Source organism: Delftia acidovorans NBRC 14950 (assembly GCF_001598795.1).
Classification (GTDB): Bacteria; Pseudomonadota; Gammaproteobacteria; order Burkholderiales; family Burkholderiaceae_C; genus Comamonas; species Comamonas acidovorans.
The window spans coordinates 1-56902 of sequence record NZ_BCZP01000012.1 but is presented as its reverse complement, the minus strand read 5'-3'; the positions used below and the strand labels follow the sequence as shown (position 1 = coordinate 56902).

Annotated in this window: 49 protein-coding genes and 1 tRNA gene (1 of these 50 cut by a window edge); 12 read left to right on the top strand and 38 right to left on the bottom strand. The window is 66.1% G+C overall.

From position 1 onward, the window contains the following. The 3 genes from DA1_RS16820 to DA1_RS16810 all read left to right on the top strand — a co-directional run. Positions 1-519, top strand: the 3' portion of a protein-coding gene (locus DA1_RS16820; protein ID WP_012205125.1) for a Crp/Fnr family transcriptional regulator. The gene continues 201 nt to the left of window position 1, outside the view; only the last 519 of its 720 coding nucleotides appear in the window; its start codon lies off the left edge, out of view; the stop codon is at positions 517-519. A gap of 151 nt (positions 520-670) precedes the next feature. Next, positions 671-1756: a phosphotransferase gene (locus DA1_RS16815; protein ID WP_013802790.1), complete on the top strand. Its 1086-nt coding sequence runs from the start codon at positions 671-673 to the stop codon at positions 1754-1756. A 78-nt stretch (positions 1757-1834) separates the two neighbouring features. Next, positions 1835-3109, top strand: a complete 1275-nt coding sequence (locus tag DA1_RS16810; protein ID WP_034392646.1) for an acyl-CoA dehydrogenase family protein — start codon at positions 1835-1837, stop codon at positions 3107-3109. Positions 3110-3179: 70 nt separating this feature from the next. Here the strand turns inward: DA1_RS16810 and DA1_RS16805 are convergent, their stop codons facing one another. From DA1_RS16805 to DA1_RS16780, 6 genes are read right to left on the bottom strand one after another with little or no spacing between them, the layout of a single operon-like run. Continuing rightward, positions 3180-4634, bottom strand: coding sequence for an efflux transporter outer membrane subunit (locus tag DA1_RS16805; protein ID WP_034392645.1), 1455 nt, complete (start codon positions 4632-4634; stop codon positions 3180-3182). A gap of 1 nt (position 4635) precedes the next feature. After that, the gene (locus tag DA1_RS16800) at positions 4636-6630 is read right to left on the bottom strand and encodes an ABC transporter permease (protein WP_051941082.1); all 1995 of its coding nucleotides are present in this window, start codon (positions 6628-6630) and stop codon (positions 4636-4638) included. Then, positions 6630-7880, bottom strand: a complete 1251-nt coding sequence (locus DA1_RS16795) for an efflux RND transporter periplasmic adaptor subunit (protein ID WP_034392644.1) — start codon at positions 7878-7880, stop codon at positions 6630-6632. The genes DA1_RS16800 and DA1_RS16795 overlap by 1 nt, the downstream gene beginning before the upstream one ends. Before the next feature lie 49 nt (positions 7881-7929). Continuing rightward, positions 7930-8307, bottom strand: a complete 378-nt coding sequence (locus DA1_RS16790; protein WP_034392642.1) for a DUF3325 domain-containing protein — start codon at positions 8305-8307, stop codon at positions 7930-7932. After that, entirely contained in the window at positions 8304-10019 is a 1716-nt protein-coding gene (locus DA1_RS16785) for a PepSY-associated TM helix domain-containing protein (RefSeq protein ID WP_034392639.1), read from the bottom strand. The genes DA1_RS16790 and DA1_RS16785 overlap by 4 nt, the downstream gene beginning before the upstream one ends. Before the next feature lies 1 nt (position 10020). Continuing rightward, complete coding sequence (locus DA1_RS16780) at positions 10021-10356, bottom strand: DUF3649 domain-containing protein (RefSeq protein WP_080736845.1); 336 nt, start codon at positions 10354-10356, stop codon at positions 10021-10023. A 632-nt stretch (positions 10357-10988) separates the two neighbouring features. Here DA1_RS16780 and DA1_RS16775 point away from each other — a divergent pair. Next, positions 10989-11369, top strand: coding sequence for a hypothetical protein (locus DA1_RS16775; RefSeq protein ID WP_034392637.1), 381 nt, complete (start codon positions 10989-10991; stop codon positions 11367-11369). A 3-nt stretch (positions 11370-11372) separates the two neighbouring features. Beyond that, positions 11373-11630, top strand: a complete 258-nt coding sequence (locus DA1_RS16770; RefSeq protein WP_034392635.1) for a hypothetical protein — start codon at positions 11373-11375, stop codon at positions 11628-11630. Between the two features lie 56 nt (positions 11631-11686). Here the strand turns inward: DA1_RS16770 and DA1_RS16765 are convergent, their stop codons facing one another. The 12 genes from DA1_RS16765 to DA1_RS16710 form a co-directional block, all read right to left on the bottom strand. Next, complete coding sequence (locus DA1_RS16765) at positions 11687-14233, bottom strand: TonB-dependent siderophore receptor (RefSeq protein ID WP_051940667.1); 2547 nt, start codon at positions 14231-14233, stop codon at positions 11687-11689. A 163-nt stretch (positions 14234-14396) separates the two neighbouring features. Next, positions 14397-15407, bottom strand: a complete 1011-nt coding sequence (locus DA1_RS16760) for a FecR domain-containing protein (protein WP_034392632.1) — start codon at positions 15405-15407, stop codon at positions 14397-14399. Beyond that, positions 15404-15913, bottom strand: a complete 510-nt coding sequence (locus tag DA1_RS16755) for a sigma-70 family RNA polymerase sigma factor (protein ID WP_034392629.1) — start codon at positions 15911-15913, stop codon at positions 15404-15406. The genes DA1_RS16760 and DA1_RS16755 overlap by 4 nt, the downstream gene beginning before the upstream one ends. Before the next feature lie 107 nt (positions 15914-16020). Next, positions 16021-18555 carry a ferric-rhodotorulic acid/ferric-coprogen receptor FhuE gene (gene fhuE / locus DA1_RS16750; protein ID WP_034392625.1) on the bottom strand — a complete coding sequence of 845 codons (2535 nt, stop codon included), beginning with the start codon at positions 18553-18555 and terminating at the stop codon, positions 16021-16023. A gap of 123 nt (positions 18556-18678) precedes the next feature. Continuing rightward, a complete protein-coding gene (locus DA1_RS16745) occupies positions 18679-19662 on the bottom strand; it encodes a FecR domain-containing protein (RefSeq protein ID WP_034392621.1) in 984 nt (327 codons plus the stop codon). A gap of 5 nt (positions 19663-19667) precedes the next feature. After that, a complete protein-coding gene (locus DA1_RS16740) occupies positions 19668-20171 on the bottom strand; it encodes a sigma-70 family RNA polymerase sigma factor (RefSeq protein WP_505538456.1) in 504 nt (167 codons plus the stop codon). A 105-nt stretch (positions 20172-20276) separates the two neighbouring features. Further along, positions 20277-22763, bottom strand: coding sequence for a TonB-dependent siderophore receptor (locus DA1_RS16735; protein WP_034392615.1), 2487 nt, complete (start codon positions 22761-22763; stop codon positions 20277-20279). Positions 22764-22852: 89 nt separating this feature from the next. Beyond that, positions 22853-23866 carry a FecR domain-containing protein gene (locus tag DA1_RS16730; protein ID WP_034392611.1) on the bottom strand — a complete coding sequence of 338 codons (1014 nt, stop codon included), beginning with the start codon at positions 23864-23866 and terminating at the stop codon, positions 22853-22855. Continuing rightward, the gene (locus tag DA1_RS16725) at positions 23845-24351 is read right to left on the bottom strand and encodes a sigma-70 family RNA polymerase sigma factor (RefSeq protein ID WP_012205109.1); all 507 of its coding nucleotides are present in this window, start codon (positions 24349-24351) and stop codon (positions 23845-23847) included. Before DA1_RS16725 ends, DA1_RS16730 begins: the two co-directional genes overlap by 22 nt. Positions 24352-24470: 119 nt before the next feature. Beyond that, complete coding sequence (locus tag DA1_RS16720) at positions 24471-26966, bottom strand: TonB-dependent siderophore receptor (protein ID WP_034398424.1); 2496 nt, start codon at positions 26964-26966, stop codon at positions 24471-24473. 95 nt (positions 26967-27061) lie between these two features. Beyond that, positions 27062-28072 (bottom strand): FecR domain-containing protein, encoded by a 1011-nt coding sequence (locus tag DA1_RS16715; RefSeq protein WP_034392608.1) that lies wholly within the window; start codon positions 28070-28072, stop codon positions 27062-27064. Continuing rightward, positions 28069-28599, bottom strand: a complete 531-nt coding sequence (locus DA1_RS16710; RefSeq protein WP_013802813.1) for a sigma-70 family RNA polymerase sigma factor — start codon at positions 28597-28599, stop codon at positions 28069-28071. Before DA1_RS16710 ends, DA1_RS16715 begins: the two co-directional genes overlap by 4 nt. A gap of 228 nt (positions 28600-28827) precedes the next feature. Here DA1_RS16710 and DA1_RS16705 point away from each other — a divergent pair, with 228 nt between their 5' ends. From DA1_RS16705 to DA1_RS16680, 6 genes are all read left to right on the top strand, one after another. Beyond that, the gene (locus tag DA1_RS16705) at positions 28828-31416 is read left to right on the top strand and encodes a sensor domain-containing protein (RefSeq protein WP_034392605.1); all 2589 of its coding nucleotides are present in this window, start codon (positions 28828-28830) and stop codon (positions 31414-31416) included. 256 nt (positions 31417-31672) lie between these two features. Then, complete coding sequence (locus tag DA1_RS16700; RefSeq protein ID WP_034392603.1) at positions 31673-33532, top strand: methyl-accepting chemotaxis protein; 1860 nt, start codon at positions 31673-31675, stop codon at positions 33530-33532. Positions 33533-33847: 315 nt separating this feature from the next. Then, positions 33848-34952, top strand: a protein-coding gene (prfB, locus tag DA1_RS16695) for a peptide chain release factor 2 (protein ID WP_013802816.1) whose coding sequence is annotated in 2 segments (ribosomal slippage) — positions 33848-33928 and positions 33930-34952 — 1104 coding nt in all. Because the reading frame shifts where the segments join, the coding sequence is not laid out codon by codon here. 77 nt (positions 34953-35029) lie between these two features. Continuing rightward, a complete protein-coding gene (gene pepN / locus DA1_RS16690; RefSeq protein WP_034392601.1) occupies positions 35030-37756 on the top strand; it encodes an aminopeptidase N in 2727 nt (908 codons plus the stop codon). A 198-nt stretch (positions 37757-37954) separates the two neighbouring features. Then, positions 37955-38962: a class 1 fructose-bisphosphatase gene (locus DA1_RS16685; RefSeq protein ID WP_013802818.1), complete on the top strand. Its 1008-nt coding sequence runs from the start codon at positions 37955-37957 to the stop codon at positions 38960-38962. A 26-nt stretch (positions 38963-38988) separates the two neighbouring features. Next, a tRNA-Thr gene (locus tag DA1_RS16680) sits at positions 38989-39064 on the top strand. A 260-nt stretch (positions 39065-39324) separates the two neighbouring features. Here DA1_RS16680 and DA1_RS16675 read toward each other — a convergent pair. Beyond that, positions 39325-39615 carry a hypothetical protein gene (locus tag DA1_RS16675; RefSeq protein ID WP_233094692.1) on the bottom strand — a complete coding sequence of 97 codons (291 nt, stop codon included), beginning with the start codon at positions 39613-39615 and terminating at the stop codon, positions 39325-39327. 407 nt (positions 39616-40022) lie between these two features. Then, positions 40023-40721 (bottom strand): SOS response-associated peptidase family protein, encoded by a 699-nt coding sequence (locus DA1_RS29780; RefSeq protein WP_080736844.1) that lies wholly within the window; start codon positions 40719-40721, stop codon positions 40023-40025. Between the two features lie 551 nt (positions 40722-41272). Between DA1_RS29780 and DA1_RS30475 the strand changes: the two genes are divergently transcribed. After that, positions 41273-42382 (top strand): Ig-like domain-containing protein, encoded by a 1110-nt coding sequence (locus DA1_RS30475; RefSeq protein WP_155294218.1) that lies wholly within the window; start codon positions 41273-41275, stop codon positions 42380-42382. A 92-nt stretch (positions 42383-42474) separates the two neighbouring features. Here the strand turns inward: DA1_RS30475 and DA1_RS16670 are convergent, their stop codons facing one another. The 18 genes from DA1_RS16670 to DA1_RS16590 all read right to left on the bottom strand — a co-directional run. Next, positions 42475-42732, bottom strand: a complete 258-nt coding sequence (locus DA1_RS16670) for a hypothetical protein (RefSeq protein ID WP_034392599.1) — start codon at positions 42730-42732, stop codon at positions 42475-42477. Then, a complete protein-coding gene (locus DA1_RS16665) occupies positions 42729-43097 on the bottom strand; it encodes a hypothetical protein (protein ID WP_051941080.1) in 369 nt (122 codons plus the stop codon). Before DA1_RS16665 ends, DA1_RS16670 begins: the two co-directional genes overlap by 4 nt. Positions 43098-43197: 100 nt before the next feature. Continuing rightward, positions 43198-43674 carry a glycoside hydrolase family 108 protein gene (locus DA1_RS16660; RefSeq protein ID WP_034392595.1) on the bottom strand — a complete coding sequence of 159 codons (477 nt, stop codon included), beginning with the start codon at positions 43672-43674 and terminating at the stop codon, positions 43198-43200. Continuing rightward, complete coding sequence (locus DA1_RS16655) at positions 43671-43970, bottom strand: hypothetical protein (protein WP_034392592.1); 300 nt, start codon at positions 43968-43970, stop codon at positions 43671-43673. Before DA1_RS16655 ends, DA1_RS16660 begins: the two co-directional genes overlap by 4 nt. Beyond that, a complete protein-coding gene (locus tag DA1_RS16650) occupies positions 43967-44365 on the bottom strand; it encodes a hypothetical protein (protein WP_034369244.1) in 399 nt (132 codons plus the stop codon). The genes DA1_RS16655 and DA1_RS16650 overlap by 4 nt, the downstream gene beginning before the upstream one ends. Positions 44366-44424: 59 nt before the next feature. After that, positions 44425-44937, bottom strand: coding sequence for a hypothetical protein (locus tag DA1_RS31345; RefSeq protein ID WP_230590766.1), 513 nt, complete (start codon positions 44935-44937; stop codon positions 44425-44427). A gap of 8 nt (positions 44938-44945) precedes the next feature. Further along, positions 44946-45653: a hypothetical protein gene (locus tag DA1_RS30470; protein WP_155294217.1), complete on the bottom strand. Its 708-nt coding sequence runs from the start codon at positions 45651-45653 to the stop codon at positions 44946-44948. Then, positions 45653-46879 (bottom strand): hypothetical protein, encoded by a 1227-nt coding sequence (locus DA1_RS16640; protein ID WP_051940661.1) that lies wholly within the window; start codon positions 46877-46879, stop codon positions 45653-45655. Before DA1_RS16640 ends, DA1_RS30470 begins: the two co-directional genes overlap by 1 nt. Continuing rightward, entirely contained in the window at positions 46876-47808 is a 933-nt protein-coding gene (locus DA1_RS16635; protein ID WP_034392587.1) for a hypothetical protein, read from the bottom strand. The genes DA1_RS16640 and DA1_RS16635 overlap by 4 nt, the downstream gene beginning before the upstream one ends. Then, on the bottom strand, positions 47805-53099 hold the full coding sequence (locus DA1_RS16630) for a phage tail length tape measure family protein (RefSeq protein WP_034392583.1): 5295 nt from the start codon (positions 53097-53099) through the stop codon (positions 47805-47807). The genes DA1_RS16635 and DA1_RS16630 overlap by 4 nt, the downstream gene beginning before the upstream one ends. Before the next feature lie 432 nt (positions 53100-53531). Next, positions 53532-53843: a DUF1799 domain-containing protein gene (locus DA1_RS16625; protein WP_230590765.1), complete on the bottom strand. Its 312-nt coding sequence runs from the start codon at positions 53841-53843 to the stop codon at positions 53532-53534. Continuing rightward, positions 53840-54283, bottom strand: a complete 444-nt coding sequence (locus DA1_RS16620; RefSeq protein ID WP_034392577.1) for a phage tail assembly chaperone — start codon at positions 54281-54283, stop codon at positions 53840-53842. Before DA1_RS16620 ends, DA1_RS16625 begins: the two co-directional genes overlap by 4 nt. 103 nt (positions 54284-54386) lie before the next feature. Continuing rightward, complete coding sequence (locus DA1_RS16615; RefSeq protein WP_016454593.1) at positions 54387-55043, bottom strand: phage tail tube protein; 657 nt, start codon at positions 55041-55043, stop codon at positions 54387-54389. 210 nt (positions 55044-55253) lie between these two features. Next, entirely contained in the window at positions 55254-55481 is a 228-nt protein-coding gene (locus tag DA1_RS16610; RefSeq protein ID WP_034392574.1) for a hypothetical protein, read from the bottom strand. Between the two features lie 27 nt (positions 55482-55508). Next, positions 55509-55862 carry a tail completion protein gp17 gene (gp17, locus tag DA1_RS16605; RefSeq protein ID WP_034392571.1) on the bottom strand — a complete coding sequence of 118 codons (354 nt, stop codon included), beginning with the start codon at positions 55860-55862 and terminating at the stop codon, positions 55509-55511. Next, positions 55852-56448 carry an HK97 gp10 family phage protein gene (locus DA1_RS16600; RefSeq protein ID WP_034392568.1) on the bottom strand — a complete coding sequence of 199 codons (597 nt, stop codon included), beginning with the start codon at positions 56446-56448 and terminating at the stop codon, positions 55852-55854. Before DA1_RS16600 ends, gp17 begins: the two co-directional genes overlap by 11 nt. Positions 56449-56453: 5 nt before the next feature. Further along, positions 56454-56702: a hypothetical protein gene (locus DA1_RS16595; RefSeq protein WP_034392565.1), complete on the bottom strand. Its 249-nt coding sequence runs from the start codon at positions 56700-56702 to the stop codon at positions 56454-56456. Then, the coding region (locus DA1_RS16590) for a phage head closure protein (RefSeq protein ID WP_155737654.1) at positions 56699-56902 on the bottom strand (204 nt) is incomplete at its 5' end. The genes DA1_RS16590 and DA1_RS16595, both read right to left, overlap by 4 nt.

Below are 56902 nucleotides of genomic sequence, written 5' to 3'. Positions count from 1 at the left end.
TCGACCTCGATCACGGGCAAGCAGATCACGCTGGACTACGTGGAGCCGGGCATCTGGTTCGGCGACGTGGCCATCCTGGACGGGGACAAGCGCACGCACGATGCCTATGCACATGGCGAGACCACGCTGCTGTGCGTGTCCAAGACCGACTTCAAGAAAATCCTGTCCATGCATGTGGAGTTCTCGGAAGCCATGCTGCGCCTGCATGCACGGCGCATCCGCCAGCTCTACGGCCTGGTCGAGGACCTCAACACCCTGCCGCTGCGCGCGCGCCTGGCCAAGCAGCTGCTGCACCTGGTGCGCAGCTACGGCGTGACCAGCCTGTCGGATGGCAGCGAGATCCGCATCGGCCTGCACCTGGCGCAGGAGGAACTGGCGCAGTTGCTGGGCGCCTCGCGCCAGCGCGTGAACCAGGAACTCAAGGCCATGGAGCGCGAGAACGCCATCCGCATCGAGCCGGGCGGCCTGGTGGTCTGCGACCGCGACACACTGCTGCGCATCGCCGCGCCCGACGCCTGAACCTGCGCGGCCCCCACCGCGCCGCGTACACACAACCCTTTCCTTCACCGACCGGACGTTCGCGCCGGCCGGTGCCTTGCCGCGCCCGTGCCGCGCGGCCGCACCCCTTTCTAGAACCGGTTTCCGAACCGATCACAGGACTGACTGCCCCATGAGCACTTTCGACCATTTCGTAGGCACGCGCCCCGTCTCCGACCAGCACGCATTCGACGTGCCCGCGCTCACCGCCTGGATGCAGGGCCATGTGCAGGGCTTTGCCGGCCCGCTGCAGGTGGAGATGTTCAAGGGCGGCCAGTCCAATCCCACCTACAAGCTGATCACCCCGGGCCGCAGCTACGTGATGCGCTCCAAGCCCGGCCCCGTGGCCAAGCTGCTGCCCTCGGCCCATGCCATCGAGCGCGAGTTCCGCGTGATGAAGGGCCTGGCCGGCACCGACGTGCCCGTGCCCCACATGTATGCGCTGTGCGAGGACGAGTCCATCATCGGCCGTGCCTTCTACATCATGGAGTGCATGGAAGGCCGCGTGCTCTGGGACCAGTCCCTGCCCGGCATGGAGCCGGCCCAGCGCGCCGCCATCTACGATGAGATGAACCGCGTGATCTCGGCCCTGCACACCGTGGACTTCGCGGCCCAGGGCCTGGCCGACTACGGCAAGAGCGGCAACTACTTCGAGCGCCAGATCGGCCGCTGGAGCAAGCAGTACGTGGCCTCGGTCACCCAGCCCATCCCCGAGATGGACCAGCTCATGCAGTGGCTGCCCGCCCACATGCCGGCCAGCGCGCTGGATGCCTCGCGCGTGTCCATCGTGCACGGCGACTTCCGCCTGGACAACCTCATGTTCCACCCCACCGAGCCGCGCGTCATCGCCGTGCTGGACTGGGAGCTGTCCACCCTGGGCCACCCGCTGGCCGACTTCAGCTACCACTGCATGAGCTGGCATATCCCGGCCACGCTGGGCCGGGGCATCGCAGGCAAGGACCTGGCGGCCCTGGGCATTCCCGGCGAAGAGGAATACATCCGCCGCTACTGCGAGCGCACGGGCCTCAAGGACGTGGACACGCTGCGCGCCGACTGGAACTTCTACATGGCCTACAACATGTTCCGCATCGCGGCCATCCTGCAAGGCATTGCCAAGCGCGTGGAGGCCGGCACGGCCTCCAGCGCCCAGGCCAAGGCCTCCGGCGACACCGCCCGGCCCATGGCCGAGCTGGCCTGGTCCTTTGCCCAGCGCAGCTGAGCCATCCAGACCGCCCCCATCACTCACCGATCACCCCGTTTCCACCACAAGCGACAAGCCAAGAGAAGGAGCGCATCCATGGACTTTGAATATTCGCCCAAGACCAAGGACCTGCAGGAACGCCTGCTGAAGTTCATGGACGAGCACATCTATCCCGGCGAAAAGGACTATGCCGCCGAGATGGAAGCCAACACCGCCGCAGGCAAGCGCTGGACGCCGCTGCAGACCATCGAGAAGCTCAAGGTCAAGGCCCGGGAGCAAGGCCTGTGGAACCTGTTCCTGCCCGTGGACAGCGCCGAGGCCGCTGGCTACAAGGGCGGCGGCCTGACCAACCAGGAATACGCGCCGCTGGCCGAGATCATGGGCCGCGTGCCATGGTCCAGCGAGGTGTTCAACTGCTCTGCTCCCGACACCGGCAACATGGAGACCATTGCGCGCTACGGCAGCACCGAACTCAAGGAGCGCTGGCTCAAGCCGCTGCTGGACGGCAAGATCCGCTCGGCCTTCGCCATGACCGAGCCCGAAGTGGCCTCCTCCGACGCCACCAACATCTGCACCCGCATCGAGCGCCAGGGCGACGAGTACGTGATCAACGGCCACAAGTGGTGGATCTCGGGTGCCGGCGATCCGCGCTGCCAGGCCTTCATCACCATGGGCAAGACCGACCCCGACGCGCCCAAGCACTCGCAGCAAAGCATGATCATCGTGCCCGGCGACGCTCCTGGCATCCGCATCGTGCGTCCGCTCAACGTCATGGGCTATGACGATGCGCCGCACGGCCACATGGAGATGTACTTCGAGAACGTGCGCGTTCCCGTGGGCAACATCCTGCTGGGCGAGGGCCGTGGCTTCGAGATCGCCCAGGGCCGCCTTGGCCCCGGCCGCATCCACCACTGCATGCGCCTGATCGGCCTGGCCGAGCGCGCGCTGGAGCTGATGTGCAAGCGCGCCAGCTCGCGCATCGCCTTCGGCAAGAGCGTGGCCCAGCAGACCGTGACGCAGGAACGCATCGCCGAGGCACGCTGCCGCATCGACATGGCGCGCCTGCTCACGCTCAAGGCCGCCTGGCTGATGGACATTGCCGGCAACAAGGTGGCCCGCAGCGAGATCGCCATGATCAAGGTCGTGGCCCCCAGCATGGCCTGCCAGGTCATCGACTGGGCCATGCAGGTGCACGGCGGCGGCGGCATGAGCGACGACTTCCCGCTGGCCAGCGCCTACGCCCACGCGCGCACGCTGCGCTTTGCCGACGGCCCGGACGAAGTGCACCGCAACGCCATCGCCAAGTGGGAGCTGGGCAAGTACGGCGCCTACGGCAAGGATGCCGGCGTGCCCATCACGCGCGGCAGCTGAGCAGGCATCAAGCCTGAGGCCTCAGGCCGCACACCCGGCAGGACCGGGTGGCGGCCCTGCCCCTCCCCTCTCAGCCAGGTGGCAATGCCTCCTGGCTTTTTTGTGCCTGCCTTTCCGGCATTTCAGTGCCCATGGCAGGCGCCTCCCATCCCCCGCCCAGCGCCCGGTACAGCGCCACGCGCGCCTGCAGCTGCAGCAGGCGCTGCAGCACGGCATCGTCCTGGGCCGCGTACAGCGTGGTCTGGGCCTGCAGCAGGGACAGCAGGCTTTCCGCCCCGGCCTTGTAGCGCAGCTCGGCCAGCGACACGGCCTGGCGGGCCTGGGCCAGCACCTCGGCCTGGGCCTCGGCCTGGGCCTTCAGGCCGTGGACGGCGTTGAGCGCCAGGTCCACATCGCCATAGGCCGCGACGATGGACTTGTAATAGCCGGCCAGCAGCTCCTCGCGCCGGGCCTGGGCGCCATCGCGTTCGGCTGCCAGACGGCCGCCGTCGAAGATGGGGCCGGCCAGTCCGGCCAGCAGCGAATAGACCGGCTCGCGCAGCCAGTCGCTGGCGCGGCCCGCGCTGGTGCCTGCACTGCCCGTGAGGGTCAGCCGGGGCCACAGCGCCGCACGCGCAGCCTGCAGGTTGGCGCTGGCGGCGGTCAGTTGCGCCTCAGCACTGGCAATGTCAGGGCGGCGCTGCAGCAGTTGCGTGGGCAGGCCTGCGCCGATCTCGGGCAGCTGCAGGGCCTGCAGCGAATCCGTGGCCAGCGCGGGGCGGCGGGCCTGGCCCAGCAGCACGGCCAGCGTGGCATCGGCATCCTCGCCCTGGCGGCGCAGCGTGGCCAGGGCCTGGCGCTGGCTGGCCACCAGGCCGCGCTGCTGGGCCAACTCCAGCTGGGTGGCGGCGCCTGCGCGCGCGCGGGACTCCACCAGGCCCAGCAGCCGCTCGGCATTGGCCACGTTGCGCGCCGCAATGGCCTGGCGCTCGCGCAGCGCCACGGCCTGCAGCCAGCCATGGGCCACCTGGGCGGTGACCGTGAGGCGCACCGTGTCCTGGTCAAACCGGCTGGCCTGCCAGGCCGCCGCCGCCGCATCGCGCGTGGCGCGGTTGCGGCCCCAGAAGTCCACCTCATACGAGGCCGTCAGCGCAGCGCCGTAGACGCTGGCCTGCCCGCCCGCCACCTGTGCATGGTTCATGCGCTGGGCGCGCAGCTCGCCGCTGAGCGACGGCAGCAGCGCCGCGCCTGCCTGGCGCGTGGCCGCCTCGGCCTGGCGCACGCGGGCCATGGCGGCAGCCATGTCCAGGCTCTGGTCCTGGGCGGCCTGCACCATGCCGCCCAGCTCCTCACTGCCAAAGGCCTGCCACCACTGGGGTGAGACGGAGGCAGGGACGGCTTCGCCCTGCTGCTTCCACGAAGCGGCCAGCGCAGGCGCTGCCCTGTCCGGCACCGTCTGCTGCGCGGCGCAGCCGCCCAGCGCAGCCAGGGCCAGGGCCATGCAGCCCAGGCGCGCCGGCATCGTCTTGTCGTTCATGTCTTTCATCTCACTCTCCCGCCAGCGCGCGCACCGGGTCCAGCCGCGCCGCCGTCTTGGCAGGCATGTAGCCGAACACCAGGCCCGTCACCACGGCGCATGCAAAGGCGCCCAGCATGGCGCGCACCGAAAACACCACGGGCACGCCCGCCACGATGAGCACCACGCCCACGGCCAGCCCGGCCAGCAGGCCCACCGTGCCGCCCACGAAGGTGACCAGGCTGGCCTCGGTCAGGAACTGGCGCAGGATGTCGCGCTGGCGCGCGCCCGTGGCCATGCGGATGCCGATCTCGCGCGTGCGCTCGCGCACCGTCATCAGCATCACGTTCATCACGCCGATGCCGCCCACCACCAGGGAGACGGCGGCAATCAGGCCCAGCATCACCGCCATGCTCTGGCGCGTGGCGGCCTCGGCCTGGATGCGCGCGGCCGCATTGCCGATGCCGAAGTCCTCGCGCCCGCCGTGGCGCGCCAGCAGCAGCTTGCGCATGGCCTCCTCCGCCTCGTGCACCACGTCGGAGGACATGGCCTCGATCACCACATAGTCGGGCTGGGTCTGCGACTGGTAGACGCGCGCCCGGCCCGAGCGGTAGGGAATGAAGACCATGTCGTCATAGTTCTGCGCGCCCGAGTCCGCGCCCCGCTCGCTCATCACGCCGATGACCTCGAAGGCCGATGTACCGATGATCAGCTGGCGGCCCAGCGGGTTGGGCGTGTCGGGGAAGAAGTGCTGGTGCGCCTTGTGGCCCAGGACCACCAGGGGCGCCAGGTCGCGGTCCTCGGCCTCGGTGTAGTAGCGGCCCTGGGCCAGCTTCCAGTGGTGCACCAGGGGCATCTCCTCGCTGGCCGCGAACACGTAGATCTGCTTGTCGGCCTTGCCGTAGCGCACGGTGATGGGGTCGCCGATCACGGGCATGACGCGCCGTATCTCGGGCAGTTCGCGCACGGCGGCCAGGTCTTCCTCGGTCATCTGCCCGGCCGGCCCGCCCGTGGCCGGCGGTTTGCTGCCCATGTAGAGGATGGCCGTGCCCATGGTCCCCATCTGCTCGACCACCTTGCGCCGCGCGCCCTCGCCAATGGCCAGCATGACAATCACCGAGGCCACGCCGATGACGATGCCCAGCAAGGTCAGGCTGGTGCGCACGCGGTTCATGCGCATGCCGCGCCAGGCGCTGCGCGCGGCCTCGAACAGTTCCGCCAGCCAGGGCGCGCCGGCGCTGCCACGCTGCGGCGTGAGCGGCAGGGCAGCGGCGCCCGCATTCACCCCATTAGTGGCATCGTCGCGCTGGCTGTCGCTGGTGATGCGGCCGTCGCTGATCTCGATCACGCGGCGCGCCTGGGCGGCCACAGTGCGGTCGTGGGTGATGAGGATGATGGTGTGGCCCGCGTCGGCCAGCTCGCGCAGCAGGGCCATGACTTCGGCGCCGCTGTGCGAGTCCAGCGCGCCCGTGGGCTCGTCGGCCAGGATGATCTGGCCGCCGTTCATCAGCGCGCGCGCAATCGACACGCGCTGCTGCTGCCCGCCCGACAGCTGGTTGGGCCGGTTGCCCAGGCGCGAGCCCAGGCCCAGGCGCTCCAGCAGCGCACGGGCGCGCCGCACGCGCTCTTCCTTGGGCAGGCCCGCGTAGATGGCGGGCATTTCCACGTTCTCGCTGGCGCTTTCGCTGGCTATCAGGTGGTAGCCCTGGAAGACGAAGCCGAAGGCCTCGCGCCGCAGCCAGGCCAGCGCGTCCGAGTCCAGCGTGGCCACGTCCTGGCCCTGGAAGTGGTAGCTGCCCTCGCTGGGCCGGTCCAGGCAGCCCAGGATGTTCATCAGCGTGGACTTGCCCGAGCCCGAGCTGCCCACCACCGCGACGAACTCACCCGCGCGTATCTCCAGGTCGATGCCGTGCAGCACGGTGACGGCGGGCTGGCCGCTGTCGCCGCCGCCGTAGTGCTTGGTGATGCCGCGCAGCTCTATCAGCGGTGCGGTCAGCGGCGCGCCGGCCTGCATGCCCTGCGCCATCACCATTGCAGCCACCGCGGGCCACGGTCCAGAGGCGTCTCGCCGACGATGACGCGCTCGCCTTCCTGCAGGCCCTCCAGCACCTCGGCCTGGTGGCGGCTGCGCACGCCCAGGCGCACGGTGCGCTGCTCGGGCTGGCCCTTGGCGTCCAGCACGCGCACGGTCTGCGTGCTGCCGGCCTTCTCGGCCTTCTCGGCCTTCTCGGCTTTTTCTGCCTTTTCTGCCTTGTCAGTCGTTCCCGCCTTGTCGGCCACGGCCATCAGCGGCACGGTCAGCGCCTGCGCGGCCTGCCCGGTGACAAAGACCACCTGGGCCGTCATCTGGGGCATCAGCTCGGCGTCCTCATTGTCCACATCGAACAGCACGGTATAGGCCACGGCCTTGGTGGCGGGCGCAGGCGCCTGGCCCGCATTGCCGCCGGCCGGTGCCTGGCTGGTAGAGGGCGAAGGCAGCACCTGGCGCACCTTGCTGGACCAGCGCCGGGGCCTGGCCTGGTCGGCGCCGCCCAGCGTGGTGAAGTACACCGGCATGTCGTCGCGCACGCGGCGCACGTCGGCCTCGGACACCTCGGTCCACACCGTCATGGCCGACAGGTCGGCAATGCGCAGGATGTTGGGCGTCTGGTAGGTGGCGTTCAGCGTCTGGCCCTCGCGCGCCTCCACCGACACCACGGTGCCCGCCATGGGCGCGTAGATGCGCGTATAGCCCAGGCGCGCCTCGTCGGCCTTGAGCGTGGCCTGGGTCTGGTCGATCTGGGCCTTCAGGTGCTCCATGCGGGCGCCGGCTGCGGCCAGGTTGGCTTCTGCGGTCTGCAGGTCTTCCTCGCGCGTGGCCCCGTCGCGGGCCAGCTGGCGCTGGCGCGTGAGCTGCTGCTCGGCCAGCTTGCGCAGCGCCTGCTGCTCGGCCAGCTGGGCGCGCAGGCCCGCCAGCGAGGCACGCCCCGCATCCACCGTGGCGCGCTGCACGCTGGGGTCGATCTCCACCAGCAGTGCGCCCTTTTCCACCTGGGCGCCGGGCTCCACGCGCAGCCGGGTGACCTGGCCCGACACCTGGGCGCCCACGTCCACATAGCGGCGCGGCTGCAGCGTGCCGATGGCCGTGACGGTGGACTCGATATCGGTGCGCGCCACGGTCTCGGTCTGGTAGGCCACGGCAGGCCGGCTGGACCACCAGGCGGCCGCGCCCCCGGCCGCCGCCAACAGGACCACCGCCACGGCGATGGCTTTCCAGCGTTGCTGCGTGCGCGTCATGCTTGCCTCCCGATCACACACACCCCGAACTGGAACGAAAGCAGGAAACTCATCTGAAAAACCCCGTAGTACCGAAACTGAAAACAATCCATGCCAAATCCGCCACGGCAAGCACGCCAGCCAACCAGGCCAGCCGCGCCGCCCAGCGCGCATGGGCGCTGATCAGGGCCACGGCCATCAGCGCGCCGGCGGACACAAAGCCCAGCCAGGCCACCGTGCCCACCGTGCCGCCCCAGCCCGAAAGAACGGGCACAAGGGCCAGCGCCAGCAGCGCCGTGCCCAGGCCGCGCAACTGCGGGCCACGGCGGGCCGGCAGCTCGCGCGCGCCGGTCAATTGTTCGTAGTGGCGGTCCATGGCAAAGGCCAGGGCCGCCATGCCTGCAAAGGCCAGGGCCAGTGCGGCCAGGGATGCGTGCAACGTGCTCATGCCTGCACCTCCGAGGGGCCGGCCACGGCGGCCTGCCCCTTGGCCGTCCTTGCCTTGGCGGCGGCACCCGCGCCGCGCCGCGCCAGCCAGCGCCAGGCCCAGGCGGCCGCCAGCCCCGTGGCCAGGCAGAACAGCTCCACCCCGGCGCTTTCCCAGTCGCCCTCCAGCATGTGGGCCGACAGCGGCTCGCCCACGGTGATCCAGTTGAGCAGCGGCAGCAGCAGGCACAGCATGGCCAGCAGGCCCATCTGCTGGCGCCAGGCCGTGGCCGGCGCGCAGGCCAGCGCATGGATCAGCGCCAGGCCCCACAGGCCGAAGAACACGGCCAGCTCCCAGTCATCGCGGTGCGCCAGGCCCACGGGCACCAGGCGGTTGGCCCACAGATAGCCGATGCAGCCCAGGCCCAGCCCGGCGATGGCCGCCACGTTCAGGCCCTCGATCAGCCGGTACACGCGCGCCGTGGCGCTGCCGAACTCGCCCTGGTGGCGGCTGCGGCGCTTGACCATGAAGAGGATGGCGCCCGTGGCCATCATGGCCGCGCCCGCCAGGCCGCACAGGAAGTACAGCCACTTCATGGCCAGCCCGCCGAACTTGACCATGTGCAGCCCGCCCATGACCGCCTGGGCCAGCGAGGGGGTGCCGCCGTCGGCACCGCCGGGCAGGCGCACCTGCAGCACCTCGCCCGTGGCGGCCGAGAACATGGCCATGCCCGAATTGGGGCTCAGGCGCTGATGCGCACGGTCATCGCTGTTCCAGCCGTAGACGCCGATGCGTGCCGACGCATCGCCGGGATGGTTGACGACCACCGCGCGCACCGCCTGGCCCATCAGCTCCTGGCCGCGCCGTGCAAACGACTCCAGATCCGGCACGGCCATGGGCTTGCCGGAAGGCGCGGGCGGCCCGGCCTCGGTCATGTCGGCGATGAAGGCCGTGCGGGCGGCCTGGTCCGTGCCATAGACCGTCCAGACGCCAACGGGCATGAAGCTCAGGCTGGAGATGGCGATGCCGGTATAGGCAATCATGAACTGGAAGGGCAGCGTCAGCACCGCCACGGCGTTGTGCGCGTCCAGCCAGCTGCGCTGGCCCTTGCGTGCGCGAAAGGTGAAGAAGTCCTTGAAGATGCGCTTGTGCGTGATCACGCCGCTGACCAGGGCCACCAGCATGGCCATGGCGGCAATGCCGATCACCCACAGCCCCACCTGCCCTGCATGCAGTTCATAGTGGAAGTCCACGAAATGGTTGCCGCCCATGGTGGCGCGCGCGGCCCCGTGGCCGTGGCCTGCCGTCATTTCCTCCCCCGTGGCGGTGTCCAGCTCGGCGTCGGCGTACTGGCGGTTGGCGTCGAACCAATAGACATGCAGGTCGCCGCCGCCCTTGTCGTCGGACGGCCAGATCTCCCACATCTGCGCGCCCTGGTGGTGCTTTTGCATGTAGGCCGCGCCCCAGGCCAGGCGCTGGCCCAGGTCCGCACCCTGCCCGGCCGGCGCGGCGGCGCGCGCTGCCGCCTCGGCCGCCTCCTCGGCATGGTGCTCGGGTGTCATCCAGTGCGTGATGGCTTCCTGGAACACGGCCAGCGAACCCGTGAGGAACACCGCGAACAGCAGCCACGAAAACCACAGCCCGCACCAGGTATGCAGCCAGGCCTGGGCCTGGCGGAAACCGCCCGTGGCAGCGCCGCTGCCGGGGACCTTGCTGATCTGCGCCTTTGCCATCTCAAACGCCCCCGCCATTGCGCGCCAGCAGCAGCGCGGCGCCGCCCATCAGGGCCGCAGGCACCAGCAAACCCAGCCAGACCCGGCCCGCCGAAACCGGCGAGAACGCCCAGATCACCGCCAGCGCGTGCAGCGCAAAGCTCCACTGCATGCCGGCGATCACGGCATCGACACGCGCGCCGGGCAGCGCAGCGGCCAGGAAGGCCGCCAGCGCGCTGGCCAGCGCATAGCCGCCGAAGACGGCGGCCAGCAGGCGGGAAACCACAAGCAGGCCCGGATGGGAGGGTTTGGCGGAATGACCGGATTGGCCGGATTGGCTGGAATGGGAAAGGGACATGTAGCGGGTTGTTCAGAAAAGCGGCAATGCAAATGCCGAAAGCAATGGCCGTAACGGCCCTCCTGATACATGACAAACGAGATTGAAAAAAAGGCCAGCCGCAATGGACAGCGGCCTGGGTGGTTGCCGGCCTACGCCCGGTGTTGCTGCGCCCGCCCGCAGGCCGGCATGGGGCTGGCGCTCACCCTGCACGCGGAGTGCGGTGAGGGAGGCGGACAAATCCATGGGGCTGGATCATAACCTCGCAAAGAAGAATCATTCTCAATAAACGCAACGCATGCCGGGCTCTTTCAGCGGTTCCTGGGCCATCCCTGAAAGGGCGCGATCGCAAGGTGCAGCGGGCCGCGAAGCGACTTTGCGCACGCCGCACGCGCTATCATCCGCACCAGCCCCCTGTCACGGGGCCGGTGCTTCAAAACACCCATTAGCAAGCGGCACCGCCTCTCCGAAAGCGAGGCTTGCACATCGAATCCACCAGCCAATGCAGATTGCAATGGCCCGTGGATTCGATACGTAATGGAGCATCGAAACATGAGTACCGTTTTTCTCGGGCAGACCCGCGCGCCCTGTCTTTGCGCGCTCCCTCCCTCACGCTTGCCATCCACGCAGCGCCAGACACGGAGGGACATGGCATGACCTCCACCCAGCCAAACCAGCCCACCCCCGCCACGGACAGCCACAGCACCCGGCAGCTGTCCAATGCCCTCACCCAGGTGGACCATCTCGTGCAGCAAGGCTGTGCAGAGATCTCCTCCATCGCCCAGCTGGCCCTGGCATGGCTGGAGACGCCCAAGGGCCATCGCCACATGGACGTGGTGGCCCGCGCCCTGCAAAGCATCCGCGACAGCGCCGAGACGCTGGCCGACTACGCCGGCACCGAGGCCCAGGCCATGGGCTGCGGATTCGAAGACGCGGCCGAGATGCGCCGCGCCGAAGCGGCCGAGGCAGCCGCCAAAGCCATGGCGCAACTGCTCGAATGCCGCACCCGTGAGCCGGTGCGCCCGCAGGGCTGAGGCATGGCCATGGACAAGGACACCCCCAGGACACAGCCCCCCAGCCTGCACCAGTTGACCAGCGCCATCACCGAGATCCACAGCAGCGTGCAGGAAAACTGCTCCGAGATCTCGGCCCTGGCGCAACTGGCCTTGGCGGCAGTGCATGCACCGCAGGAGCACCACAGCCAGCAGGCCCTGGCCCATGCGCTGCGCGCCATCCGCGACAGTGCCGACCTGCTGGCCGGCCATGTGAAGGTGGAGACCCGGCGCGTGGTGTGATCCCCCGCAAGGCCGCTGGCTGCACAACGGCGGCCCGAACGCCTGCGCCGCCGTCCTCAGAAGCTGCCGCGCAGCGTGAGCATGGCGTGGCGCGGTGCGCCATACAGGTTGTTGCTGAACGTTGTGCCCAGGGTCTGGTAGTAGGTCTTGTCGAGCAGGTTGTTGATGTTCAGCGTGACCGTCCAGCGCGGGTCGATGCGGTACTGCACCATGGCATTCCAAAGCGCGTAGCCGCCCTGCGTGAAGTCAAAGGGCACGGACGTGCCCGCCGCCGACAGCGCCGTGCCGCTGACGTAGTGCGTGCTCTGGATCTGGGCGCTGCCGCCCACTTTCCAGCGCGACAGCTCGCCCGGCAGCGTATAGGCCGTGGACAGCTTGAACAGGTGGCGCGGCGTGATGCTGCTGTAGGTCTTTTCGGTGCTGCGGTCGCGGGTGTTGTTGAAGGTGTAGCCCGCTGCCAGCTGCCAGCCGGGCTGCAGCTCGCCGCCCAGCTCCATGTCGAAGCCCCGGCTGGTGACCTTGCCCTGTGCCAGGTAGCAGCAGTTGCCGCCCCAGCGGCTGTTGCTGGTCTCGTAGCGCGGGTCCACCACGGCCGTGCCCGTGCGCTCCACATTGAAGACGCTGAAGGTGGCGTTCAGCCGCCCGTCCATCAGCTCGCCCTTGAGGCCGGCCTCGTAGCTGGCGCCCTTGACCGGCGGCAGCGAGGTGCCCGGCGCCGGGCCGGCCATGCTCAGCGCCTGCGGCTTGAAGATGGACGAATAGCTGGCATAGGCCGACCACTGGCTGTTCAGGTCATAGATCACCCCGCCATAGGGCGTGATCTTGGTGGGTTCCTTGAACGGCGTGTTCGACCAGGGCGTGCGGTTGCCCTGCGCATCCAGGTTCCAGATCGACTGCTGGAAGTCGTAGCGGCTGGCGCGCGCACCCAGGATGAGGTGCAGCCTGTCCGTGGGATGCAGGCGCAGCACGCCATAGCCGCCCATCTGCTTTTGGCCCCAGGGGCCGTAGCGGGTGTTGAAGTAGGTTTCCGTGGGCGGCGTCCAGATGCTGGGGGCAAACGGATTGCTGGCCACGGTGCCGCTGCCCGTGAAATTGGCGCTTTGCCAGAAGCTTTCCACGCGCTGCCAGTCCGCGCCCAGCAGCAATTCATGCGTGCGGCCCATGAGCTGGAAGGGACCACCCAGGCTCAGGTCCACCACCTCCTGCGTATTGCCGGACTGGATGTGGCCGCCGCGCCAGACCGCACCCGCCAGGGTCTGCGGGTTGATGGCGCCGCCCATGTAGACCCAGAAGCGGTCCAGCTCGGTCTCCACGCGCGAGACGTTGAGCTTGGCCTTCCAGCGGTTGTCGAACTTGTGCTCGAGCTGGGCGAACAGCTCCTTGGTCTCGTAGTCGTAATAGGCCCAGGGCTGGGTGAAGTTGGTGTGGCGCGGCAGGCCAAGGCTGCTGCCGTCGGCAAAGCGCGGCAGGCCGGCATAGTCGCCGTTCTCATGGGTCTTTCCGTAGCTGCCGCCCACGGTCAGCAGGGTGTCTGGCGTGAGGTCGGCCTCCAGCACGCCGTAGAGCGAGGGCTTTTCGCTGCTGCGCAGGTCCATGTAGGAGTCACCCTTGTGGTAGGACAGCACGGCGCGGCCGCGCACGCGGCCGTCGTCGGCCAACGGCGCGCTGGCATCGAGCTCCACGCCGCGCCGGCTCCAGGAGCCGGCCGACAGCGCGGCCTTGAACTGCCGCTGGGCCAGCGGCTTCTTGCGCACCAGGTTGATGATGCCGCCCGGATCGCCCACGCCGCCCAGCAGGCCCGAGGCGCCGCGCATGACTTCGACGCGGTCGTAGAAGGCCATGTCCTGCTGCGGCGAATAGGTGTATGCGCCCAAAGCCAGCGGCGCGCCGCCGTCGATCTGCATGCTGGTGATCTGAAAGCCCCGCGAATAGAAGTCGCCCACGGTATTGGCCACGACCACGCCGGGCGTGAGCTTGAGGGCCTCGGTCACATCGGTCACGCGCTGGTCGTCGAGCTGTTCGCGTGTGACCACCGATACCGACTGCGCAATCTCGCGGAACGACTGGTCCGTCTTGGAGGCAATGCTGGTCACGCGGCTGGTGTAGGAGCCCGTGCCTTCGGTCGTGCCGTCACCGGCGCGGCGCGCGGCCACGCGCACCTCGGCCAGCGACACCGCGCGCGGGGCAACGTCTGGCGCCCGGGCATCGGGCACGGCGCGCTGGCGCAGCACATAGCCGCCTTGCGGCTGCACCGCCGCCTCCAGCCCCGTGCCCTGCAGCAGCGCGGCCAGGCCGGCCTGCGCGGTGTGGCTGCCCTGCAGCCCCGGGCTGCGCAGGCCCTGGACCTGGTCCTGGGTGAAGGACAGCAGCAAACCCGAGTCGCGCCCGAAGCGGTTGAGCGCGTCCTCCAGCGTGCCCGCCGGAATCTGGTAGCTGCGTGTGGCTGCCGTGGCGGCCGTGGTGTTGACGGAAGGCGAAGGCGCCTGCGCCCACAGGTTGCTGCCCAACCCTGCGCAGGCCAATGCCAGCAAAAGGCCACGGGACGGGACGACGGAGGGGCGCAAGGCGCAGGGAAAGCGCCGGGGCGCTGCGGGATATGCCATGGTGTGCGAAGGACTGGGCCTGGAAGGAAAAGACAAACGGATGGATGGACGAATCGATGGGCGGGCCCGGCATGGCAAGCCCCCCTCTTCCTCCATGTCCCGCGAGTTCTCTAAACAGACCACCCCGGGCGCAGATTTCTTCAAAAAACTGCGCAGATCCCCCTCAAGCCCCTGCCGCCTTCTTGCCCACCACCACCTCGCGCCGGCCCCACCAGCGCGTCATGGAGCGCAGCTCCAGTCCCGGCAGCGCACCGATCACGGCCAGCACGCGCGGCACATCCGCCAGCGGATAGGTGCCGGAGATGCGCAGGTTGGCCACTTCGGGCTCGCAGGCCAGGGCCGCATCGCTGTACGGCTGCAGCGCCTCCAGCATCCGGGCCAGCGGCATGCCGCGCGCCACCAGCATGCCCTGGGTCCAGGCGGTGCTGTCCTCATGCACGGCGGTGGCTGGCGAGACGCCATCGGCCCGCAGCGTGGCCTGCTCGCCCGCCCTGAGCACCAGCACACTGTGGCCGGCCAGCCGGGGGGTCAGGCGCACGGCCCCCTCGAACACACCCACCTGGAAATCACCATCCGCGAGCGCACGCACGGAAAACCGCGTCCCCAGGGCCAGCGCCTCGCCCGCAGTGGTCTGCACGGCAAAGGGCCGGGCGGGCTGCTCGGTGTCCTTGGCCGTGGTGACCAGCACCTCGCCCTGCAGCAGGCGCAGACGGCGGTGCCGGGGACCGTATTCGATGTCCAGCGCGCTGGCGCCGTTGAGCACGATCTGCGTGCCGTCCGGCAACGCCATCTGCCGACGCTCGCCCCGCGCCGTGCGTGCATCGGCCACCCAGCCCTGCCAGGGCAGGCGCTGCTCCAGCTGCCAGGCAATGCCGGCACCAAAGGCCGCAACGGCCAGGGACCGGATCACGCGCCGGCGAGCGGAACCACGCGGAGCCAGCGCAGCCCGGGCTATCGGTGATTGCGGCGGCGCCACCAGCCCAGCCAGCCGCTGGTTGACTGCAGTGATGCGCTGCCAGGCCTGCTCGTGCAGCGGATCGGCCGCGCGCCAGGCCTGCCAGGCTTGCCATTCGCGGGCCAACTCATCGGACAGGCCGCCCTCCTGGTGCTTCAGCCACCACTCGATGGCGCTGCGCGCTACCTCGGGCGGCAGGCCGGCTCCCGGCGCCGTCATGCATCCACCGCGAAATAGCAGTGCATGCCGGCCTGCACCAGGTAGCGCTTGACGGTGGTCAGCGACAGGCCCAGCTCGCGCGCAATGTCGGCCTGCTTCATGCCGTCCAGCTGGGCCATCAGAAAGGCCCGCCGCACAGGGGCAGGCAGGCCGTCGAGCATGCGGTCGATCTCGTCCAGCGCCTCCAGCAGCAGCGCGCGCTCCTCGGGCGAGATGGCAAAGGACTGCGGCGCCTGTGCCAGCGCCTCCAGATACGCGCGCTCCAGTTGCTGGCGCCGGTAGTGGTTGGCCAGCACGCGCTGCGCCACCGTGGTCAGGAAGGCGCGCGGCTCACGCGCCTGCACAGGCTCGTCGCGCGCCAGCAGGCGCAAAAAGGTGTCGTGCGCCAGATCGGCCGCCTGGTGCACATCGCCCAGCTTCTTGCGCAGCCAGCCCTGCAGCCAGCCGTGGTGGTCGGTGTAGAGCGTGGCGACTTCGCGGTGAAGGGAGGTTTCGGCGGCAGACATGGCGCGGGAGGAGGAATGCGTGGGCGGCTGGCCCGAAATATGAGATCAATTCTCATTTGCATTCTAACGGTTGGCCTGCGCTGTTGCCCCCCCCCGGCCCTGTCCACTCAGAACTTGTAGTTCAGCACCGCCATGGCCTGGCGCGGCGTGCCGAACTGGCCCTGGCCGTCGATGTTGACGTAGTACTTCTTGTTGAAGAGGTTGTTCAGGTTCAGCTGCAGCGAGAGCCTGGGGCTGAAGGCATAGCGCGCCATGAGGCTGGCGGTGGCGAAGGATTTCTGCTCGAAGACCAGGTCATTGCCCGCCACGAAGACGCTGGCGCGGGTGCGGCTTTGCCATTGCAGGCCGCCGCCCACGGTGAGCTGATTCCACCCACCGGGCAGGCGGTAGGAAGTGAACAGCTGGGCCTGGGTCTTGGGCGCCCAGGCGTTGATGGACAGGCCCTGGGCGTCACGCGCGACGGTGTGGGCAATGCCGGCCGACAGGTTCCAGCCCGTGGCCAGCTCGCCCGAGACCTGGGCCTCGAAGCCCTTGCTGGTCACGCCCTTGGCGCCGTAGTAGGCGAAGTCGGTGGTGCCGGGCACGACCTGGCCTTCGTCCAGCTGGGCCACGTTGTCCTGCTGGATGCGGAAGACGGACAGCGAGCTGTTGAGCCTGCCGTCCAGGTGCTCGCCCTTGATGCCGATCTCGAAACTCTTGCCCGCCACGGGGTCCAGGTAGCTGCCGCCGCGGTCGCGGTAGTTCTGAGGCTGGAAGATGTCGGTGTAGCTGGCATAGGCCGAGAAGCCTTCGCTCAGGTCCAGCACCAGGCCTGCGTAGGGGATGAAGACGTTGTGGTCGCGCACCTCGCTGAGGCTGCGCACCTTCCAGCTGCTCTGGCGCCCGCCCACGATGAGCTTGACCGGATCGGCCAGCGACAGGCGCAGCGCGCCGTACAGCGCGTCCTGGCGCGTGTGGTCCAGGCTGCTGGTGGTCAGCGGCCCCCAGGTGGGCTCGGCATAGGAGCCGTCCCATTGGTAGTAGTTGCCCACGTCCTGCAGGGGGCTGGTGCGCGCATGGCCGGCCTTGTGCTCGCGGGCGCGGCTGCTGGTCAGGCCGACAACGGCCTCATGGCGGCGCCCGCCCAGTTCCCAGCCGCCCGTCACCTGCAGGTCGGCGCTGTTTTGCTGGAAGCTGTATTCGGAGTAGTTGGGCAGGGCCGCCATGCCCAGGCCGGTGGTGATGTCGGGCTGGCGCATGAGGTACAGCAGCTTGGCGTCGTAGGCGCTGTCGCGGTGCACGAAGTTGGCCTTGAGCTTCCAGTCGTTGCCAAAGCGGTGCTGCAGGTTGGCGAAGATGTTTTTGTTGGTGCTGTTCCAGCGCGTCCAGTTCGCGGCCGTGGTCTTGGAGGTGCTCCAGTCGGCTGGCATGCCGTTCGTGAAGACCAGCGGCAGGCCGCCCCAGGTCGAGCCGGTGGGCCGGTTGGACTGGTAGTCGGCGCCCACGCTGAGCGTGGTGTCGGGCGTGAGGTCGGCATCGATCACGCCGTAGAAGACCTGCTTGCGCGCGTGGTAGAGATCCACATGGGAGTCGCGCTCTTCGGCCATGCCTGCGACGCGTGCGCGGATGCGGCCGTCCTGCGTCAGCGGCATGGACAGGTCCACCGTGCCGCGATGGTGGTTCCACGAGCCCACGCTGGCCGAGGCCGAGCCCGTGAACACCTTGCTGTTGGCGTGCTTGCGCACCATGTTGATGGAGGCCGACGGGTTGCCCGCGCCCGTGAGCAGGCCCGTGGCGCCGCGCACCACTTCGACGCGGTCATAGATGGTGGTATCGGTGCCCGAGTCACCGTAGAACGACAGGCCGATGGAGGTGGGCACGCCGTCGTACTGCAGGTTGTCCACGTAGAAGCCGCGCGAGTAGAAGTCCGAGCGGTCGCTGTCCGAGCTGACGACATGGATGCCGGTGACGCTGCGCATGGCGTCGTTGAGCGAGAGCAGGCCCTGGTCCTCGATCTGCTGGCGCGTGAGCACGCTGACGGACTGCGGCGTGTCGCGCAGCGACAGGCTCAGGCCCGTGGCCGCCGCCGTGGCCGGCGTGGTGTAGGAGCCCGAGCCTTCGGTGGTGGGGCTGGCCTGGGCCGAGGCCGTGACCAGCACGGTCCTGAGTGTCTGGGAGGACCCCGCGCCTGCCGCACCCGCAGCACCCGCCGCGCCGGAGGTGGCAGGCACCACGGGCATCTCGCGCAGGGTGTAGCCGCCACCGGCCGAGCGCACGGCCGCCAGCGGCGTGCCCAGCAAGGCGCGGTCCAGCGCCTGCTCCACGGTGAAGCGCCCGCTCACGCCGCCGCTGCGCAGCCCTTCGGTGACGGCCGAGCCGAAGGTGACCAGCACGCCGGCCTCGCGCCCGAGCTGGTTGAGCACGCTTTCCAGCGGGCCGGCTGCAATGTCGTACTGGCGTTGCTGCGAAGCACCGGCAGCCGGCTGCGCCCAGGCCTGGGCCGGAGCCAGGGCGCCTGCGGCAGCCAGCCCCGCCAGCGTGCCCGCGCACAGCACCTGCAGCGCCAGCGCCACCGGACGTAACGCCGGGGCCGCCGGGGATGGGCGGACGGTGGAGGCGGCAGTCTGCCGCATGGAGTTCTGGCGCATGGTCTGAGGGCGCATGGAAAGGCCTTGTTGCAATGGTTGTAGAGAAGCGTTGGCGCACGCTGCGGTGCGCTCCTGTCTCTGTTGACAGCCATCGCCGGCAAATCAGCTCAAATTTTTTTCAGGAAAGTGCGAAGGCCTTCATGCCTTGTGCGGCACCGCAGGCCGCACCATCACCCAGTAGCGCGAGAAGGAGTGGATTTCCACGGGCAGCGAGGAAGTCAGCGCGGCCAGCACGCGGTCGGTGTCGGCCAGCGGATAGGCACCGGAGACGTGCAGGCCGGCCACGGCCGGGTCGCAGCCCAGGCGCCCGCGCCGGTAGCGGCCCAGCTCGGCCAGGAAAGCCTCCAGCCGCATGCGCGAGGCCACCAGCATGCCTTCGGCCCAGGCGCTGGCCGCCGTGTCCAGCGCGCCGGAGTGCACGGCCTGCTGGGCCGTGAACGTGCCCTGCTCTCCCGCATGGATGCGCTGCGCGGCATGCGGGGCATGCGCGGGCCGCAATTGCACGGCGCCTTGCAGCACGCCCACTTCAACGCCGGACTCGCGCTGGCGTACCGTGAAGCGCGTGCCCAGGGCCTGAACGGCGCCCAGGGCGGTCTGCACGATGAAGGGACGGTGCAGGCTGTCCGGCGCGGTCTGCACGAGGATTTCGCCACGCACCAGCTCCAGCACGCGCTCGGCCGCGCCGTAGCGCAGATTGAGGGCGCTGCCGGTGTTGAGCACCACGCTGCCGCCATCGGGCAGCGGCAGCCGGCGCTGCTCGCCCACGGCAGCCACCTGGTCGGCCGTCCAGCCGCGCCAGGCCTGCGAGCGCACGACGGCTGCGGAGCCTGCGCCCGAGACCAGCAGCACGGCCAGCGCCTGCACCGCACGGCGCCTGCTGGCCGAGCCGGGTGCGGCCAACGCGGCCCGCGCCAGCGGCATGGGAATGCCGGCCATCTGGCTGCCCATGGATTCGATGCGCTGCCAGGCGGCCTCATGCTCGGGGCTGGCCGCACGCCAGCGCTGCAGGCCATCGTGCTGCCGGGCCTGGGCCTTGCCGGAGTTCAGTTGCAGCCACCATTGCACGGCCTGGCGGGCCACTTCGGCAGAAATGGGGGAAGAAGTGGAAGGGAACGCCTGCATGCCGACTACTCCGGGAAGAAGCAGCGCATGGCCGCCTTGGCCAGATGCCGCTTGACCGTGGAGATGGAGATACCCAGCTCCTCAGCGATCTCGCCATGGCCGAGCCCTTCGAGCTGGGCCAGCAGGAAGGCCTGCTTGGCCAGCGCGGGCAGGCGGCCCAGGCGGCGGTCTATCTCGACCAGGGTCTCCAGCACCATGAGCCGGACCTCGGGCGGCGGCGCCACGGGCTCGGGCATGGCGGCCAGCGCATCGAGATAGGCCTGCTCGATGGCGCGGCGGCGCACCTGGTTGATCAGCAGGTTGCGCGCAATGGTGGTCAGGTAGGCGCGCGGCTCCTGGAGCTGGTCCAGGCCCTGGGCGCCCAGCACCTTGAGGAAGGTGCTCTGCGCCAGATCGGCCGCGTCGAAGGCATTGCCCACCTTCTTGCGCAGCCAGCCCTGCAGCCAGCCGTGGTGGGCCAGGTACAGGGATTCGACATGGGCGGACAAGGAAGGCGATGGGCTGGACACGCGGCGACCCGAGATTGAGAATAATTCTCAATTATAGGCAACTGTGACCCTCTTGCGGCCCTGCTCTCCCGCCCGCTGCTGCAGTCCGTTCCTCCTGGCCGTGTTTCAGAACTTGCCGCGCAGGGTGAGCGTCGCGCTGCGTGGTGCGCCGTAGACATTGCCCCAGGCCGGCGCGCCTATGGTCTGGTAATAGGTCTTGTCGAACAGGTTGGCCACGCTCAGTGCCACGGACCAGTTGCGGTCGATCCGGTAGCCCAGGCGGGCAGACCACACGGCATAGGCTGGCTGCACGTCGGTGATGGCGCCCACCGCGCGCGAGCTGGCGGTCTGGAAGTTGACGCCGCCGCCCACGTTCCAGGCGCTCCATTCGCCCGGCAGGCGGTAGTCGCTCCAGACCCGCAGCATGTGCTTGGGCGTGTAGGTGCTGGCGAACTCCACGCCGGCATTGGAGGTGTTGTCCAGGTATTTGAAATGGCTGAAGGTGTAGCCGGCAAACAGCTGCCAGCCACGCGCCACCTCGCCGCTGATCTCGGCATCCAGCCCCTGGCTGCGGACCTTGCCCACGGAGACATAGCAGTAGGTGCTGGCCGAGCAGGGGTTGACCAGGTCCTCTTCGGCGCGGTTCTTCTGGTCGATGCGGAACAGGGCCACGGCCGCATTCACCCTGCCGTCCAGCAATTCGCCCTTCATGCCCACTTCCAGATTGCGCCCCTTGATGGGTGCCAGCAGGTCGCCGGCCGCCGTCACGGCGTTCTGGGCCTGGAAGATGTCGGAGTAGCTGGCATAGGCCGACCACTGGTCATTGAGCGCATAGACCAGGCCGCCATAGGGCGTGATGACGCCGCTTTCCTTGTACGGGTCGTTGTAGGCCTCGCCCGTGTTGCGGTAGTTGCTGCTGCCCGTGAAGCGGGTGACGCGGGCGCCGCCGATCAGGGTCAGCGCATCGGTGAGGCCCAGCCGCGCCACGCCAAAGGCGCCGGACTGGGTCATGCGGGTGCGGCTTTCATCGCCGCGATAGCGGTTGGCCAGGAATTCCGCGCGGGACGGCTCGCGGATGGCGGCGCTCGGGTCGAACACGTTGTTGAGCAGGCCCATGCGGATCAGCGAATAGTCGCTGTCGTTGACCATGCGGCCCGTGTTGGCACCAAAGCTCAGCGAATGCCGGCGGCCGAAGGCGTCGAATTTGCCGTCCACCGCCACGTCCAGGGTCTTGTTGTCGGTGGTGACATCGAACAGGCCGGCATACATCTCGTTGCCCGCCAGCGTGGCGGGATTGATCGCCCCCAGGGCAAAGGCGTACTTCATGTCGTGCTTTTCCCGGGTGTAGCCCGCCGTGGCCTTGACGGTCCAGTCCGCGTTGAAGCGATGCTGCAGCTCGGCAAACAGCGATGTCTGCTCGCTGTCCCAGCGGTTCCAGTCCGCGCCCAGGAAGGTGGAGCGCGGCAGCCGCAGGTCCGCCCCGTCGGCATAGCGCGGCAGGCCCTGGAAGAAAGGCGTGGAGCGCAGCCGCTCGTGGGTGGCGCCCACCGTCAGCCGGGTCTGGGAGCTGAGGTCGTACTCCAGCACGCCGTAGAGCACGCCAGTGCGGCTGCTGGCCACGTCGTAGAAATAGTCGCGGCTGTTGAGGCTGGCGACCACGCGCCCGCGCAGCGTGCCGGCCTCGTTGAGCGGGCCCGTGGCATCGATCTCGCCACGCAGGTTGTTCCAGGAGCCCACACTGGCCGATACCTCCAGCTGGCGCTCTGCCAGGGGGCGCTTGCGCACCATGTTGATGGCGGCGCTGGGAGAGCCCGCCCCCTGCAGCAGCCCCGTGGCACCGCGCACCACTTCCACGCGGTCCAGCGTGGCGGCGTTGCTGGTGAAGTTGTCGGCCTGCGGGTAGTAGAAGGCGCGGTTCACGCCATCGAACTGGTAGGTGTCCACGCGAAAGCCGCGCGAGTAGACATAGCGCCCGCCCATGGGGCTGTCGTACATGGTGATGCCCGTGGTGCTGGCCAGCACGTCGTCCACGGTGTTGAGGTTCTGGTCGTCCATGCGCTGGCGCGTGATCACGCTGATGGACTGGGGGATGTCCTTGATCGCCTGCTCGCCCTTGCCCACCGTGACCGCGCGGGCCACGTAGCTGCCCGTGCCTTCGCTGGTGGCGCTGCGCTCGGCGCGGGCCGTCACCTGCACTTCGTTCAGGACCGTGGTGGAACCGGCGCCAGCGCCGGCCGGTGCGACCTGCCTGCGCAGCGTATAGCTGCCATCGCTGCGCGCCACCATGTCCAGCCCGCTGCCGGCCAGCAGGCGCTGCAGCGCCTGCTGCGGCGCGTAATGGCCGGACAGGGCCGGGCTGGTCAGCCCTTCGGTCAGCGCAGGATCGAAGGACAGCGAAATGCCCGCCGCCGTGGCCACGCCAGCCAGCGTGCGGCCCAGCGGCCCGGGCGCGATCTGGTAGGTCTGGGCTGCGGGAGCGGGAGCAGGTACGGAAGCGGGGGCCGGTTCGGCCGCCTGCACGGCGCCTGCGGCCAATGCCATGCCCAGCAGGGCCAGGCGGGCGGCATGCGCCAGGGGATGGAAGACGGGATGCGGCATGGGTACGGCAGGCATGGAAATCGGTCCTTGGAGGCGGTGAAGAAAGAAGCTCTTTCCCCGTTGCCAGCCGAGATCCGAAAAAGTGTCACCCTGCCTTGATTTTTTTAGTTCCTGGCGACCACGGTGATCCAGTAGCCGCGCATGCGCGTCTGCACGTCGACGGGATAGGTGGAGGCCAGCATGGTCAGCGTCCGGTCCGTATCGCCCAGCGGAAAGGAGCCGGACACGCGCAGCGCGCGCACCTCGGGCGCGCACTGCAGCAGGCCGGGCCGGTAGCGCGACAGTTCGGCGCAGAACGCGGCCAGCGGCATGGCGTCGGCCATCAGCATGCCGTGGGTCCAGGCCGTGGCCTCGGGCTGCAGGGGCTGGGGCGCGGTCACCTCCCCCGCTCGCAATACCGTTTGCTGACCGGCTTGAACGACCAGCGCCGGGCTGGCGGCGCCGCGCAGCGTGACTTCCACGGCGCCCTCGGTCACGGCCAGGCGCACGGGGCCGCCGTCCGCCCTGCCCCCCTCTTGCCGCACGGTGAAGCGCGTACCCAGCGCGCGCAGCCGGCCATGGGCGGTGTCCACGACAAAGGGGCGGCGCGGTGTGGCGGTATCGGCCGCCGTTTCTATGGAAACCGCGCCCTGGCGCAAGGTGAGCAGGCGCAGTACACCATCAAACCGGATGTCCACCGCGCTGGCCGTGTCCAGCAGGAGGCGGCTGCCATCGGCCAGATGCTCGGTGCGGCGCTCGCCGGTGGCGGTGCGCAGGTCGGCGCCCCAGCCGCGCTGGTCCGCCACATACCAGGCTTGCCAGGCCAGCCAGCCTGCAGGCGCCACGGCCAGCAGCGCGGCCAGCCGGGCCACGGCGGCGCGGCGCTGGGCGCGGTGGCTTCGGGGCCGGTCCAGCGCCGGCATGGCCAGCGCTGCAGGCAGGCCGCCCAACTTGCCCAGCAGCCGCTCGGCACGCTCCCAGGCCAGGGCATGCTGTGGGTCGGCCTGGCGCCAGCGCTCGCAGGCGGCGCGGTCGGCCTCGGTGGCGCCGCTGTCGTGCAGGCGCATCAGCCATTCGGCGGCCTCGTCGAGCACGCGCGCTTGCAGGGGCGTCTCCATCACGCCATTGCCACCAGGCATTGGCGAAACGCCTGGGCCATGTAGCGCTTGACGCTGGTGAGCGAGACCTCCAGCTGCTGCGCGATGTCCTCGTACTTCATGCCGTCCAGCTGGGACAGCAAAAACGTGCGCCGCACGATGGGCGGCAGCGCGTCCAGCATGGCGTCTATCTCGTGCAGGGTCTCCAGCACCAGGGCGCGCTGCTCGGGCGAAGGCGCCACGGGCTCGGGCAAGGCGGCCAGGGCTTCGAGGTAGGCGCGCTCCAGCGCCTGGCGCTTGTACCAGTTGACGAGCACGCCCTTGGCCACCGTGGTCAGGTAGGCACGCGGCTCCTGCACACCGGCCAGGTCGCGCACGCCCAGGATGCGCACGAAGGTGTCCTGCGCCAGGTCCGCCGCATCCGCCCCGTTGCCCAGCCTGCGGCGCAGCCAGCCCTGCAGCCAGCCATGGTGGGCGGTGTACAGGGAGGCGGCTTCTCGGTGCTGGGGGGTGGAGGCGGATGGCATGGCAGGTCCCGATTCCCTTGGGGGCGGGGCTCGCAATCAAACAAGAATCATTCTTATTCGATTGTATCCATGCCAGGGAGCGTGCGAGAGCGCTTTCGACCGGCCTGATGCCGCAAGGCCTACCAGATGTACCCGAACCGAACCACCATGTTGCGCGCTTCGCCGTAGTTGCAGGCATTGGCGGAAAAGCACGACGCCGTGTGGTACTTGTCGAACAGGTTCTTCACCGTCAGGCTCACGCTGGCCCCGCGCCAGTCACTGCGCATCTTTCCCAGGTCATAGCGCAGCGAGGCATCCACCAGGGTGAACGACGGTACGCGGAAGCTGTTGTCCGCGTCGCCCCAGCTCCAGCCGATGTAGCGTGCCCCCACGCCCGCCCCCAGCCCCAGCAGGTCGCCCCCAAAGGCATAGTCCACCCAGGCCGACGCCATCTTGCGGGGCACTTCGTAAGGCGACTTGCCCTGCACGTTGCCGCCCCACTGGTCTGGCTGGGCCCGGGTCACCTTGACGGGGTTGTAGGTCAGCGCGGCCAGGAGCTTGAGCCCGCGCGTGGGCTGGACTGCCGCCTCGAACTCGATGCCGCGAGAACGCACTTCGCCCTGCTGTATGGAATAGCGGACGTTCTCGGGGTCGGTGGTGAGCACGTTCTGCCGGCGCAGCTCGAAGGCGGCCAGCGTGAAGCTGCTGCGTTCGTCGGGCGAGTACTTGACGCCGACCTCGACCTGTTTGCCGGTTTCCGGATCAAAGGGCCGGTCGTTGCGGTCAGCGCCCATCAAAGGGACAAACGACTCGCTGTAGCTGACATAGGGCGCCACGCCGTTGTCTGCAAGATAGGTCAGGCCCACGCGGCCCGTGAAGGATTTGGGCTTGCGCACGGTGGTGGACACGGGGTCGGCCAGGCGGCTGGACTGCTCCAGGCGGCTCCAGTCGTGGCGTCCGCCCAGGGCCAGCACCCAGCGGTCCTTGCGGATGCGGTCCTGCACGTAGAGGCCTACCTGCTGGGCGCGCTCATCGCGCAGCGCATCGGGCTGCAGCAGCGAGGTGTCGATGAAGCTGCCATAGACGGGACGGTAGATGTCCAGCTGCGGCCCGTCGGCAATATAGGAGTCGAAACTGGAGCGGCTGCGGTTGTAGTCCAGCCCCACGATGAATTCATGCTGCAGGCCGGCCGCCGCGAATTGGCCCGACAGGCTGGTGTCCACGGTATAGACGCCGCCCTTGCCATCGCGCGAATCGATCTCCCGGTTGGTGACGGAGCCGTCGATCAGCGGCCCGTAGCGGAACATGTACTGCTCGTGGTTGCGTGCGTGCAGGTAGCGGAAGTTCTGCCGCAGCGTCCAGCCGCTGTCGAATTGATGGCGTGCGTCGTAGCCCAGCGATGCGACCTCGGTCTCTTCGCGGTCGAAGCCCGGTTCTCCCAGGAAGCGGTTCAGGGGCAGCCGGCCATTGGGGTTGCGCCCGTTGAGCGCATCCCACTGCACGTTGGTGGACATCATGGCGTGGTTCTTCTGGTAGAAGCCGCGCAGCGTGACGCTGGTGCGTGCGTCCGGCGCCCAGGTCAGGCTGGGCGCCAGGTAGACGCGGTCATCACGCATGAAGTCGATCTGCTGGTCGGCCGCCCTGGCCAGCCCCACCAGGCGGTAGCTCACCGTGCCATCGTCACCCACCGGCCCTCCGAGGTCGAAGGCCGCCTGCCGGCGAGCATGGCTGCCCACGGACAACTCCATGCCGCGCACCGCATCGGCCGAAGGCCGCTTGGACACGAAGTTCACGATGCCGCCCGGCGAGTTCTGGCCATACAGCACCGAGGCCGGCCCCTTGAGGACCTCCATGCGCTCGGCCCCGTAAGGCTCCATGCCGAAAAAGCCCAGCGTGCCCAGCGGCATGAGGCGCAGCCCGTCCAGGTAGAAATTGCCCGAGAACTGGCTGAAACCGCGCACCGACAGGCTGTCGTCCGCAGGATTTGCCCCACCCGTGTTGGTGCGCACGCCGGCCGTGTACTGCACGGCGTCGTTGAGCGTGCGCACGCCCTGGTCGTCCATGCGGTCGCGCGTGATGACGGACACCGATTGCGCCACCTCCAGAATCGACGCATCGGTCTTGGTGGCCGTGCTGGCCCGGCGCGCCACATACCCGCTGGTGCTGCCCCAGGGGCTTTCTGCCGGGGCCGCGGCGGTCACCCTGACCTCGCCCAGCACGGTCGATGCCTGGGTGGCCTCGGGCACCGCACGCAGCACAAAACCGCCCTCCCCCGCCGCCTGCGCCTGCAGGTCGGTGCCGGCCAGCAGCCGGTCCAGCGCCTCGCGCACCGTGAGGCGGCCCTGCACGCCCTGGGTGCGCCGACCCTGCACCAGGGCGGGCGGCGCACTGATGCTCACGCCTGCGTCAGCGGCAAACGCCGTGAGCGCGGCGGCCAGCGGGCCTGCCGGCACCTGGAACGGACGCTGCACCGCGCTGGTGGCCGCCGCACCGGCCTGGGCCAGCGCGGCGCGTGGCAAGGCGGCGCCTGCCGCCAGACCCGCTGCCATGAGCACGGCGAGGCCTGTTCGGGACAGTGGAAAGAGCAAGGGGGAGGGAGTGCGCGCCACGCTGCGCATGCCGGGCCGGAGAGCCATGGTCTGTTTTTCCTTCGGAAGTCGTTCGATGAAATCGGTTGCCATCGAACAGGACACGGCCTGCCGCAGAAAGGGGCCAGATTCCGAAAGAAATTTCAAGCCGGTGGTGTACCGCGCGCCGCCACCGTCACCCAGTAGCGCGTGCGGTAGTGGACCTGCACGGGCAGCAGGTGCACGAGGTTGGCGAGCACGGCGTCCGTGCCGGTATCGGCATCGCCCAGCTGAAAGGCGCCGGTGACACGCAAATCCGCCACAGACGGATCGCAGTGCAGCCAGCCGGAGCGGTAGCGCGACAGCTCGGCCACAAAGTCGGCCAACCGCATGTTGTCTGCGGCCAGCAGGCCGCGCGCCCATTGGGCGGCGCTGGCGTCCGCAGGCTCGGCACGGCCTATGCCCATGGCGTCAAACCACAGTTGCTGGCCTGCCTGCAGCTGCTGCGCGGCGCCGCCACGGGTGGTGATCTGCACGGCACCCTGCAGCACGGCCACCTCGCTGCGCTCCCCGGCACTGCGCACCACGAAGCGCGTGCCCAGAGCGCGCACCCTGCCCTGCCCGGTGGTGACCACGAAGGGCCGGGGTGGGGTCTGCGGGTCGGGCGCGGTTTCGATGAAGACGGCGCCCTCGTTCAGATGGACGCGGCGCAGCTGATCGTCAAACCGCACATCCATGGCACTGGCCGTATCGAGCACGATGCGGCTGCCATCGGCCAGCGTCCATTCGCGGCGCTCGCCCGTGGCCGTCGCATGGGTGGAGGTCCACTGCATCCAGGGCGCGGCGCGCCAGGCCAGCCAGCCCACGGGGGCCGCCGTGATCAGCAGGGCCAGCGCGCGCACTGTGTCGCGGCGGCCCATGGCGCCCAGGCGGCGCTGCTTGCGGCCCAGGGCCGGTGCCCCCAGTGCGGGCGGCAGGCTGCCCGCACGCTGGCTCACGGCCAGGGCGCGCAGCCAGGCCTGCTCATGGACAGCGGCACGGGTGCGCCAGGCCTCGAAGGCGCGGTGGTCGGCCTCGCTGGCCTCGCCCGAGTGCAGCAGCACAAACCATTCGGCGGCCTGCAAGGCGATTTCGCGCGACAGCGGCGCTGCGGCCTGGGAGTCCCCGGCGTTCATGCCGACAGCAGGATGCACTCGGCCATGGCCTGGGCCATGTAGCGCTTGACCGACCGCAGGCCCATGCCCAGTTGCTCGGCAATGGCCGCATAGGTCAGCCCCTCGACCTGGGAAAGGATGAAGACCGCGCGCACCTTGGGCGGCAGGCCGTCGAGCATGGCATCGACCTCCTGCAGCGCCTGCAGGATGAGCAATTGCTGCTCGGGCGACGGCGCCTGCGGTGCTGGCAGCGCGGCCAGGGCCTGCAGCCAGGCCTGCTCCAGCGACTGGCGGCGCAGGTGGTTGATCAGCAGGCGCCGCGCCACCGTGGCCAGGTAGGCGCGTGGCTCGCGCAGGGCGGGCAAGTCGCCTGCAGGCGCGGTGAGCAGGCGGATGAAGGTGTCCTGCGCCAGGTCGGCCGCGTCGCAGGCATTGCCAAGCCGGCGGCGCAGCCAGCCCTGCAGCCAGCCATGGTGGCCGGCATAGAGGGCGGAGATTTCGCGGTGCAAGGGGCTGGAGGCGGCGCTGGAGGCTGGGGCGGATGGCATGGTAGGACCCGATGGCTTGAAGGCGGGATGCACCATCAAACAAGAATCATTCTCAAATCATTGTAACCAGCGGAAGCACTTGCCTAAGAGTGCCATCAGGCGGACCATCCAAGGGCGAACAGTGGAAGCAAGTGCGATCAGGTGTGGCTGACATCCAGCTGCTGCGCCGGATCGGTATCATTTAGAAACAATCAATCATCAGCTCAGCATCCATCAGGAGAGCGAACCATGTTCGAAACGCGGGTAGCAGGCACGGCAGGGCAGCAGGCGCTGTGGAGCACGCTGGACAAGGCCATGGCGCTGGCGGAGTTCACGCCCGAAGGCCGGCTGATGCGCGCCAACGCCAATTACGAAGCCATTCTTGGCTACTCCACCTCGGGCGCCGAGGGCCTGCTGCACAGTGACCTGTGCACCCAGGCACATGCCGATCCCGACGCCTACGGCCGGTGGCGCCAGCGCTGGGGCGGGGGCGAGACGATTTCGCGCGTGGGCGAACACCGGCGCCGCGACGGCAGCACCTGCTGGCTGGAGGCCACCTATGCCCCCGTGCTGGATACCCAGGGCGCGCTCAGCCATGTGCTGTGCATTGCCACCGACATCACGGCCCGGGTGCAGGCCGACCGCAGACGGCAGGAGCATTTGCGGCGCCTGTCCCTGGTGGCCGATGCCACCGACGCGGCCGTGGTGATCGCCGACGGCAACTGGACCATCTCCTATGTCAACGCAGGCTTCACCCGCATGTTCGGCTGGAGCAGCGAAGAGGTCGTGGGCCGTGCGCCCATCGCCCTGCTGGTGCCCCATGCCTCGCCCGAATTCACGGCCGCCTACCGCGCCGAACTGGACGCAGGCAAGCCGGTGTACCGCGAGGAGATCCTCGTCGGCAAGGACGGCGAGCGGTATTGGGTCAGCGCCCAGGCCAATCCCGTCATGGGCCCCGATGGCCGCCTCCACACCACGGTGACCGTGATCACCGACATCACCGAGGCCAAGATGCACGAGGTGCTGCAGCGGCGCGCCCTGGAGGCCATGGCCCGCGACCAGCCGCTGACCGAGGTGCTGGACCTGGTGTGCCGCGAGGTCGAGCGCATTGCGCCCGACATTGCGGTCTCGGTGCTGGAAGTCGATGACCAGAACCGCCTGCGCCCGCTGGCCGCGCCCAGCCTGCCGGCCTCCTATTCGGCGGCGCTGGACGGCGTGCCCATCGGCCCCAATATCGGCTCCTGCGGCACGGCCGCCTTCCACAACCGGCCCGTGCTGGTGCGTGACATCGCCACCGACCCGCTGTGGGCTGAATTCAAGCAGCTCATCCTGCCGCTGGGGTATACGGCCTGCTGGTCCACGCCCATCTGCGGGCTGCAGGGCGGCGTGGCCGGCACCTTTGCCTTCTACTACCGCCATTTCGACCGGCCCGGCCCCGATCCCTTCCACCAGCGGCTGGTGGAGGCCTGCACCGACCTGTGCGCGCTGGCGCTGGAGCGCGAGCAGGCACGCCGCCGCATCCGGCAGCTGGCCTTCTACGACGGGCTGACCACCCTGCCCAACCGCAGCCTGCTGCTGGCCCAGGCCGAGCAGGCGCTGTCCGTGGCTTCGCACGAGGGCCACGAGCTGGCCGTGGTCTTCATCGACCTGGACCGTTTCAAGCAGGTCAACGACTCGCTGGGCCACCCGGCCGGCGACAGGCTGCTGTGCAGCGTGGCCCAGCGCATCCAGGCGGAGCTGCGCACGGGCGACATTGCCGGGCGCCTGTCGGGCGATGAATTCGTCATCGTGCTGCCACACTGCGGCGGTGCGCAGGCGGCCGAGGTGATCGAGCGGCTGCAGTCGGCACTTGGCGAGCCCTGCATGATCGACGACGTGTCCCTGGCCAGCACGGCCAGTTGCGGCATTGCCGTGTTTCCCGCCGACGGGCGCGACATGGAGACCCTGCTGCACCGCGCCGACATGGCCATGTACCAGGCCAAATCGGGCGGGCGCGGGCTCTACAGCTTCTTCAGCCCCGAGATGAACCGCCTGGCGCAGGAGCGGCTGGTGCTGGAGACGGCGCTGCGCGACGCCCTGCGCAGCGGCGGCCTGCGACTGCACTACCAGCCCCAGCTCGACCTGAAGGACGGGCGCCTCTACGGCGTGGAGGCCCTGGCGCGCTGGAGCCATGCGGAATTCGGCGAGATCTCGCCCGCACGCTTCATTCCGCTGGCCGAGGAATGCGGCCTGATCGGCGAGCTGGGCACCTGGGCACTGCGCGAGGCCTGCCGCCAGCTGGGCGAGTGGCGCAGCCGGGGCATTGACGTGCCGGCCATGTCGGTCAACCTCTCGCCCACCAGCTTTCACAACCTGGACCTGCCGCGCATGATTGCCGACACGCTGGAGCACAACGCGCTCAAGCCGCAGGACCTCACGCTGGAGATCACCGAAAGCCTGCTGCTGGACACCAACCCGGGCACCATGCGCACGCTGCAGGCCGTGCATTCCCAGGGCGTGCGCGTGTCCATGGACGACTTCGGCACGGGCTACTCCAGCCTCAGCTACCTGCGCCGCCTGCCCGTCAGCGAGCTCAAGCTGGACCGCAGCTTCGTGGCCGACCTGGAAAACGACGAAGCCGCCCAGGCCCTGAGCAACGCCATCCTGGGCATAGGCCGCAGCCTGCACCTGACCGTGGTGGCCGAGGGAGTGGAGACGGCTGCGCAGAACACCATCCTGCGCGAACAGGGCTATCCGGTCGCGCAGGGCTATCTGTTCTCGCGCCCGCTGCCGGCAGCGGATCTGGAGCGGTGGCTGCAGGCATCGAGCCTGCAAGCCGGCGTGGCGACGGACGTGTGAGCGGACGTGTGAACTGGCATGTGAACGGACCAGGCCATGTGCGCGGAGACCTTGGCCGGCAAAAGTAACAATCCGCAATAAATATTCGGACTGGACCTATTTTTCCCTAAGCCTCGCCGGCAAGTGACCGATAACTGCGGCATGGCGGGGCCGAGTGTCGGCCCCGCTGATCGCCACCGATCGCCACCGCATCCCCTCGATTCGCAGCCACCGCCGCTCACCCGCTTTCGCTTCTCGCCGTACGGCACTCCCCACCATGATGTTTTTCCGCAATCTGAAGCTGGCCCACAAGCTGCTGGCCTCTTTCATCGCCCTGCTGCTGCTGACCGCCGGCCTGGGCCTGTTCTCCGTGGTCCAGCTGGACCGTGTCAACCGCACGGCCACCGATCTGGCGCACCACTGGATGCCCGCCGAGCGCGTGATCATGGAGATGCGCTACCAGCTGCAGCGCTACCGCTCGCAGACCATGCAGCATGTGCTGGCCACCTCGATGGATGAAATGGCCATCTACGACAAGAGCATGCCGGCGCTGTGGTCCGAGCTGCTCAAGAACCAGCAGGCCTTCGAGCGCTATGCCAACACCGCGCGTGAGCGCGAGCTGATGGCCGGCATCAAGGACGACCTGGGCCAGTACGCGCAGCACACGGCAAAGATCGTGGACCTGTCCCACGCCCTGCGCACCGACGAGGCGTCCGAGGTGCTGCGCGGCGATTCGGTCAAGACCAGCCGTGCCATCAACGCCAAGCTGGACGAACTGCTCAAGATCAACGCCCAGGGCATCGAGGATGCCAACCAGGCAGGCGACGACATCTTCACCGCCGCGCGCTGGTGGGTGATCGCCCTGCTGGCGGGGGCCGTCCTCTTCGGCCTGGGCATGGCGCTGCTGATCGCCCGCAGCGTGGCACGCCCCCTGCAGCAGGCCGTGAGCCTGGCACAGGCCGTGGCCGCCGGCGACCTGGGCAGCCGCATCGAGGTGCATGGCAAGGACGAGACCGGCCAGCTGCTGCAGGCCCTGCAGCACATGAACGAGAGCCTGCAGCGCATCGTCGGCCAGGTGCGCCAGGGCACGGACTCCATCGCCACGGCCAGCGGCCAGATCGCATCGGGCAACCAGGACCTGTCGGCCCGCACCGAGGAACAGGCCAGCTCGCTGGAGCAGACCGCCGCCTCCATGGAGGAGCTGACCTCCACCGTCAAGCAAAACGGCGCCAACGCCCAGCAGGCCAACCAGCTGGCCGCCGCCGCCTCCCAGGTCGCCGTGCGCGGCGGCTCGGCCGTGGCCCAGGTGGTGCAGACCATGTCCGCCATCAACGATGCCTCGCGCAAGATCGTGGACATCATCGGCGTCATCGACTCCATCGCCTTCCAGACCAACATCCTGGCGCTGAATGCGGCCGTGGAAGCGGCCCGCGCCGGTGACCAGGGACGCGGCTTTGCCGTCGTCGCCTCGGAAGTGCGCACCCTGGCCCAGCGCTCGGCCGCCGCCGCCAAGGAGATCAAGCAGCTCATCGACGACTCGGTGGGCAAGGTCGAGGAAGGCAGCGCCCAGGTCGACTCGGCCGGCAAGACCATGGAAGAGATCGTGGCCAGCGTGCGCCGCGTGACCGACATCATGGGCGAGATCTCGGCCGCCAGCCATGAGCAGACGGCCGGTATCGAGCAGGTCAACCAGGCCGTCACGCAGATGGACCAGATGACCCAGCAGAACGCCGCACTGGTGGAGGAATCGGCGGCGGCCACCGGCGCACTGCAGGCCCAGGCCAAGGCGCTGGCCGAAGTGGTCAGCGTGTTCAAGCTCTCGCCGTCCACCGGCATGCTGGGCAACAGCCGTGGCGTCAACCACGCTGCCGCCGTGGCAGCGCCCCGCCACGCGCCGACGGCGCCCCGTCCGCATCTGGCACCTTCCGCTCCCAAACGCGCGGTGCCCGCACGTGCTTCGGCCGCCCTGCCTTCTGCAACCGGTGCGACCGGTGCGGCCGGTGCACCCCCTGCTCCGGCAGGCGCCGCGCGCCCGGCCCAGCCAGCACAGCCGGCCCGGCCTGCCGTGACGGCATCGGCCAAAGCCAAGGCCAAAGCGGCCAGCACGGCTTCCGACGACGATTGGGAAACCTTCTGAACCAGGTTTTCGCCCGCCCCGCCGGGGGCGGACATGCCTGCCAAGGCCCGACCAGCTCCTGCTGGCCGGGCCTTTTTTCCGGGAGGTCTGCAGCCAGATCACGCCAGGGTCCACGCTGCAACCTGTGCATTGCCATGGCCAAGCCCTTCAAATCTGCCATGATCGGCCGCTGCAAGCCCTTGTTTTGAAAGCCATCGTCACACGGCAGCGCGCCTCCGGACCCGCGCGGCGGGCGCTTGCCCCGGCACGATGCCCCAGCATGAGAAAATCGGCGATTCGGCCAAGAACACATTCATCAGAAGAACGGAACACATCATGGAAGCAGAACGCATCAACCTCATCGGCAACACCCTCGAAGATCTGTCGCAGCGTGCGGCAGATCTACGGAGGTATCTTTGACTACGATGCAAAGTACGAACGACTGCGCACGGTAAATGCCTCGCTGGAAGATCCCAGCGTCTGGAACGACCCCAAGAAGGCCCAGGAACTGGGCAAGGAAAAGAAGCTGCTCGACGGCGTCGTGCTGACGCTGCAAAAGCTCACCACCGAGCTGGCCGACAACGCCGAGCTGTTCGAGATGAGCAAGGAAGAAGGCGATGAGACCGGCCTGCTCACCATCGAGGGCGAGACCGCCAAGCTGCAGCCGCTGATCGAGGAGCTGGAGTTCCGCCGCATGTTCGGCAAGGAAGCCGATCCGCTGAACTGCTTCGTGGACATCCAGGCCGGCGCCGGCGGCACCGAAGCCTGCGACTGGGCCGGCATGCTGCTGCGCCAGTACCTGAAGTACGCCGAGCGCAAGGGCTTCAAGGCCACGGTCGAGGAAGAGACGCCGGGCGACATCGCCGGCATCAAGAGCGCGACCATCCACATCGAAGGCGAGTACGCCTACGGCCTGCTGCGCACCGAAACCGGCGTGCACCGCCTGGTGCGCAAGTCGCCCTTCGACAGCTCGGGCGGCCGCCACACCAGCTTTGCCTCGCTGTTCGTCTACCCCGAGATCGACGACTCGATCCAGATCGAGATCAACCCCTCGGACGTGCGCACCGACACCTACCGCGCTTCGGGCGCGGGCGGCCAGCACATCAACAAGACCGACTCGGCCGTGCGCCTGACGCACATGCCCACCGGCATCGTCGTGCAATGCCAGGACGGCCGCAGCCAGCACAGCAACCGCGACGTGGCCTGGCAGCGCCTGCGCTCCAAGCTCTATGAGCACGAGATGCAAAAGCGCATGGTGGAGCAGCAAAAGCTGGAGGACACCAAGACCGATGTGGGCTGGGGCCACCAGATCCGCTCGTACGTGCTGGACAACAGCCGCATCAAGGATTTGCGCACCAACGTCGAAATCTCGGCCACCCAGAAGGTACTGGACGGCGACCTCGACGCTTTCATCGAAGCCTCGCTCAAGCAAGGCCTCTGATTTCAAGCCCCTGGGCGGCACCGGCCGCACAGGGGCTTGAACTCTGTCCCCTGATATTGGCATAGGAAGGAATCTGTATGCTGCAACTGCGTGACGGGCAGGCCCCTGCCACCGCCATCCACCGCGCCGACTACCAGGCTCCTGCCTGGTGGATCGACACCGTGGACCTGACCTTCGATCTCGATCCGGCCAAGACCCGCGTGCTCAACAAGATGCGCGTGCGCCGCAACACCGAGGTGCCGGCGCAGCCGCTGCGCCTGGACGGCGATGAACTGAACCTTGCGCGCGTGCTGGTCAACGGCGGCGGCACCTCGTTCAAGATGGACGGCGACCAGCTCGTGCTGGAGAACCTGCCCGAGGGCGGCGACCCCGTCGATCTGGAAATCTTCACCACCTGCGCGCCCGCCAAGAACACCAAGCTCATGGGCCTGTATGTGAGCCAGGGCACGTTCTTCACCCAGTGCGAGGCCGAGGGTTTCCGCCGCATCACCTATTTCCTGGACCGTCCCGATGTGATGGCCATGTACACCGTGACGCTGCGCGCCGACAAGACCGCGTACCCGGTGCTGCTGTCCAACGGCAACCTGGTCGAGCAAGGCGCGCTGGAAGACGGCCGCCACTTCGCCAAGTGGACCGATCCGCACAGAAAGCCCAGCTACCTGTTCGCCCTGGTGGCCGGCAATCTGGTTGCGCGCGAGCAAAAGATCAAGAGCCGCGCAGGCCGCGACCACCTGCTGCAGGTCTTCGTGCGCCCCGGCGACCTGGAGAAGACCGAGCACGCCATGAACTCCCTCATGGCCAGCGTGGCCTGGGACGAGGCCCGCTTCGGCCTGTCCCTGGACCTGGACCGCTTCATGATCGTCGCCACCAGCGACTTCAACATGGGCGCCATGGAGAACAAGGGCCTGAACGTCTTCAATACCAAGTACGTTCTGGCCAGCCAGTCCACGGCCACCGACATCGACTACGCCAACATCGAGTCCGTCGTCGGCCACGAGTACTTCCACAACTGGACCGGCAACCGCGTCACCTGCCGCGACTGGTTCCAGCTGTCGCTCAAGGAAGGCCTGACCGTCTTCCGCGACCAGGAATTCAGCATGGACATGGCGGGCAGCCCCTCGGCGCGCGCCGTCAAGCGCATCGAGGACGTGCGCGTGCTGCGCACCGCCCAGTTCCCCGAAGATGCGGGCCCCATGGCCCACCCGGTGCGGCCCGACAGCTACATCGAGATCAACAACTTCTACACCGTCACCATCTACGAAAAGGGTGCCGAGGTCGTGCGCATGCAGCACAACCTGGTGGGCCGCGAAGGCTTTGCCAAGGGCATGAAGCTGTATTTCGAGCGCCATGACGGCCACGCCGTCACCTGCGACGACTTCGCCCAGGCCATGGCCGACGCCAACCCTGGCAGCGAGCTGGCCCAGCGCCTGGACCAGTTCAAGCGCTGGTACAGCCAGGCCGGCACGCCCCAGCTGCACGCCGAAGGCAGCTATGACGCTGCCGCACGCACCTACACGCTGACGCTGAGCCAAAGCTGCGCGCCCACGCCGGGCCAGGCCGAGAAGCTGCCCTTCGTCATCCCCGTGCAGATGGGCCTGCTGGGCCAGGACGGCCGCGCGCTGACCCTGCGCCTGCAGGGCGAGGATCAGGCGGCAGCGGGCGACAGCCGCCTGCTCGTGCTGTCCGAGCCCAGCCACAGCTTCGTCTTCACCGACGTGGACCAGGAGCCCGTGCCCTCGCTGCTGCGCGGCTTCAGCGCCCCCGTGGTGCTGCAGCACAGCGACAGCGATGCCGCCTTGCTGACCCTGCTGGCCCATGACAGCGATGCCTTCAACCGCTGGGAAGCTGGCCAGCGCCTGGGCCTGCGCATCGCGCTGCAGGCCATTGGCGACACCTCCATCACGGCAGACGCCAGCGGCCAGATCACGGCCGCCCTGCTGCCGGCCTCCTTCGTCGAGGCCATGCGCGGCGTGCTGCGCCATCCCCAGCTGGATGCGGCCTTCAAGGAGCTGATGCTGGCCCTGCCCGGCGAAAGCTACATCGCCGAGCAACTGGCCGTGGTCGATCCGCAGCGCGTGCACGCCGTGCGTGAAGCCATGCGCCAGCAACTGGCCACCGAGCTGCAGGCCGACTGGCAGCAGGCATGGCAAGAGCACAGCGACACCGGCGCCTACCGCCCCGCCCCCGTCAGCTCCGGCCGCCGTGCGCTGGCAGGCCTGGCCCTGTCCATGCTGTGCCTGGCCGCACGCGCCTCGGGCGACAGCGTCTGGCCCGGCAAGGCGCTGCAGCGCTTCAAGGACGCTGGCAACATGACCGACCGCATGAGCGCCCTGACGGCACTGGTGCAAAGCGGCCACCCGCTGGCCGCCCAGGCGCTGGCACGCTTTCACAAGCTGTTCCAGCACGATGCACTGGTCCTGGACAAGTGGTTCGCGCTGCAGGGCGGCGCCTGCGACCGTGGCGGCAACGTGCTGCCGGCCGTCAAGCAGCTGATGAAGCACCCCGACTTCCAGATCAAGAACCCCAACCGCGCGCGCAGCCTGATCTTCAGCTACTGCAGCGCCAACCCAGGCGCCTTCCACCGCGCCGACGCGGCGGGCTATGTGTTCTGGAGCGAGCGCGTCATCGAGCTGGACGCCATCAACCCCCAGGTCGCCGCCCGCCTGGCGCGCGCCCTGGACCGCTGGAGCAAGCTGGCCGAGCCCTACCGCACGGCCGCACGCGAGGCCGTCGCCCGCGTGGCGGCCCGCGCTGAGCTCAGCAACGACGTGCGTGAGGTAGTCACCCGCGCCCTGGCGGATTGACGAGCCACCCCCTGAGTCGCTTCGCGCCTTCCCCCTTGCAGGGGGACGACACCCTCGGTGCGAGGCGGCTCTTCCTCGGTGTCCCTGGCCTGAACAACGCCGGTTTCATGCTGCGAGCCAGGAATCACTGAAATGCTGTTCATCAGCAGATGCATACTCCACACCGCATCTGCTCCCGGATTTTTAGGAGTTGAACCCATGAAGAAAAACGTCAGCCTGACCCGCTACCTGGTCGAGCAGCAACGCGTGGACGGCCTCATCCCCGGCCAGCTGCGCCTGCTGCTGGAAGTCGTGGCACGCGCCTGCAAGCGCATCAGCCAATCCGTCAACAAGGGTGCCATCGGCGACGTGCTGGGCACGGCCGGCAGCGAGAACGTGCAGGGCGAAGTCCAGAAGAAGCTGGACATCATCGCCAACGAGGTGCTGATCGAGGCCAACGAATGGGGCGGCCACCTGGCAGCCATGGCCTCCGAGGAAATGGAAGGCATCTACCTGGTGCCCAACCGCTACCCGCACGGCGAATACCTGCTGATGTTCGATCCGCTGGACGGCTCGTCCAACATCGACGTCAACGTCTCCATCGGCACCATCTTCAGCGTGCTCAAGAAGCCCGAAGGCCACCCCGGCGTGACCGAGCAGGACTTCATGCAGCCCGGCACCCAGCAGGTCGCGGCCGGCTACTGCATCTACGGCCCGCAGACCACCCTCGTGCTGACCGTGGGCGACGGCGTATCCATGTTCACGCTGGACCGCGAGCAAGGCTCCTTCGTGCTGGTGCAGGAAAACATCCGCATCCCCGAAGACACCAAGGAATTCGCCATCAACATGTCCAACATGCGCCACTGGGACACCCCCGTCAAGCGCTACGTGGACGAATGCCTGGCCGGCGTGGAAGGCCCGCGCGGCAAGGACTTCAACATGCGCTGGATCGCCTCCATGGTGGCCGACGTGCACCGCATCATGACCCGCGGCGGCATCTTCATGTACCCCTGGGACCGCCGCGAGCCCAACAAGCCCGGCAAGCTGCGCCTGATGTACGAAGCCAACCCCATGTCCTGGCTCATAGAGCAGGCCGGCGGCGCCGCCACCAACGGCAAGCAACGCATCCTCGACATCCAGCCCACCCAACTGCACGAACGTGTGAGCGTCATCCTCGGCTCCAAGAACGAAGTCGAAAAAGTGACGCAGTACCATTCCGAGGCATGAATTTGCCGTTATAATTTTTGTCTGTCGCCGGTGTAGCTCAGTTGGTAGAGCAGCTCATTCGTAATGAGAAGGTCGAGGGTTCGATTCCTTTCTCCGGCACCAAAAACATAGCATCCATGCGGGTTCCGCAAGGATTCTGGGGGGAAATTGGGGAAACTCAATTTCCCTTTTTGTTTTGCAGCTGCCAAAGCATACCTGAGCCTCGGCAGCTCAAGCCCCCTGTTCAGCCGATGGCGCTTGCAGCTGGCTCGCCCGCAGCGGCGCTTCTTCCTCAGGCCTCTCCGTACCCTCACCAGCACACCAAGTGCCTTCAACTTGCTCGGATTTCAGATCCGACCAAGACAGTTCGGGCTGCGCTCCCCCTACCCGCCGAACTGCGAATGCAGGCTCACTAGCCGCTGCGCCAGCGTCTCGGCGTCGTGGCGCATGGCATAGAGCGACGTGGTGCCGATGGACACATGGCCGTACCAGATGTGGAATCCCTCTAGTCGCAGCAAGTTGCCAACGGAACAACCATCTCGGATTGCACCGGAGAGCGTGGCCGCCTGGAACTCGAAGAGCTCGACATTCCCATGCAAGATCCGGTCCGTATAGCAACCAGAAACCTGCATATCTATGTGCAGCGTGTAGATTATGGCTTGACGGCCTTGCATAAGCTCCTGATACCGGACGCGGAGTGATCTTTATCTTCCCACTCAGTCTTTTAACAAAAAATATGCGCAGCAAATCTTGACAAGATGCGGTACGGCAATTCCAATAAAAATCTGCTACGGCGTGAGAAAATCTGCAGCGACGAAAGATACCAAAACTCCAAAAATAAAAGCCAAGATATTAAAAGATTCTCTTATTTTTGATTTCACAACAATACAATACGTCCAAAATATTATCATAAAAAACGAGAAGCAAATTAATTGCAATGCAATGAATAGCAGAATCTCATAAATATTTAATTCCATGCTCTCACCGTTTTTAACAAGATTACCAAGCCCAATTTATAGCTGATTTCTGCACGAGAAAAAAACTTGATAAATTGCCACGCGATTGGATAGCAAGCACCAAATTAACCACCTGCCTTTAATGCGCGCAACTGCTCAAGAGGCAACAGAGCTTCTTCGTCTGGGTTTTCTGCCCCGCTCTTCAACGTCCCCATCATGGGCAACTTAATCAATGAATCTGCTTGGGACGGAGCGCAATGCAGCCAAGCATCCCAGTCTTGGCGCTCCAGGACTACCACACACCTCTTTTCTCTGCCAGGCCTGTGCATGAGAGAGAGAACTGGATGCGCTCCGGCATCTTGTGTGATCACCGTGTAGTTCGGCACCTTCTCTCCGCTCACCGGATCGATCCATTCACTATACAGCCCTGCCAACATTGCAGGCTTTCCATCGGAACGCCGGAACATCCAATTAATACTGCGACCAGATAAACCAGAGTAATTCTCGATCCAGCTGCTCACTGGGATAAGACACCTTCGGCCTGCATGCCAAGACGGGCCAAAGACGTAATCATTGCTCAACGTTTCTCTGAACGCTTTTTCCGTTGACATAGGGGAACCATCCAAATTTAAAGGACGCCTGCTTAGCGACGTCGTTGGAATCAACCCCCATTGCCCAACTTCTAAGCATTCACATGCTTTAATATATGGACCGCATGCCAATGGCACTATATATACACCCCACCCCTTTTTAGGAGCAGGTCCTTGCAGCGGATAGATTTCGTCAATATCAGAAATATCGGGAGAGCTATATCTATTACCCATGCCGAGAGCCTCTTGAATCGCTATTCAGGATTTTCACAGAGCGGAATTCGCAAGCTTACTAAACAAGCATCCGCTTCGAACCAAACCCATCCTGTTTTGCTTAAGCAAAATGCTCAATTTTGCGTTATCGATAGGTCATTCTCATCATGCCCTACGGCTATCGACAAGTAACACTTCATGCCAAGAATTAACATTTTTTTAAAAAGTCATCCTGCGTTGCAGATCCGACTTCGGCACTGCAAGAGCTGTCACCTCACATTCACCTGCATTTAACACAAAAATCCATGTTGCATCTATTTACCACAACAATTACAAGGAATTTGAATATAGGTATTAACCCTTAATATCACGTACCACGACGCTTTTTCACTGACCGTTCCTGAATTGTTCGAGCCTGCTTATGGCCTCTCACTTATCGATAACTAGTAGTGAAAAAGGGATAGGCCACTCCGAAATCTGCTTAACAAAATTTAACAATTACCCTTATTGAGAAGAAGATAATTTTCCGGCAAGCTCCGTCCCTCCATAAATTCCATCTATGAAAGATTGATATGCGTTTTGAAATATCTTCACTACGGAACACGGCCGTCTTTGTGATGTTTTCTTGGATCGCGGGTAGCCATGCGGCCACGTTTTCAACCTTCATCGACGATCAACCCGGATTTTTGTCTGCGATTGGTTCTGGAACAATTGCCACTCATGAAGATTTCAGTTCCTCTGTCAACCTGAAGCCGATAGGAAGTGCGGGAAATCCGGATAAATGGAATGGTTTTACCGTAGAGGCTTACGGACCCAATACAGGCACTCCTTGGTCTCCTTCGAAATATTGCCAAACCTTAAACTCAGGGTCGGGTGCATCGAATTTTTCCGAAGAATGTCTATTTTGGAACTCCGGAGCACCAGCAGTTCCCGGAATATATGCCGCCGTGAATTCAGATAACGGCATCTCCTTCAAGCTAGCCAACTCAGCGATTGCTGCTTTCAGCTTCGATTTTGTCGATTGGAACGACGTATTTGAGAGATCGAATCTCCAAATTTTTGCGAGTGACGGCACGAGCACAATAGTTTCTGACTCCACGAACGTGTTTGATGCCCCACCTCAGAAATTCGGAGTGACTTTGTCTCCTTCTGATATTGCGGCTGGTCTCTTCATAAAAGAGATTCGTTGGATGGGCCTTGATTCAGTGGGTGAAGTTGTCGGTTTCTATAATTTCCAGACTTACACCAATCCAAAAATCCAGAACAATCCGCCGATCGCCAATCCGGACAAATACTCTATACCTAACTCGCCCACCATACTAAATATTTTGGCGAACGATACTGACGCAGATTCGGATACTTTGCAGATCATCAGTATTAATGGAAATCCAATTACTCGCGGTACTCCATCAAACATTTTGATAACAGGCGGAAGCATCGGAGTCTCGGCAGTAGGAGAAATCACCTTCTCCCCCTCTGGCAATGCCACAGATCCTATCTCATTTCAGTATGAAATTTCTGATGGCCGAGGCGGAACAGCGACTGGCAATGTATCCCTTACAAACATAGCTCCTCCTAAACCAACAATCACTGCAGTACCAACTATTGGTGAACTTGGACTATTCGCCTTATCTTCGATAATCGCCTTTTTGTCGCTGTTACTCCGACGCAAAGCCAAATAAATTAAGAGAGCCGTTGCAAGTCAGATTCTCTGAAGTCGTCAGTTCATTTACTGGTCTGACTTCTGCTTTGAAACTACACGCGTCATCAGGGGTCACATGCAGGCTATAAGCGCGGCCAGCAGCCGCACCTCGTAGCCCTCGCGGCGGTCGATCTCGGCCAGCGCAGCGCGCAGCAACTCGAAGGGGTCGGCGTCGTCTGCCAGGGCTTCCGTGGGCATGCTGGGCCGGTCGGGGATCGGTTCGCGGCACTCCACGGGCACGGGCACCTTGACTGTCTGGACTTCGACCCTTGGCACGGAGCCGCAGCCGGCCAGGACCAGCGCGCCCAGCAGCAGGATGGCGCGCATCATGGCTTGGCCCTCCCCTTGAGCCAGTCGCTGCCCAGGGTCTGCAGGCTCGCGCAGCTATCGCCGGGGGCGGCAGGAGCCGTGGCCAGGGTGTAGTCGGCGCGGGCATTGAGCGCGGCAGCCTGGCCAGCGGCAACGGCGCGGGCAGGCCCCGCTTCGGCAGCACGCTGCGCGGCGGTCGCGCCCAGGGCCTCGGTGGCATCGCTGCAGGCCTGCGCGCCCTTGAGCGCGCCGTCGCGCTGCCCCGTCATGCTCACCAGTTCAGCGGTAGCCGTGGCCACGTCATCGCGGGCGGACAGCCAGGCCCAGCCCAGAAGCAAGTTGCCGGCCGCCAGCGCAGCCAGGATGATCTGTGTGGGGCTCATCATCGCGGCCACCAGCCTTTCCTGCGAGCCCAGCCACGGGCGCGCAAGCCAGCCTCCCAGGCAACAAAAAGGGCCGTCGTGGCCCACTTCATCAGCGTCGATTTCATGATCCAACCCCCTGCAAATTGCTTGCGACGCGTCGTGCCCAGCCTCGCCCAAACGTGTCCCATGTCGAAAGGCGCGCCATGAATTCCAGCCGGTGGCCGCTGTAGCGCGCCTGGATAGCCTCCGGGTCGGCGCGACGCACAGCCGCGAGGGTCAGCGGCCCCACGATGCCGTCATCCGCTACGCCGGCCGCGCGCTGCAGCCAGCGAATGGCCTGACCAATGCCAGAGTTCACCGCACCGTCGAACACATCGAAGGCCACGCCATGGGGCAGTTCATCGCATCGCGCCCGATCCCAGTAGTCGCGCCGGTAGATGGCCTTGGCCTCGGCCAGCGTCAGCGCCTTGATGTCCAGGCCTGGATATGCGCGCTTGCTGATCCCGAACTTGGTCTCGCCGCCCGGATCCTTGGGATTGCTGACGTAGCCGCCCTCGTGGCCGATCAGCTTCTCGAAGCAGTCATCGAAGTAGGTCATTGGTCGTCACTCCGTCGCATGGGGTGGCCAGCGCCGTGCCAGCGCGCCACGTTGATGAGCAGGCCCGCGAGCACGCAGGCGCTGAAGATGGTGTCGCCCACAGTGGTCCATGTGCCCCACAGGGCCGGCTGCATGCCCGAGGCCAGCGCGCCGGCCAGGAGCAGTGCATACCTGGCGCGGGCCAGCTTGTGCGCCCGAGCCACATGGGAGTTGAGCCGGCAGATGCATGCCCAGCCGATGCCTGTGCAAATCGCGAGGTTGAGCATCGCAAGCAGTTGATGGGATTGCCATGTCATGGAGTGCCCCCTTCCCCGCCACCGCCCGCTTTGCGCTCCAGCACGCGCCCGGCGCGCTCGAAGACCCAACGGCCCAAACGCGGCCAGTCGTCGCCCACGCCACCCACGACGAGCGCAATGGGCGCCAACATCCAGTTGGTCTCATCCATACCCATCCAGCGCCCGGCAAGCGTGGCCAGGCCGGCAGTGATGAGCAAGGCCGTGGCGTTGAGCCGGGCGAAGTAGCCCACGGCGCCGAGCCGCGAGCTGGGATCGCGCCGGCCCAGTGCCCACGCGGCTCCCACGGTCGATGCAATGAGGATCACCGCATACGGCCCGATGTAGCCCGCCATCGCAGGCCCGAAGAGCACGGACGCGATTGCCACAGCTGCAGCTGTTGGTTCAAGTTGATTCATCGGCCCTCCTCCGGGCATGAAAAAACCGCCCGAAGGCGGCTGTTGTGGAGTGGGGCTGATCAGAGAGTCACAGCGAGTGCGAAGGCCTCATCGAGCGACTGCGGCGTGCCGCCAAGCTGCGCCCACAGTTGCTGCAGGAACAGGTTTGCACGCTCCCATGTGTCCGCCTCGTACTCGATCTGGGCTTCGCGCTTTTGCACGGGGTCAGTGATCGCTGCAATGGCCGCCTCTGCATCGTCCAGCACGCCATGAGCGAGGAGCGCAAGCTGCCCCTGGCGCCGCGTGCAGGACTTCGGGATCAGCGCGGCCGCAGCCTCATCGCGTAGGCGCTGCAGCTCGGCCAGCTCATCTTCGGTGAGCGGCACGACGGACCACTGCTGCCGCCAAACGCCGTCGATTTCCACAGGCTCGACCTCAATCGGCTTTTGCGTGTCCGCGTCATATGCGGGCGTGTCGGTGGGCTCCACTGGGGCATAGCATTCCAGATGCTGGGCCATCATCGTCATGGGGTGCAGCTCCTGGATCTGAGCAACGCTCAGCGGGTATTGCCCGGTTTCGGTGTTGATGTACATGTTGATCCTCAAATAACGCGGCCGAGGCGCGTGCCGGTTGCAAGCCATGTGACGTATGCGTTTCCGTCGAGGTAGTAGCCAGCTGCAGCGGGCGGACTCCCAGGGACAGAGCCTGTCGCACCAGTTCCTCCGCTGGATGCGTTTTCGCCATTCGCTCCTGCAACCCCAATAGCGCCACCGGATCCGCCGAAGCCGCCCTGAGCCCAGGGGCGAGTGTCGCCAGGGAAAATCGCGCCGGAGTAGCTGACATACGATCCGCTTGTGGGGGCGGGGCTTGTGTCTCTGGCGACCATTGATACCGCTGCAGATGCAGTAAATCCTGCGCCATTACCACCTACTCCGCCCTGGGCTGTATCGCTTGTTCCCCCAGGGTATGAATAGCCTGCGGAGCTGCCTCGACCACCCGCGCCCCCGCCGCCGAATATCGTGCCGTTATTTGTGACGAGGATTCGGATGCGGGTGTACAAGCCAGTGCCGCTATTCAGCACCCCGCCGATACGACCGTTGTTTATGATGTGCAGCCGGTCGTCTGGAATGCCCGATATCTGCAGCGTGGCCACATCCACCCCGGCATTGATCACAAGAGTGATGTTTTCAGTGCCGCGCCACCCCTGCGCGGTAGCAAGTGCGGAAATGTTTGGGCTGCGGACATTGGCCGAGATAATGACGTTTATCTGCCGCTGCCCGCTAGCCATCAACATACTTCGTGCAAACATCAATGCACCCCCGCATAAAAGCATTCCCAGCGATTGACGAGATTGCAGGTAAAAATGAGGCTTACCATCCCGCCCGCCGGATACTGAGGAAACGGCAAAAGTGCACCAGTCCCGTCAATTGGCAGTCTAACGTTGGCGGAAAACGTAATTGCGCGTATTGCGCCTGCGCTGATAACGTGCAGCGTGACCTCATCGCCATATTGTCGACCGATAGGCAATATGAATTGGCATGTCGCGTTAATCGTTACGACATGCACACCACCCAAACCGGGGTCCACGGTGTAAGTCGGCGTCCCAGCAGGCTGATTGACCGTTATCTGCTTACCCATCGCAGTCGTGTCTGTAATCACGCGAGACCACGCCCCCCATGTGGCGTCATGTCGGCACCGCATCCAGGTACTTCCTTGAGTGCGGGCATACACGTTTGTCGTGAATACCTGCGTGGCAACCTGAACCATCCGGGAAGGGATGCCGGTAGTCGTGACATCCCACGCTTGGAAGTTCTCGTCATAGCCCTCCACAGGCCAATCCGCGCCTCGACCCGTCGAAGTGGTCATCAGCGCGTAGCCGACGCCCAAATCACCCATCAGCTTGTCTTTTCCCCAGGCCTCTGGAGCCTTCAGCATCACCTCCTGAGCCTGCGGGTGCTGCGCCCCGGTCGCTCCGCTTGGCCCGGACACATGGCCCGAGAAGACGCCTCCAGTCTTTGGCATGAGCGTGGCCGCCACTGGCCCAATACCCGGGTTCCAGGCTGTGCCATCCCACCAGAGCCACACGCCTTTGTATGCGGGGTCCGTGCCGATATATGTGTACCACGCGCCAACCTGCAGCGCATTGCCCTGGTTGTCCGTCGTGGGGTTTGCCGTCTTGGCACCCAGGTACAGCTTCTGCATTGCCGCATAGCTGGCTGCAGCGCCGCTGGCACTGGTCGCGGCACTATTGGCAGATGTGAGCGCGCTCCCAGCGGATGTGGCCGCTCCGCTGGCACTGCCGGCTGCATTGTTGGCATAGGTGAGTGCATTGCTGGCATGGCCTTGAGCCGCCACCGCGAACTCCTGCGCCGCAATTGCACACGTCCGGCACGCGACGGCGATCTCGCGCATGCGCGCGACAGCGGGCGGGACCGACGTGGCGTATGCATAGGCCTCGTTGTTGAAATTGGTGCTGCCGAGCGCCGGATAGGGCGAGATCGGCAGCACGTCCGGGATCGTGACGATATCGGTCATACGTTGCCTTTGATTTGGATTTCTGCGCGGGCAGTTGGGCCGCCCGAGGAGCGCACGGTGCCAGTGACCTTGCCCACGGTTGCGAGGTGCGAGAACTTGGCCAGCTTGGAGACTTCGACTGCCACCACCTTGCCGGCGATCTGCGTCAACAGCGAATCGATCAGCGGTGCCTGGTCAGCGGCGACCACGACGGACAGGCTGATGTTCTTGGCCTTGCGGCCCTCGATGTCTTCGTAGGTGCCGTCCGCGTTGTCTTTGGTGTAGCCGTAGTCCTTTGTCGTGACCTCGGCGCCATCCTCGACCGCGCTGAAGCCGCCCGAGGGGGCCAATAGCGTTTTGTGGTTGCCCACGCTGATGTAGCCGACTGCAGCCTCGGCCGTCGGCGCGGTGCGGCGCACGGTGATCTTGATGCGCTGGTCGGGGTGCAGCGGGATGCCCCGGAGCACGTAGTGATCGCCGCGCTGCAGATCGCCGAAGAGGTATTCCCATTCGCCGTATGCCTGTTGCCAGAGGTCCGCGTTGATGGGCGGAATCAGGTTTGCCCCGCCAGGACCGGCCGTGATGGTGATGCTGAGCGAGTCGCCCTCCAGCCCATACAGAGCCAGGCCATCGGCAAACACGCCCTTGAGCTCGTACGTCAGCGACTGAACAGCGCGGGCCTTCGTGAACAGGTATTGATCGAACGGGCACCAGCGGTTAGTTGGCTCCTTGAAGAGCCACTCGGCCGGCATCTTGTCCGGCGTTGTCGCGGTGCCCGTGTGATCTTTCACGCATTGATAGATTTTCCTTTCATACACGCGGCGGTCGCCCACCTTGTAGTTGCCGGAGCCGACCCACGCCACCTCGCCCCGGGCTGCATCCAGCTCGGGAATCGACGTGGCGGGGCCGAACGAATCCGGCGTGATCGCTTTCGGCAAAAGAATGTTCATACCGTTCCCACTCTCAGGACGCCCGACTCCGCCACGGTGTCGAACTGCTCGGCCATTTGCGGCATGCCAGCCGTGTTGCGCTCCAGCGCCGCGATCTGCCCGCGCATCAGCCGGTTCTCGGCGACCAGTTGCTCGACCAACGACTCCAGGCGCGAATTGCCGCCCGCGCCACTGAGCAGCGCCTGCGTCTGTGCAGAGGACCAGTAGCGCGCCGGGCCCGTCACTTCCAGCTCTGGACCGCGCTCGCCGACCAGACGCAGGCCTCCGCCAAACAGGCCGCCACCCGCGAAGGCGGGGATACCGTTGGCCTTGAACCAGTTGTCCCAGTCGCGTGCATAGAGGCCGGAGAGGTCCGCCAGGTCCTGCGGCTTCAGGTTGTTCTCCCGAATCCAGGCGTTGAGCCCGGCAGCGTCACCTGTGCCGTCGAACTTGTGATAGCCGCCCGCGAGCTTGTCCAGCTCGGCAACGCGGCCCGGGTCCGTGATGCCCTCGTACCAGGTGCCGCCAGAGCCGTCCGCGCGTGGCCGCACGTACTTCGGATCTGCGGCCGTGCTTCCGCCTCCCCCTGGCCCCCACACAGCGCCGCCGCTGGAGCCGGGCTTTTGACCCGTTCCACCGCCGTTGATGTTGGAGCCTGGTATCAGCGCATGCAGGGCCTTGACGGCATCCTCGACGCTCAGCGTCGCATCGATCTGCGCCTTGTTGTCGGCCAGCTGGTCGCGCCAGTACGTGAGCGTCTTGTCCAGGCGCTCAAGCTGCTCCTGCGAGGCCTTGAGCTGCCGCTCCTCTGCACTCAGCTGCGCATCGCCCTTGTCTGCCAATTCGCTGAGCTGGCCAGCTAGGACCAACGCATCGCGGTCGCGTTCAAACTGGGTCGCGTAGCGCCCCGAGTTGATGCCACCACGGGCCGCGCCGATAGCATCGGTCAGGCCCGCGTAGTCGGTGAGCTTTCGCCCGCCGCGCACGCCCGACAGTGCGTCCTCGATGTAGACCATCCCCTGGGCGGCCAGCATCTGCTGCGTGGCATCCAGCGAGCCGTACAGGTCGCGCGCATTGCTGCGCAGCGTGCTCAGCGCGCTCGACAGGCTGCTTATGGCCTCCTGCGATGCGCTGGCCACGTCCTGCCAGTACTTCTGCTCACGCTGGATCGCTGCCTCGAAGTTCGCGTATGCGGCATCCTTGGCCTTCTTGCGCGCATCCTCGACAGCCTTGGCTGCCTCATCTCCCGCAGTCTTCGCCGCCTCGGCCGCCGTGTCCGCTGACTTCTGCGCGGCATCGGCCGCCACGCCGAACAGCTGCGCCAGGGCCAGCAGCTTTGCCGCCAGCTCGTTGTTGCCGGATGCGAGAGCGTCTTCGATGAGCTTCCTGAAAGCCTTCTTCGCTGCCTCGCCCCCAGCAGGATCGATGTCGATGCCCAGCTTTTTGAGCTGGTCTCGCACCTGGCGCTGCAGGATCAGCGCCCGCTCTTGCTCCGAATAAAAGCCGGCGTAGAAGGCATTCACGCCGCTCGCCAAGGCTTCAATGCCGCCCGCGAACTTGAGCAGTTCTGTTTGCGCTTTTGCAGTCAGATTGGCAAAGCCAGTGACGCTATCAGCCCATCCCTTGAATGCCACGTCGATGATCGCGATCTTCTGAATCGCGGCATTGAGCCCTTCCAGGGTGACGTTTTCGCCAATTGCATCCAGCTCCTCTTTCATCCAGCCGGGTATGTCGCCCTTCTTGATCTCGTTGACGAGTTCGCCACCCATGTCTGCAACAAACTGCGCCCACGCTTTCTGCGGGTCTTTGTCGAGATCACGATTTTTGTACTTCTTGAGCACCTCCCCGGTCTGCTTGTCCAGGAGCTGAAAGAAGCCCATGGCCCCTTCGTCGCCGTATTTCGGATTGACCGAAAAGCCAGCCGCTATGTCGATATCGCGCGCCTTGACGCCGCCGATCTTTGCGAGCGACTTGTACAGATCGAGCATCCCTTTGACGGTCTTGTCGAGCTGCTTGTCGAGGTCCTTGTTGCCACGATCCGTGAAGTCGGTGAGGGTGTTTCCCCACGCATCAGTACCCAGCACCTGTTTGACAGCCAGGTCCCGGTCGGTCGTCCCAGTGGACGCCACGCCGCCGGAGTGGTTCGGGCCACGCGCCCCGCCGTCAAACAGACCACCCACAATGCCGCCGATGAGTGCGCCAATCGCCGTCCCGATCACAGGAACAATCGAGCCGATGTAAGCGCCAGCGGCCATGCCGACGCCCGAGCCGTATTTGCCTTGCCCAATCTGAAGCAGTGCGCCGATGTAGGGCGCGGCGGCGCCCAGGGCTTGCATGCCGCCCGCAGCCCACTCTCCGGCCTGCATCATTGAAATGCCGCCCTCAAAACCGGCCCAGCCTCCAGCCATGCCTGCATTGAAATAGCTGCCGCCCATGCTGGGCAGGCCCGGTATCGAAAATCCACCGGACCCACCGCCACCAACACCAGAAAGGCCACTTGCCCCGGCGCCGCCACCACCCTGCACGCCGAGCAGCGAGGCAACCACCTGCACAACGAACGGGCGCAGGAACATCTTGTAGATTTGGTCCGCCACGGTCGTCTTGAACGTGGTGGTCAGGCTCTTCGTGAAGCTATCCCAGCCGTCGCGCCCGTTGTTGAGCATGTCTGCGAAGCCCTTGCGGAAGATCTCGTCGTACTGCTCAACCTGCTTGTTGACGTACTCCTCCTGGATGCGCAGCAGCGAGGTCTGAGTATTGGTCTCGGCCTTCTCGCGGGCCTTCTGGCGCAGCGTCTCGCGCTTCTTGTCGTTCTCGTCCTTGTCGTCGCTGTAGATCGTGCGGTCGATCTCCGCAAGCTCCTTGGCGAGCTCCAACTCGATGCGGCGCTGCGCGATGATCTTCTTGCGCTGCACCTCATCGGCACCCAGCAGCGACAGACCCTCCTTCTGGATCGCCAGCTCATCCTTCGAGGTCTGAAGCGACTTGGTGAGACGGTCGTCCATCTGCTTGTAGTCGGCCTGCTGGAGCGCCGCCGTATAGCGTTTCTGGGCGGCGATCTTGGCCTCCAGGCTTGCGATGTACTTCGGGTCGAAGCTGTCGCTGCCCTGGGCCTCTGCCATCTGCTGCTGCAGCGTGGCCAGCGTCATGCGCTCGATCTCGGTGCGGCCCTTGCCAAACACGGCGTTGGCAGCCTCCTGCTCGCGCGCACGGTCGGTGATCGAATCAGCGGCCTTGAAGTTGCCAGCAATGAGGGCTTCTTGGACCTTCATCGACTTCTCCAAGCCGTCATTGCTGCGCAGCTGCACGCCCAGGGCATCGGCCAGGGCCTTGGCTTCTTCCAGCTTGGCCCGGGTCTTCGCGTTGGTCGCTTTCTCGATCTGGGCCGACAGCTTGAGCGACTCGCGCTCACCGACGTTCAAGTCAGCGGCGGCCACGCCCAGCGTGAGCAGCTGTTCGCGGTACTGCTTGGCGGCGGCGAGCTGGCCTTCCAGGTTCGCGAGCTGGTTGTCCGAGATGCTGATGCCGCCCGAGCCCTTCTCGGTGTACCGCTTGTTGATCCCCTCGACGGCGTTCTTGTAGCGCGTCTCCAGATCAGCAAGCTTCGACGCCAGCTCCGGCGTGTTGGCATAGGCTCGCTTCGTTTCTTCAACCGACTTGTTGTAGGTGTTCTGAGCGATGGTCAACTCTTGCTTGCGCTTGACATCCTTGGTCGCAAACTGGCCTGCAAGCTTGTCGAAGTCCTCCATTGCATCGACGTACTCCTTGTTGGCGGCCTGAGTCTCGGCAATGGACTTGCCAGCAGCGCCAGCGAACGCCAAAAAATCGGTGGCCTGCTGGATCTGCCGCTTCAGGTTTTCGACTCCCTTGTCCCAGCTCGTACGCGACTGCTCGTTCTTTGGCCCCTGCGCGAGCTTTGTATTCAACTCCTGTTGCAGCGCTTCAAGGTGCTTCGCCGCCTGGTCCGTGGGCGAGGTCTGGCGCCCCACGCCGAGGATGGCGTCCCACATCTTCTTCGCGCCGCCCGTCACTATCTGGACCGCGCGCTCGATGTAGCCCAGGTTCTGGGTCAGCTCGTCTGCTCCGGTCTTCATCGCGTCTGCGTAGGCCTTCTGAGCCACGGCCGCAGCTTCGGCGGTCTTGCCCTGCTTCTCCAGAGCCTTGATCTGGTCGTAGATGCTCGCCGTCAGGTAGTTCATTTGCTCGTTCAGTGCGAGCGATGCCTGCAGCGGATCTTTGGCCAGGTCCGCGAACTGCTTGGCCGTCTCGCTGACGGCCTGGCCTGTGGTCTTCTCCCATTGCAGAGCGATGGCAGTGAAGTCCTTCAGTTGGTCGGATGCGACCTTGCTGTAGCGAGCCATATCGGCAAGGCCTGCAGCGGCAGCACCCTGAGTGCCCGATGTGCTGGCGATGGCGCGAGCCATGGCATTCAGCTCATCGACGGTGGTGCCGGCCTGGTTGCCGCTCAGCACAAGGGAGCGGCGGAAGTTGTCCGACTCCTTGCTGCCTTGGTAATACGCGACGCCGAGCGTTGCGGCGGCAGCAGCAGCCACGGTGAAGGGATTCACCAAGCCGACCACGTAGCCAGCCATGCCGCGCGCAGCAGCGCCAGCACCGCCGAACATATCCTTCAACTGGCCGCCCTGTTGCAAGAGGACCGTCAGCGGCGCCTGACCGGCTTGCAGCGACACAACGATGTCAGTGAACTGCGCCGGAACCATGCGCATAGCTTGTGCCGTCTGGGCCGCCGTGTTTCCGACTCGACCCATGCCGGCCTCGGTCTCGCGCAGCTTGGCGATGTACGGGGCCGCCTGGCTGGCAACGCCCAGCTGCGCGGCTTGCAGCTCCAGCAGCTCGGCCTTGGTTTTGCCAAGCGCCTGGGTCTGCGAACGCAGGGACTCCAGGAACGAGCTCTGACCAGCGTCCTTGGCCTGCTGGGCCTTGAACGAGGCGAGCGCTTCCTCGGCCTCGCGCAGCTTGGCGACCAGCGGGTTCAACTTGGTCACATCGAGACCGCGCATCTCGATCTTCTGCTCGAAAGCACGCGACAGGCTTTCGCCGGCCTGGGCGGCAATCTGGGCTTTTTCAGTGGCGCGGGTCAGCGCCTGAGCCATGGCGCTCTCGGCGCGCCCCATCTTCTGGGCGGCTTCATCGGCGCCATCGCCGATCCCCTTCACGCCCTTGGCCGCCTGCTCGCCGGACTTGGCAACAGACGCAGCCATGTCGGCCGCGCCGGTCTTGATGTTCTGAAAGGTGGTCTTGGTGTCGTCTTCCGCAGAAACCACGAAGCCAATCTTGCGGTTTTGTTCTTCCATGTGACCCCCAAACAAAAAGGCCCGCCAAAGCGAGCCCTTTTCCTACCGAACAATGCCGGTCTAGTAATGAATATCGAACCTACTCACAGTAGAGTTCAACGAACTTTCTATCAACGGCATCCGATCCTATTTCCGCCCTGCCGTTGGCTGCAGATGCGAATGGCTTATAGCCCGCGAATCCACCCATTTCATTTTTTGCGTTCACCTCTCCGCAGAGGATGGTCCCCTCCAAAGTGAATCCGCCCTTCCTGACCAAGCGCTCCTTTCGAAACTGCGCAGAATCTGGGTCTTTCAACTCCGCGAGAACTGGCTTGCGATGCTGATGGACAAGGTAACTGCCGTACAGGTAGAAAGCCGCTGGAATAAGCGACCCAACTAAGAATAGTTTTTTCATACAAGCCCCGCTTAAAAAATGAAGGGCATGCTACCGCATCACCTTTTCTGCGGGATGTTGACAACGGCCATCTCCATCCGCCGCACGTCTGCGAACAGTTCGTCCCACAGCTCCTGGTCGCCCTGCGCAACGCGGTCAAGCAGCGGATAGACCGCTTCGTATCGCAGGCCGATGCGCCCGCCGCCGCCCATTCCAACCACCCAAGCCCATTGCGTCTGCAGGCCGACGAACAGCGCCAGCGGCTCGGCGTTCTCGGGCCAGGCCTCCACTGGGTCTTCCCAGTAGTCTTCTGGCTCGCAGCCTTCTGCGACCTCAGGGTCGGGGGTGAAATAGGCGACGGTGGCGCTCAAGAGTTTTTTACGCGGCCGTCCACCAGGGCGCCACGGTAGGCTTCCCAGAACGCGGCGGCGGCGTTGGGCTCTTCATCGAACAACTGCAGCAGAGAGGCCTTGTCGAGTTCGATGTCCAGATCCCAGCCAGCCAGGTACTGGAGGGTGCGCTCGACGCTGAATTCCAGGCCGCTGTCGGCCAGGCCAGCGAAGCTGAATTTCTCGCCGTTTGCGGGTTGCGGGATCTTGGCGTCGGACACCTTGTCCCACAGCTCGCCGAATTCACGGCGCGTGCGGTACTTGAACTGGCAGACCATCTCATGGACTTCGCCGGTCACGCGCACGAAAGAAACGTCGGCAGTGATGGTGTCCGGACGGGCACCGAAGATGAATGCGGGAGGCTTCTGCTTGCCGGCTTGGTCTGCGGCGTTGGAAACAGCGGTCTTCGATTGAGCGGGCATGGAGAGATCCTTTCAGCGGATGGAGAAATAAAAAGCCCGTGCCCGACTGCCCGCCTCCGCTGAAAGAGACGAAACAGCCGGGCCGGTGCATGGGGTTGACGCCTTAGCTGGCGTAGCGGGTGGAGCGGCCCTTGCCGCTGAAATCGGCCTTCACGCGGTTGACCTGGCCGTCCTGCATCAGCACCTCGTCGTTGAGCGCCACGGTGCAGGCCAGGTAGCTGGTCGCGCCGTTCTTCATCGTCAGGCGCTGGATCGTGTCGGCGCCGCTGGCGGACAGGTCTTCCAGAGCCGTGTAGCCCGGGGTCTCGATGGCGTCGGCGTCGATTTCCAGCGAACGCGAGACCGGACTGAAACCGTCGTTGATTTCCTGCTCGTTCTCGCTCTCCAGGTAGCGATACGTGACCTTCTTGGGATCGCCGCCGCTGGTGTTGTTGGACAGGATCTGCACCACGTCCACCCATGTCAGGGCCTTCTGGAACGAGCCAGCGCCGCCGCCAGGGGTGAACAGGTTGGTGTTGCTGGTGTTGGCCTTGCGGCCCTCCAGGGTGAACGTGTCCGGGGTCGGGATGGCTTTCACGCGGAACACCAGGCCGTTCAGGCGCCCCCAGCCGGACAGGACGATCACGATGTTGCCGACGGCCAGGCCATGGCCCGCTGCCGTGCAGACGGCCTCGGTCGCGTTGGTGATCGCGGTGATAGGCACCTTGGCGCCGATGGAAGTGGCCACGGCGATGCGCGAGCCGGTAGGGAGAGATGCCATGTTGTGGCCCTTTCAAAGAAAAAGGCCCCAGAGGGGCCGGTTTCTGCGAGGCGTCATGGCTGCGAGTCCCTATCGGGAGTGGCAGGCCTGCGAGGCAGGTTGGAGAAAACGTTCAGTGAGAGGCGCGGCTTTCGAGCCACTTCTCCCAGGCTGTGATGGCGCCCTTGGCGAGGCGTATCAGCGTGCGGTGCAGTTCCGTAGTTGCTGTGCTCATTGGGTTTCCCTGGAGACGAAATCCTTGTCTCCCATCACGATGACGAGATTCAAGGGGAGAGGGCGCTGAAAGACGAGCTCCCCGCCCGGCAACACTGCAGCGGCATCTGGAACCGCCGCGCTGGCCGAGTAATAGACGAGCTGGTCCTGGGCCTCCACCCTGTCAGCCAGGGTGCGCAGGTTCTCAGCCAGGCGCTTGTTCGATTCAACTGTCTTGTTGTCCATGGACACTCCTGTACGGTCGCAGCCGGGCTATCTGGCGCCCAGAATGGAAAAGGTCTGCAGGTAGCCGGAGACAACTCCTGCATCGTCATAGGCCCCAATCGGGTCGCCGTGAGGGCGGGCGGTGAAGGTGGCGGCTGCGCAGAGCCGTTCCTCGATGCGCTGGATCAGCGCAAAGGCCTGCTGCGGCGCGGCGGCCCAGGTGTTGATCTGGATGAGCGGCTTGCGCTTGTTGGCCGGCGCGTTGTCCGTGTAGCGCAGCACGTCGCCGCCGATGTGCTGCCAGGTCACGTAAGGCATGGCCGTGCCGTAGGGAGCGGTGCCCACTACGACGCGCGGGCACTCGGCCAGCAGCTCGGCCATCAGGTCGGTCTCAAGCGCCATGGTATGCACCCTTCTCGAACAGCCTGCGCCACAGCTCGGCCTCGGCGGCCTTCTGCGCTTCAGGCACAGAGCTCTCTGCGCTGCGCACGAAGGCCTTGCCGGGAACCTGAACGGGCGTCGGCAGGGTCACGTAGTACGCATCCTTCTGCGCCTGGCTGGCGCGCCGGCCTGGTGGCTTCTTGCCATCCATGCCAGGCCGGACCATGGGCCGCACCTGTCCGTCGTTGCCCCGGTAGTAGCGGTAGCGCTGCAGGTAGCCCCATTCCACCAGGTGGCCATGGGGCGCAGTGCGGTGGTTCCAGCTGACGTGGTACTCAGCGCGCTGGCCATCGGCCGACTTCTCGGGGCTGAAGGCCTGGTAGATCGAGCGGTCCAGATTGCCCGTGGAGCGCCCCAACGCACGCACGTTGATCTTGACCCGCTCGTACAGCACCTGAGCGCCCGCCTGGGCAACTGGCCGAATAGCCTCATGCACATCCTCGCCCAGGTCCGCCAGCAGGCTGTCCAGCGCGCCCAGGTCCACCGCCATGCCGAAAGTCTTGTTCCCCTGCAGGGCCTGCTTGCGCAAATCACGCTGGCTGGCCATGGCCGTCAGCCCTTGAACGGCACAGCGTCGGCACGCGCGGCGCGGGCCTCTGCCACGCGCCCGGGGTCCGCGTCCATCCAGCCCGCGTTTGCCGCAGCCACATCGGCCGGCACGTCGTCAATCAGCAGGCCGGCGATGTAGCCGTAGGGGCCGATGGTGCCGGGCCTGGTCGTCAGCACCGTGCGCGGCCCGCCGTCGTCGGCCGGGGCAGCGCGCGGCGCCCGCGGTGCGCGCGGTGTCCGTGGTTTGGTCATTGGGTCGGTCCTTTCACAAGCTCGCACACCAGGTCGATGTACTCGCGGGTTGGCCCAGGCAGCACGGCCTTGAGCTCGTAGATCTGGCCGTCGAACAGCACACGCATGCCGGCGTCCACGCCAGCGCGGCGCCGGATGCGGATGCTCGCGCGGACGATGGATACCTCAGCGTCTGCCTTGATCGTGCCCAGGCCAGACTT

What these genes read in the sequence shown, in the direction of transcription:
- DA1_RS16745 (WP_034392621.1), bottom strand. Translation starts at nt 19,662, where the DNA reads ATGCAGGCGTTCCCTTCCACTTCTTCCCCCATTTCTGCCGAAGTGGCC.
- pepN (WP_034392601.1), top strand. Translation starts at nt 35,030, where the DNA reads ATGCTGCAACTGCGTGACGGGCAGGCCCCTGCCACCGCCATCCACCGC.
- DA1_RS16775 (WP_034392637.1), top strand. Translation starts at nt 10,989, where the DNA reads ATGACCTCCACCCAGCCAAACCAGCCCACCCCCGCCACGGACAGCCAC.
- DA1_RS16615 (WP_016454593.1), bottom strand. Translation starts at nt 55,043, where the DNA reads ATGGCATCTCTCCCTACCGGCTCGCGCATCGCCGTGGCCACTTCCATC.
- DA1_RS16730 (WP_034392611.1), bottom strand. Translation starts at nt 23,866, where the DNA reads ATGCCTGGTGGCAATGGCGTGATGGAGACGCCCCTGCAAGCGCGCGTG.
- DA1_RS31345 (WP_230590766.1), bottom strand. Translation starts at nt 44,937, where the DNA reads ATGTACATCAACACCGAAACCGGGCAATACCCGCTGAGCGTTGCTCAG.
- DA1_RS29780 (WP_080736844.1), bottom strand. Translation starts at nt 40,721, where the DNA reads ATGGGTAATAGATATAGCTCTCCCGATATTTCTGATATTGACGAAATC.
- DA1_RS16640 (WP_051940661.1), bottom strand. Translation starts at nt 46,879, where the DNA reads ATGACCGATATCGTCACGATCCCGGACGTGCTGCCGATCTCGCCCTAT.
- DA1_RS16810 (WP_034392646.1), top strand. Translation starts at nt 1,835, where the DNA reads ATGGACTTTGAATATTCGCCCAAGACCAAGGACCTGCAGGAACGCCTG.
- DA1_RS16720 (WP_034398424.1), bottom strand. Translation starts at nt 26,966, where the DNA reads ATGGCTCTCCGGCCCGGCATGCGCAGCGTGGCGCGCACTCCCTCCCCC.
- DA1_RS16780 (WP_080736845.1), bottom strand. Translation starts at nt 10,356, where the DNA reads ATGTCCCTTTCCCATTCCAGCCAATCCGGCCAATCCGGTCATTCCGCC.
- DA1_RS16670 (WP_034392599.1), bottom strand. Translation starts at nt 42,732, where the DNA reads ATGATGCGCGCCATCCTGCTGCTGGGCGCGCTGGTCCTGGCCGGCTGC.
- DA1_RS16650 (WP_034369244.1), bottom strand. Translation starts at nt 44,365, where the DNA reads ATGAATCAACTTGAACCAACAGCTGCAGCTGTGGCAATCGCGTCCGTG.
- DA1_RS16600 (WP_034392568.1), bottom strand. Translation starts at nt 56,448, where the DNA reads ATGGCCAGCCAGCGTGATTTGCGCAAGCAGGCCCTGCAGGGGAACAAG.
- DA1_RS16725 (WP_012205109.1), bottom strand. Translation starts at nt 24,351, where the DNA reads ATGCCATCCGCCTCCACCCCCCAGCACCGAGAAGCCGCCTCCCTGTAC.
- DA1_RS16630 (WP_034392583.1), bottom strand. Translation starts at nt 53,099, where the DNA reads ATGGAAGAACAAAACCGCAAGATTGGCTTCGTGGTTTCTGCGGAAGAC.
- DA1_RS16660 (WP_034392595.1), bottom strand. Translation starts at nt 43,674, where the DNA reads ATGACCTACTTCGATGACTGCTTCGAGAAGCTGATCGGCCACGAGGGC.
- DA1_RS16715 (WP_034392608.1), bottom strand. Translation starts at nt 28,072, where the DNA reads ATGAACGCCGGGGACTCCCAGGCCGCAGCGCCGCTGTCGCGCGAAATC.
- DA1_RS16705 (WP_034392605.1), top strand. Translation starts at nt 28,828, where the DNA reads ATGTTCGAAACGCGGGTAGCAGGCACGGCAGGGCAGCAGGCGCTGTGG.
- DA1_RS16805 (WP_034392645.1), bottom strand. Translation starts at nt 4,634, where the DNA reads ATGAAAGACATGAACGACAAGACGATGCCGGCGCGCCTGGGCTGCATG.
- DA1_RS16685 (WP_013802818.1), top strand. Translation starts at nt 37,955, where the DNA reads ATGAAGAAAAACGTCAGCCTGACCCGCTACCTGGTCGAGCAGCAACGC.
- DA1_RS16675 (WP_233094692.1), bottom strand. Translation starts at nt 39,615, where the DNA reads ATGCAAGGCCGTCAAGCCATAATCTACACGCTGCACATAGATATGCAG.
- DA1_RS16765 (WP_051940667.1), bottom strand. Translation starts at nt 14,233, where the DNA reads ATGGCATATCCCGCAGCGCCCCGGCGCTTTCCCTGCGCCTTGCGCCCC.
- DA1_RS16760 (WP_034392632.1), bottom strand. Translation starts at nt 15,407, where the DNA reads ATGACGGCGCCGGGAGCCGGCCTGCCGCCCGAGGTAGCGCGCAGCGCC.
- DA1_RS16610 (WP_034392574.1), bottom strand. Translation starts at nt 55,481, where the DNA reads ATGGACAACAAGACAGTTGAATCGAACAAGCGCCTGGCTGAGAACCTG.
- DA1_RS16735 (WP_034392615.1), bottom strand. Translation starts at nt 22,763, where the DNA reads ATGCCTGCCGTACCCATGCCGCATCCCGTCTTCCATCCCCTGGCGCAT.
- gp17 (WP_034392571.1), bottom strand. Translation starts at nt 55,862, where the DNA reads ATGGCGCTTGAGACCGACCTGATGGCCGAGCTGCTGGCCGAGTGCCCG.
- DA1_RS30475 (WP_155294218.1), top strand. Translation starts at nt 41,273, where the DNA reads ATGCGTTTTGAAATATCTTCACTACGGAACACGGCCGTCTTTGTGATG.
- DA1_RS16595 (WP_034392565.1), bottom strand. Translation starts at nt 56,702, where the DNA reads ATGACCAAACCACGGACACCGCGCGCACCGCGGGCGCCGCGCGCTGCC.
- DA1_RS16665 (WP_051941080.1), bottom strand. Translation starts at nt 43,097, where the DNA reads ATGATGAGCCCCACACAGATCATCCTGGCTGCGCTGGCGGCCGGCAAC.
- DA1_RS16710 (WP_013802813.1), bottom strand. Translation starts at nt 28,599, where the DNA reads ATGCCATCCGCCCCAGCCTCCAGCGCCGCCTCCAGCCCCTTGCACCGC.
- DA1_RS16790 (WP_034392642.1), bottom strand. Translation starts at nt 8,307, where the DNA reads ATGAGCACGTTGCACGCATCCCTGGCCGCACTGGCCCTGGCCTTTGCA.
- DA1_RS16620 (WP_034392577.1), bottom strand. Translation starts at nt 54,283, where the DNA reads ATGCCCGCTCAATCGAAGACCGCTGTTTCCAACGCCGCAGACCAAGCC.
- DA1_RS16755 (WP_034392629.1), bottom strand. Translation starts at nt 15,913, where the DNA reads ATGTCTGCCGCCGAAACCTCCCTTCACCGCGAAGTCGCCACGCTCTAC.
- DA1_RS16700 (WP_034392603.1), top strand. Translation starts at nt 31,673, where the DNA reads ATGATGTTTTTCCGCAATCTGAAGCTGGCCCACAAGCTGCTGGCCTCT.
- DA1_RS16635 (WP_034392587.1), bottom strand. Translation starts at nt 47,808, where the DNA reads ATGAACATTCTTTTGCCGAAAGCGATCACGCCGGATTCGTTCGGCCCC.
- fhuE (WP_034392625.1), bottom strand. Translation starts at nt 18,555, where the DNA reads ATGCGCCCTCAGACCATGCGCCAGAACTCCATGCGGCAGACTGCCGCC.
- DA1_RS16800 (WP_051941082.1), bottom strand. Translation starts at nt 6,630, where the DNA reads ATGGCGCAGGGCATGCAGGCCGGCGCGCCGCTGACCGCACCGCTGATA.
- DA1_RS30470 (WP_155294217.1), bottom strand. Translation starts at nt 45,653, where the DNA reads ATGTTTGCACGAAGTATGTTGATGGCTAGCGGGCAGCGGCAGATAAAC.
- DA1_RS16655 (WP_034392592.1), bottom strand. Translation starts at nt 43,970, where the DNA reads ATGACATGGCAATCCCATCAACTGCTTGCGATGCTCAACCTCGCGATT.
- DA1_RS16795 (WP_034392644.1), bottom strand. Translation starts at nt 7,880, where the DNA reads ATGACGCGCACGCAGCAACGCTGGAAAGCCATCGCCGTGGCGGTGGTC.
- DA1_RS16770 (WP_034392635.1), top strand. Translation starts at nt 11,373, where the DNA reads ATGGCCATGGACAAGGACACCCCCAGGACACAGCCCCCCAGCCTGCAC.
- DA1_RS16785 (WP_034392639.1), bottom strand. Translation starts at nt 10,019, where the DNA reads ATGGCAAAGGCGCAGATCAGCAAGGTCCCCGGCAGCGGCGCTGCCACG.
- DA1_RS16815 (WP_013802790.1), top strand. Translation starts at nt 671, where the DNA reads ATGAGCACTTTCGACCATTTCGTAGGCACGCGCCCCGTCTCCGACCAG.